The sequence below is a fragment of the Cytobacillus firmus genome, from assembly GCF_023715565.1.
GTDB lineage: Bacteria > Bacillota > Bacilli > Bacillales > Cytobacillaceae > Cytobacillus > Cytobacillus firmus_C.
The window spans coordinates 57,672-115,305 of sequence record NZ_JAMBOJ010000006.1 but is presented as its reverse complement, the minus strand read 5'-3'; the positions used below and the strand labels follow the sequence as shown (position 1 = coordinate 115,305).

The 57,634-nt window shown below is 39.7% G+C and carries 54 protein-coding genes and 1 other annotated feature (1 of these 55 running past the window's edge); of the genes, 32 read left to right on the top strand and 22 right to left on the bottom strand.

The features are described 5' to 3' along the window. Positions 1-146: 146 nt before the first annotated feature. Positions 147-1,262 carry an aminopeptidase gene (locus M3205_RS03875; RefSeq protein ID WP_251168724.1) on the bottom strand — a complete coding sequence of 372 codons (1,116 nt, stop codon included), beginning with the start codon at positions 1,260-1,262 and terminating at the stop codon, positions 147-149. A gap of 227 nt (positions 1,263-1,489) precedes the next feature. On the opposite strand from M3205_RS03875, the gene M3205_RS03870 reads away from it, so the two are divergent. The 3 genes from M3205_RS03870 to ytxJ all read left to right on the top strand — a co-directional run bounded on the left by M3205_RS03870 (position 1,490) and on the right by ytxJ (position 2,901). Then, positions 1,490-1,975, top strand: a complete 486-nt coding sequence (locus M3205_RS03870) for a DUF948 domain-containing protein (protein WP_251168723.1) — start codon at positions 1,490-1,492, stop codon at positions 1,973-1,975. A gap of 22 nt (positions 1,976-1,997) precedes the next feature. Then, positions 1,998-2,501 (top strand): YtxH domain-containing protein, encoded by a 504-nt coding sequence (locus M3205_RS03865; RefSeq protein WP_251168722.1) that lies wholly within the window; start codon positions 1,998-2,000, stop codon positions 2,499-2,501. Positions 2,502-2,571: 70 nt separating this feature from the next. After that, positions 2,572-2,901, top strand: coding sequence for a bacillithiol system redox-active protein YtxJ (gene ytxJ, locus M3205_RS03860; protein WP_251168721.1), 330 nt, complete (start codon positions 2,572-2,574; stop codon positions 2,899-2,901). Positions 2,902-2,931: 30 nt separating this feature from the next. Here the strand turns inward: ytxJ and pilM are convergent, their stop codons facing one another. Continuing rightward, positions 2,932-5,109: a pilus assembly protein PilM gene (gene pilM / locus M3205_RS03855; protein WP_251168720.1), complete on the bottom strand. Its 2,178-nt coding sequence runs from the start codon at positions 5,107-5,109 to the stop codon at positions 2,932-2,934. 274 nt (positions 5,110-5,383) lie between these two features. On the opposite strand from pilM, the gene M3205_RS03850 reads away from it, so the two are divergent. The 4 genes from M3205_RS03850 to motS all read left to right on the top strand — a co-directional run bounded on the left by M3205_RS03850 (position 5,384) and on the right by motS (position 9,532). Further along, entirely contained in the window at positions 5,384-6,460 is a 1,077-nt protein-coding gene (locus M3205_RS03850; RefSeq protein ID WP_251168719.1) for a bifunctional 3-deoxy-7-phosphoheptulonate synthase/chorismate mutase, read from the top strand. A gap of 301 nt (positions 6,461-6,761) precedes the next feature. Beyond that, entirely contained in the window at positions 6,762-7,760 is a 999-nt protein-coding gene (ccpA, locus tag M3205_RS03845; RefSeq protein ID WP_251168718.1) for a catabolite control protein A, read from the top strand. 232 nt (positions 7,761-7,992) lie between these two features. Beyond that, positions 7,993-8,811, top strand: a complete 819-nt coding sequence (gene motP / locus M3205_RS03840) for a flagellar motor protein MotP (protein WP_251168717.1) — start codon at positions 7,993-7,995, stop codon at positions 8,809-8,811. Further along, positions 8,801-9,532: a flagellar motor protein MotS gene (gene motS / locus M3205_RS03835; RefSeq protein WP_251168716.1), complete on the top strand. Its 732-nt coding sequence runs from the start codon at positions 8,801-8,803 to the stop codon at positions 9,530-9,532. The genes motP and motS overlap by 11 nt, the downstream gene beginning before the upstream one ends. A gap of 78 nt (positions 9,533-9,610) precedes the next feature. Here the strand turns inward: motS and M3205_RS03830 are convergent, their stop codons facing one another. The 3 genes from M3205_RS03830 to M3205_RS03820 all read right to left on the bottom strand — a co-directional run bounded on the left by M3205_RS03830 (position 9,611) and on the right by M3205_RS03820 (position 12,143). After that, a complete protein-coding gene (locus M3205_RS03830) occupies positions 9,611-10,783 on the bottom strand; it encodes an acetoin utilization protein AcuC (RefSeq protein WP_251168715.1) in 1,173 nt (390 codons plus the stop codon). Beyond that, the gene (locus M3205_RS03825) at positions 10,780-11,427 is read right to left on the bottom strand and encodes an acetoin utilization AcuB family protein (RefSeq protein WP_251168714.1); all 648 of its coding nucleotides are present in this window, start codon (positions 11,425-11,427) and stop codon (positions 10,780-10,782) included. Before M3205_RS03825 ends, M3205_RS03830 begins: the two co-directional genes overlap by 4 nt. Positions 11,428-11,510: 83 nt before the next feature. Beyond that, entirely contained in the window at positions 11,511-12,143 is a 633-nt protein-coding gene (locus M3205_RS03820; protein WP_095244852.1) for a GNAT family N-acetyltransferase, read from the bottom strand. Between the two features lie 223 nt (positions 12,144-12,366). Here M3205_RS03820 and acsA point away from each other — a divergent pair, with 223 nt between their 5' ends. After that, the gene (acsA, locus tag M3205_RS03815) at positions 12,367-14,085 is read left to right on the top strand and encodes an acetate--CoA ligase (RefSeq protein ID WP_251168713.1); all 1,719 of its coding nucleotides are present in this window, start codon (positions 12,367-12,369) and stop codon (positions 14,083-14,085) included. A 184-nt stretch (positions 14,086-14,269) separates the two neighbouring features. On the opposite strand, the gene M3205_RS03810 is transcribed toward acsA, so the two are convergent. Next, complete coding sequence (locus tag M3205_RS03810; RefSeq protein ID WP_251168712.1) at positions 14,270-17,176, bottom strand: transglycosylase domain-containing protein; 2,907 nt, start codon at positions 17,174-17,176, stop codon at positions 14,270-14,272. A 156-nt stretch (positions 17,177-17,332) separates the two neighbouring features. Continuing rightward, positions 17,333-17,558: a binding site (T-box leader), on the top strand. 75 nt (positions 17,559-17,633) lie between these two features. Between M3205_RS03810 and tyrS the strand changes: the two genes are divergently transcribed. Beyond that, positions 17,634-18,893, top strand: a complete 1,260-nt coding sequence (tyrS, locus tag M3205_RS03805) for a tyrosine--tRNA ligase (protein ID WP_251168711.1) — start codon at positions 17,634-17,636, stop codon at positions 18,891-18,893. Positions 18,894-19,145: 252 nt separating this feature from the next. Here tyrS and M3205_RS03800 read toward each other — a convergent pair whose 3' ends face one another. The 4 genes from M3205_RS03800 to rpsD form a co-directional block, all read right to left on the bottom strand. Beyond that, positions 19,146-20,249, bottom strand: a complete 1,104-nt coding sequence (locus tag M3205_RS03800) for a sensor histidine kinase (protein ID WP_251168710.1) — start codon at positions 20,247-20,249, stop codon at positions 19,146-19,148. Further along, positions 20,239-20,922 (bottom strand): response regulator transcription factor, encoded by a 684-nt coding sequence (locus M3205_RS03795; RefSeq protein WP_251168709.1) that lies wholly within the window; start codon positions 20,920-20,922, stop codon positions 20,239-20,241. The genes M3205_RS03800 and M3205_RS03795 overlap by 11 nt, the downstream gene beginning before the upstream one ends. A 3-nt stretch (positions 20,923-20,925) precedes the next feature. Beyond that, positions 20,926-21,501 (bottom strand): VanZ family protein, encoded by a 576-nt coding sequence (locus M3205_RS03790; RefSeq protein ID WP_251168708.1) that lies wholly within the window; start codon positions 21,499-21,501, stop codon positions 20,926-20,928. Between the two features lie 200 nt (positions 21,502-21,701). Continuing rightward, positions 21,702-22,304 (bottom strand): 30S ribosomal protein S4, encoded by a 603-nt coding sequence (gene rpsD / locus M3205_RS03785; RefSeq protein WP_035330337.1) that lies wholly within the window; start codon positions 22,302-22,304, stop codon positions 21,702-21,704. Positions 22,305-22,823: 519 nt separating this feature from the next. Between rpsD and M3205_RS03780 the strand changes: the two genes are divergently transcribed. Then, positions 22,824-24,686, top strand: a complete 1,863-nt coding sequence (locus M3205_RS03780) for a sensor domain-containing diguanylate cyclase (RefSeq protein WP_251168707.1) — start codon at positions 22,824-22,826, stop codon at positions 24,684-24,686. Positions 24,687-24,829: 143 nt separating this feature from the next. Further along, positions 24,830-26,017 (top strand): methionine gamma-lyase, encoded by a 1,188-nt coding sequence (gene megL, locus M3205_RS03775; protein ID WP_251168706.1) that lies wholly within the window; start codon positions 24,830-24,832, stop codon positions 26,015-26,017. A 49-nt stretch (positions 26,018-26,066) separates the two neighbouring features. Here megL and M3205_RS03770 read toward each other — a convergent pair whose 3' ends face one another. Continuing rightward, positions 26,067-26,546, bottom strand: a complete 480-nt coding sequence (locus M3205_RS03770; RefSeq protein WP_251168705.1) for a GAF domain-containing protein — start codon at positions 26,544-26,546, stop codon at positions 26,067-26,069. Positions 26,547-26,736: 190 nt separating this feature from the next. On the opposite strand from M3205_RS03770, the gene refZ reads away from it, so the two are divergent. Continuing rightward, positions 26,737-27,366, top strand: a complete 630-nt coding sequence (refZ, locus tag M3205_RS03765) for a forespore capture DNA-binding protein RefZ (RefSeq protein WP_251168704.1) — start codon at positions 26,737-26,739, stop codon at positions 27,364-27,366. 4 nt (positions 27,367-27,370) lie between these two features. On the opposite strand, the gene hisJ is transcribed toward refZ, so the two are convergent. Continuing rightward, positions 27,371-28,165 (bottom strand): histidinol-phosphatase HisJ, encoded by a 795-nt coding sequence (gene hisJ, locus M3205_RS03760; RefSeq protein ID WP_251168703.1) that lies wholly within the window; start codon positions 28,163-28,165, stop codon positions 27,371-27,373. A 493-nt stretch (positions 28,166-28,658) separates the two neighbouring features. Here hisJ and ezrA point away from each other — a divergent pair, with 493 nt between their 5' ends. Beyond that, entirely contained in the window at positions 28,659-30,347 is a 1,689-nt protein-coding gene (ezrA, locus tag M3205_RS03755) for a septation ring formation regulator EzrA (RefSeq protein ID WP_251168702.1), read from the top strand. 88 nt (positions 30,348-30,435) lie between these two features. Here ezrA and brnQ read toward each other — a convergent pair whose 3' ends face one another. Then, entirely contained in the window at positions 30,436-31,779 is a 1,344-nt protein-coding gene (gene brnQ, locus M3205_RS03750) for a branched-chain amino acid transport system II carrier protein (protein WP_251168701.1), read from the bottom strand. Between the two features lie 333 nt (positions 31,780-32,112). On the opposite strand from brnQ, the gene M3205_RS03745 reads away from it, so the two are divergent. From M3205_RS03745 to rarD, 6 genes are all read left to right on the top strand, one after another. Then, positions 32,113-33,258, top strand: coding sequence for a cysteine desulfurase family protein (locus M3205_RS03745; protein ID WP_251168700.1), 1,146 nt, complete (start codon positions 32,113-32,115; stop codon positions 33,256-33,258). Further along, positions 33,255-34,463 carry a tRNA uracil 4-sulfurtransferase ThiI gene (gene thiI / locus M3205_RS03740; RefSeq protein WP_285886068.1) on the top strand — a complete coding sequence of 403 codons (1,209 nt, stop codon included), beginning with the start codon at positions 33,255-33,257 and terminating at the stop codon, positions 34,461-34,463. Before M3205_RS03745 ends, thiI begins: the two co-directional genes overlap by 4 nt. A 203-nt stretch (positions 34,464-34,666) precedes the next feature. Beyond that, on the top strand, positions 34,667-34,870 hold the full coding sequence (locus M3205_RS03735) for an alpha/beta-type small acid-soluble spore protein (RefSeq protein WP_251168699.1): 204 nt from the start codon (positions 34,667-34,669) through the stop codon (positions 34,868-34,870). A gap of 249 nt (positions 34,871-35,119) precedes the next feature. After that, positions 35,120-36,709, top strand: a complete 1,590-nt coding sequence (gene mbcS / locus M3205_RS03730) for an acyl-CoA synthetase MbcS (RefSeq protein WP_251168698.1) — start codon at positions 35,120-35,122, stop codon at positions 36,707-36,709. 95 nt (positions 36,710-36,804) lie between these two features. Continuing rightward, entirely contained in the window at positions 36,805-38,400 is a 1,596-nt protein-coding gene (locus M3205_RS03725; RefSeq protein ID WP_251168697.1) for an amidohydrolase, read from the top strand. Positions 38,401-38,531: 131 nt separating this feature from the next. Beyond that, on the top strand, positions 38,532-39,464 hold the full coding sequence (gene rarD, locus M3205_RS03720) for an EamA family transporter RarD (RefSeq protein ID WP_251168696.1): 933 nt from the start codon (positions 38,532-38,534) through the stop codon (positions 39,462-39,464). Positions 39,465-39,729: 265 nt separating this feature from the next. Here rarD and M3205_RS03715 read toward each other — a convergent pair whose 3' ends face one another. After that, positions 39,730-40,530, bottom strand: coding sequence for an NAD kinase (locus M3205_RS03715; protein WP_251168695.1), 801 nt, complete (start codon positions 40,528-40,530; stop codon positions 39,730-39,732). 217 nt (positions 40,531-40,747) lie between these two features. Here M3205_RS03715 and sppA point away from each other — a divergent pair, with 217 nt between their 5' ends. The 8 genes from sppA to M3205_RS03675 all read left to right on the top strand — a co-directional run bounded on the left by sppA (position 40,748) and on the right by M3205_RS03675 (position 47,997). Next, positions 40,748-41,758: a signal peptide peptidase SppA gene (sppA, locus tag M3205_RS03710; RefSeq protein WP_251168694.1), complete on the top strand. Its 1,011-nt coding sequence runs from the start codon at positions 40,748-40,750 to the stop codon at positions 41,756-41,758. A 15-nt stretch (positions 41,759-41,773) separates the two neighbouring features. After that, positions 41,774-42,358 carry an RDD family protein gene (locus tag M3205_RS03705; RefSeq protein WP_251168693.1) on the top strand — a complete coding sequence of 195 codons (585 nt, stop codon included), beginning with the start codon at positions 41,774-41,776 and terminating at the stop codon, positions 42,356-42,358. A gap of 87 nt (positions 42,359-42,445) precedes the next feature. Next, on the top strand, positions 42,446-43,141 hold the full coding sequence (locus M3205_RS03700) for a DUF2953 domain-containing protein (protein WP_251168692.1): 696 nt from the start codon (positions 42,446-42,448) through the stop codon (positions 43,139-43,141). A gap of 17 nt (positions 43,142-43,158) precedes the next feature. Further along, positions 43,159-43,623 (top strand): GerW family sporulation protein, encoded by a 465-nt coding sequence (gene ytfJ, locus M3205_RS03695; protein ID WP_251168691.1) that lies wholly within the window; start codon positions 43,159-43,161, stop codon positions 43,621-43,623. Between the two features lie 130 nt (positions 43,624-43,753). Continuing rightward, positions 43,754-44,254 (top strand): thiol peroxidase, encoded by a 501-nt coding sequence (gene tpx / locus M3205_RS03690; protein WP_095244873.1) that lies wholly within the window; start codon positions 43,754-43,756, stop codon positions 44,252-44,254. 126 nt (positions 44,255-44,380) lie between these two features. Continuing rightward, the gene (locus M3205_RS03685) at positions 44,381-45,364 is read left to right on the top strand and encodes a class I SAM-dependent methyltransferase (RefSeq protein ID WP_251168690.1); all 984 of its coding nucleotides are present in this window, start codon (positions 44,381-44,383) and stop codon (positions 45,362-45,364) included. A gap of 287 nt (positions 45,365-45,651) precedes the next feature. Then, a complete protein-coding gene (locus M3205_RS03680; RefSeq protein WP_251168689.1) occupies positions 45,652-46,839 on the top strand; it encodes an acetate kinase in 1,188 nt (395 codons plus the stop codon). 126 nt (positions 46,840-46,965) lie between these two features. Continuing rightward, on the top strand, positions 46,966-47,997 hold the full coding sequence (locus tag M3205_RS03675; protein WP_251168688.1) for a tyrosine-type recombinase/integrase: 1,032 nt from the start codon (positions 46,966-46,968) through the stop codon (positions 47,995-47,997). A 799-nt stretch (positions 47,998-48,796) separates the two neighbouring features. Here M3205_RS03675 and M3205_RS03670 read toward each other — a convergent pair. From M3205_RS03670 to M3205_RS03635, 8 genes are all read right to left on the bottom strand, one after another. Beyond that, on the bottom strand, positions 48,797-49,300 hold the full coding sequence (locus M3205_RS03670; protein WP_251168687.1) for a hypothetical protein: 504 nt from the start codon (positions 49,298-49,300) through the stop codon (positions 48,797-48,799). Between the two features lies 1 nt (position 49,301). Further along, on the bottom strand, positions 49,302-49,613 hold the full coding sequence (locus tag M3205_RS03665) for a hypothetical protein (protein ID WP_251168686.1): 312 nt from the start codon (positions 49,611-49,613) through the stop codon (positions 49,302-49,304). An 18-nt stretch (positions 49,614-49,631) separates the two neighbouring features. Next, complete coding sequence (locus tag M3205_RS03660; protein ID WP_251168685.1) at positions 49,632-50,249, bottom strand: hypothetical protein; 618 nt, start codon at positions 50,247-50,249, stop codon at positions 49,632-49,634. 189 nt (positions 50,250-50,438) lie between these two features. After that, positions 50,439-50,858, bottom strand: a complete 420-nt coding sequence (locus M3205_RS03655) for a hypothetical protein (RefSeq protein ID WP_251168684.1) — start codon at positions 50,856-50,858, stop codon at positions 50,439-50,441. After that, on the bottom strand, positions 50,855-51,085 hold the full coding sequence (locus M3205_RS03650) for a hypothetical protein (RefSeq protein ID WP_251168683.1): 231 nt from the start codon (positions 51,083-51,085) through the stop codon (positions 50,855-50,857). The genes M3205_RS03655 and M3205_RS03650 overlap by 4 nt, the downstream gene beginning before the upstream one ends. A gap of 136 nt (positions 51,086-51,221) precedes the next feature. Next, a complete protein-coding gene (locus tag M3205_RS03645) occupies positions 51,222-51,503 on the bottom strand; it encodes a hypothetical protein (RefSeq protein ID WP_251168682.1) in 282 nt (93 codons plus the stop codon). A 366-nt stretch (positions 51,504-51,869) separates the two neighbouring features. Beyond that, the gene (locus M3205_RS03640; protein ID WP_251168681.1) at positions 51,870-52,736 is read right to left on the bottom strand and encodes a helix-turn-helix domain-containing protein; all 867 of its coding nucleotides are present in this window, start codon (positions 52,734-52,736) and stop codon (positions 51,870-51,872) included. A gap of 655 nt (positions 52,737-53,391) precedes the next feature. Then, positions 53,392-54,210, bottom strand: coding sequence for a tyrosine-type recombinase/integrase (locus M3205_RS03635; RefSeq protein ID WP_251168730.1), 819 nt, complete (start codon positions 54,208-54,210; stop codon positions 53,392-53,394). Positions 54,211-54,503: 293 nt separating this feature from the next. Between M3205_RS03635 and M3205_RS03630 the strand changes: the two genes are divergently transcribed. The 5 genes from M3205_RS03630 to M3205_RS03610 all read left to right on the top strand — a co-directional run. Further along, the gene (locus tag M3205_RS03630) at positions 54,504-55,865 is read left to right on the top strand and encodes a hypothetical protein (RefSeq protein ID WP_251168680.1); all 1,362 of its coding nucleotides are present in this window, start codon (positions 54,504-54,506) and stop codon (positions 55,863-55,865) included. Then, positions 55,834-56,154 carry a hypothetical protein gene (locus tag M3205_RS03625; protein ID WP_251168679.1) on the top strand — a complete coding sequence of 107 codons (321 nt, stop codon included), beginning with the start codon at positions 55,834-55,836 and terminating at the stop codon, positions 56,152-56,154. Before M3205_RS03630 ends, M3205_RS03625 begins: the two co-directional genes overlap by 32 nt. A gap of 3 nt (positions 56,155-56,157) precedes the next feature. Further along, the gene (locus M3205_RS03620; RefSeq protein WP_251168678.1) at positions 56,158-56,931 is read left to right on the top strand and encodes a restriction endonuclease; all 774 of its coding nucleotides are present in this window, start codon (positions 56,158-56,160) and stop codon (positions 56,929-56,931) included. Positions 56,932-57,025: 94 nt separating this feature from the next. Then, a complete protein-coding gene (locus tag M3205_RS03615) occupies positions 57,026-57,385 on the top strand; it encodes a DUF2513 domain-containing protein (protein WP_251168677.1) in 360 nt (119 codons plus the stop codon). A gap of 127 nt (positions 57,386-57,512) precedes the next feature. After that, positions 57,513-57,634 carry the beginning of an NUMOD4 domain-containing protein gene (locus tag M3205_RS03610; RefSeq protein WP_251168676.1) on the top strand. It continues 430 nt past the right edge of the window, so only the first 122 of its 552 coding nucleotides appear in the window; its start codon is at positions 57,513-57,515; its stop codon lies off the right edge, out of view.

The following is a 57,634-nucleotide window of genomic DNA, read 5'->3' as shown; positions in this document are numbered from 1 at the left end:
TAAGGAAATTCACTGCCAAAAAATAAGAATTTAAAGAATTAATACCCTGAAATAAGAGAAAGGTGAATTTGAGCGCACTCAAATTCACCTTTCTTACTATCTGAAGCTAGTTTTGTCCCAGCCCCTTTTTACATAGACTTTTGACCCTATTTTAAGTTCTCTGGATTTAAAGCTTCCAGTTCAGCAATGACGAATCTCCCGTCTTTTCGGATTAATGCTTCATCAAAGTAGATTTCACCGCCGCCATAGTCAGGGCGCTGGATGTTGACCATATCCCAGTGGATATTTGATTTATTTCCATTATATGCTTCGTCATAACACTGTCCGGGTGTAAAGTGGAAGCTTCCATCAATTTTTTCATCGAACAGGATATCCTGCATTGGATGGAGAATGTATGGATTTACTCCGATGGCGAATTCACCAATATAGCGTGCACCTTCATCCGTATCAAAGATTTTATTGATGCGATCACTGTCATTGGCTACCGCTTCAACAATTTTCCCGTCTTTAAATGTCAGCTTAACATTTTCGAATGTAAAACCATGGTATGGGGATGGTGTGTTATAAGTGATAACTCCATTCACCGACTCACGTACAGGAGCAGTGTATACCTCTCCATCAGGAATATTCATCTGTCCGGAGCATTTGATTGCAGGAATATCCTTAATCGAGAAGGACAGGTCTGTACCAGGACCAGTGATCCGGACTTTATCGGTCTTATTCATTAAATCGACAAGGCTGTCCATCGCTTTATCCATCTTACCGTAATCCAGATTGCAGACATCAAAGTAGAAATCTTCGAATGCCTCTGTGCTCATCTTAGCAAGCTGAGCCATGGAAGCATTTGGATAGCGCAGAACTACCCACTTCGTTTTTGGCACGCGAATTTCTCTATGTACTTTTTGTCCAATTGTTGAACCATGGATTCTCATTTTATCATCCGGCACATCAGCCTGCTCGTTGATGTTATCTCCAGAACGAAGTCCTATGTATGCATCCATTTTGCTCATAACATTTGCTTCAAATTCAGCCATCATATTGAATTGCTCCTCTTGCGCTCCTAAAAGAAGGGAACGATCCACCTGCTGATCTTTTAAGGAAACAAAAGGGTATCCTCCAGCAGCGTATGCCTCCTTTATCAGTGCTGTCACCAATTCTTTCTGCAATCCAAAATTTTCAATAAGGACTTTCTCTCCTTTTTGAAGACGGACTGAATAGTTAATTAAATTCTTGGCGAGTTTTTCAATACGGGGATCTTTCATGCATATATACCTCCATTAAATTTATTTTTCCGACAACTATTATTGTAACCGAAATAGATGGTTTTGTTTAACCTTTTCCAGTTATGCTAATATTTACTTTAACTGATGAAAATACCCGTAGGAGAAGGAATTTGGACGTTGCAAGTTGAATCTATTAATGTACTCCTGGTTTAGAGGCAGTGCATCTGGGTAAAAAGTTAGTATACAGACAACCGGAGGTGTAGGAATTGGAAATAATTTTATACTTAAGTGTAGCAGTCATTGCTATTGCATTCCTTGTTTTGGTCATCTATTTGGCAAAAACATTAAAATCCTTGCAAGGGACATTAGATAACGTTTCACACACATTAGCAGGCCTTGAAAGGCAATTAGATGGTGTTACGAAGGAAACTACTGTCCTTCTGCACAAAACAAATTCACTGGCAACAGATATTCAGCAGAAGTCTGAGAATTTGAACAGTGTCGTAACTGCGGTAAAAGAAGTTGGTGACTCTGTCCGCAAATTTAATGGGTCCATTCAGAAAATCACATCTTCTGTTAACACACAGCTTGAACAGAATAAAGATAAAATCTCACAGGTGGTTCAGTGGAGCAATGTACTCCTTGAAATCAAGGATAAGTGGAAAATGAGAAAAGAGGACCCTTATCAGTACAATGTGGGGGAGAAACAAATGCTTCCGCCCGAAAGCCAGAGAGAAAGAGCACGATACTAGAATTAGAGGAGGAAAAAGGAGAATGAATAGCCAAGAACGTACTCAATTAGATTCAAACCAGGTAAAAACAGAGGAAAATATCAATACGAAGGATTTTATGATTGGTGCTCTTATAGGAGGCATGGTTGGAGCTGCTACAGCTTTGTTCCTGGCTCCAAAATCAGGCAAAGAGCTCCAAAGTGATTTAAGCGAAAAAGCGGCCATCCTAAAAGAAAAATCAGGACAGTATCGTGAAACAGCTATGACAAAAGGTACTGAATTGGCTAATGCTGCAAAAGAGAAAACAAATGTGTTAACTCAAACAGTGACCAAGCAATCCAATGAGCTTGTAAATAAAGTGAAAAACTTAAAAGACTATCAAAATGGACCAGCTCCTGCAAACTGCACAGCTGAAGAAAAGGAAGCAGCTATCAATGACGAAACATTCCAGGCTGAGGGAAACGCGCCAGTAAATGATGCAGAAATCCAAATGAAACTGGAAGAAACAAAAAAAGCCTTTGACGAAACTGAGCAAAAGTATAACTAAATTATTTGTTTAAACAACGGTGAAGTGGTACGATAACTTCACCGTTGTTTAATTTTAGGAGGAAAGAAAAATGAAAAAATTTGATAGTCATGAAGCATTTGATCTAGCGGTAGAATCAGGAGAACAGCTGCTGCTTTTAAAACACAGTTCCACATGCCCTGTGAGCGGTGCAGCATATGAAGAATATGAAAGCTTTATAAAAGAGCAAACGGATGTAAATGCTTATTATCTGGTTGTTCAGGAGGATCGTCCTTTGTCTAATCACATTGCAGAAGCTTTTCATATCAAACATGAATCTCCTCAGGCAATTCTGTTTAAAAATGGAGATGTTGTGTGGCATGCATCACATTGGAAGATTACATATGACTCCCTTTTGAATGCAGTGAAGGAAAACAGCTAAAACCCATCCAATCGGATGGGTTTTTAATTTCTATCCATATTTAATAGTGGAATTCTTATTATTTATGGAAGGCCACACAATTTTAAGGTGATCACCAGGCTCTATCGATTCATGAAAAGATGTTTTTTCTCCATTTTTCAAAAGGATGAAGCCTCCGGAAGAGGAAGCAGGCATATCGACATTAACATGGCTGAATATGTCCTGAAAAATAAAGGGGGATCTTGGTTTTTTCAGGATTGTTATCGCATCTCCAGCAGAAATCACGTCATCTTCGGTCAGTATTGCTCCTTCTCTCTGAAATTCGAGTATTCCCCTGGACAGCTCTATTTTCTTGTTGTTAAAAATGACAGGGATGCTCTCCTGAAGTGCCAGCTGCTTAATATCTGCTAATTCCTTTACGGTCAGAGTTTTGCCTTTTTCAATGCGAAGATTGTCACCATCATTTACGATGCTGTGGTAATTAGCCTCAATGCCGTTTTTATAAAGCTTTCCGGAGTGGCGCGGCAGAAAAGTGTCTTTTTCGTTAATGCTGATTCGAAAAGTCTTAAGCTCGTTTAATAAGTTATTCAGATTTAAAATTGTTAAGATTTCTTCAGCAGTTTCCGGTATTCTGCACTCTACTTTATCCCGATCAGCAAGAGTCTGTTCGAGCGAGGCAACTTTGTCATTACAGGTAATGACAGGATGAATTGTAAACTGTTTTCCGTTAATAGTGATAGACTTTTCCGGGACTTCATCAATTAAATCCTTAATGCAAACATCAGCAGACAATCCGTCACGCCCTTTAGAAACGGTTATGATATCCCCTGATTTGATTTCCTCATCAAATGCACTTGGAAGGCTGTTTCGAGTGATTGCTGGAGCTTCTCCATGGCTTCCCGGGATCGTAATGTTTTGCCCGTTTAAATTGATAATCATGGCAAGGCCGGGCTTCCCGTAAAGCTTATTCATTTTTATTCCTGCTGCCAGCATACAATCCCCGACTGTCAGGTTTTTAACCTCAAATAGCCGGACAGGCTGATCGTTGACGTAAACAGTACAATATTGGACCGGCGCTTTTTTAGCGGCAATCGCAATTCCTATTGGGGTGACTAACTCAGGGCCCTTGTCAGTATTATCCGGTAAATGCAGTCCGCTGATAGCATCAATTCCTCTAATTGCAACTCTATTTGCCGGAAGGCCCAATCTGTTAGCAATCCTTTCAGGCAATCCGGGTGTTAAACTCCCGCCTCCTGCCAGCATGACTGCTTTGGGCTGCCTGTTATTCAGCCTCATTATTTCCTCACAAATGGAATTTGTCAAACGTTCCAGAGCTGGAGATATTTTTTCAATTGTCTCTTCTCTGCTGATTTCTGTTTGGAAGCCGAGAATATCGGTGACAGTAATCATATCGGATACGTGCAAGTCTCTTTTTGCCTTTTCTGCCAAAGGGAAGTCCAGCAGAAGCTGGTCACTAATGGCTTCGGTGATCTCATCGCCTGCTACAGGCACCATTCCAAATGCAGTAACTGTCCCCAAATCCGTTATGGCAATATCGGATGTTCCGGCACCGATATCAACAAGTGCCACATTGAGTCTTCTCATTGAAGGCGGGATCAGGACATTAATAGCTGCGATTGGCTCCAGTGTTAAGGCTTCCATTTCCAGGCCGGCCCTATGAAGAGCTGAAATAAGTGACTCCACTACAACCTTCGGCAGGAAGGTAGCAATGATTTCTACAGATGCTTCATCTCCCTGCTGATCAATCAGGCTGCCGATTTCCTCGCCATCTAGATGGTAGTATAAAACCGAGTATCCAACACAATAGTAATAATAGCTTTTTTCAGCTGCCTGCTTTTCTGCTGCAATTGCCTGTGCCTGCTGAACCGCACTTAATTCAAGGTGAACAATATCCTGTTTTTGCATCATCGGTTTGCCTTTAATGATGATCGATGTTTTAGATCTTTCTGTTTTTAAAGCCCTGCCAGCTGCTGCTACACAAACTTTATTTAATGGGCCATGTTTCACTTCAAGTTCATCTCTTATTTCTGCTATAATTTTTGAAACAGCCGGAACATCATGGATTTGGCCATCGAGCATGGCCCTTTCTGCATGCTCCCTAATCATGATGTCTTTCACATGGTATTGGCCGCAGTTTTCTTCCAGAATAATTCCGACCACCGTGCGAGTGCCTATATCCAGTGCAAACAGCTTTTTTTGTCCGCTCAAAGCAATACACCTTCTTTTTATTTTTCATAGAAATGCTTTATTTCCCCACAAATCACTTTATTACTTAAAAGCGTTTAATTAATAAAGAAGTTTTTCGTGACATGTCTGAATAATTCATATATAATAACCCTAATTATAAAAAATGTATCACATATCCAGAGGCCGTAAAAGAGAAAGATGGAAATGTTTAACGGTGTACGCATTATATGCGGCCTGAACACAGATCCTGAAATTATCACGGCTAAATCTCAGAATTGAAAGGAAGGGACAGGAAATGAGCAATAATGAGCTAGATCAACTTCGCAATCGAGTGGATGAGCTGAACCTTCAGCTTTTATCTTTAATCAATGAAAGAGCAGAACTTGTTCAAGAAATCGGCAGAGTAAAGGAAACACAAGGGGTTTATCGATATGATCCTGTCCGTGAACGCAAAATGCTGGATTTGATAAAAGAGCATAATGACGGTCCATTTGAAAATTCAACAATTGAGCATATGTTCAAGGAGATTTTTAAAGCAGGTCTTGAACTTCAGAAAGATGACCATAGAAAAGCACTTCTTGTTTCACGAAAAAAGAAGCCTGAAAACACAATTGTGGACTTAAAAGGTGCAAAAGTAGGAGATGGCAATCCTCATCTTGTTTTTGGCCCATGTGCAGTTGAATCTTATGAGCAGGTCGCAACTGTTGCCGAAGCTGTAAAAGCAAAAGGGCTTAAGCTTCTTCGCGGAGGAGCATTTAAACCTAGAACATCACCATATGATTTTCAGGGTCTTGGCCTTGAAGGACTGAAGATTTTAAAAAGAGTGGCAGATGAATATGATCTTGCCGTTATTTCTGAAATTGTAAGCCCTAATGATATTGAAACAGCTGTAAATTATATTGATGTTATTCAAATCGGTGCAAGAAACATGCAAAACTTCGAACTATTAAAAGCAGCGGGTGCTGTAAATAAGCCAGTTCTTTTAAAGCGTGGAATTGCAGCTACAATTGAAGAATTCATTAATGCCGCGGAATACATTATGTCCCAGGGGAACGGACAGATCATCCTTTGTGAGCGCGGTATCCGTACGTATGAGCGGGCAACACGCAATACACTTGATATTTCCGCTGTGCCAATCCTTAAGCAGGAAACACATTTGCCTGTACTTGTCGACGTTACACATTCAACAGGCCGCAGAGACTTGCTTCTTCCAGCAGCAAAAGCGGCTTTGGCAATCGGCGCAGATGGCGTAATGGCTGAAGTTCATCCTGACCCGGCTGTTGCCCTTTCAGATTCGGCACAGCAAATGGATTTAAATCAATTTGACCATTTCATGTCTGAACTTCAATCTTCTGCATTGCTGAAAGTGTGATTCATCGAATAAGAGCCGTTCGCGCATTCTGATTCGTCATCAAACGGAAATTTTTAAAATATGGAGAGCCTTTTGCTACTGGCAGATGGCTCTTTTTTTTCGCTTGTAAAGTGAATTTTTAAGTTTTTTTCAGAAATATAAGCCTTGACATTGCGGCAATTACTGGACTGTCGTATGATTAAATACATAATTGTTCATGTGTAACCACTCACAAATTAGGATAAAAGATGAGTAGGTTATGTCGTGTTGCTGTAAAATATAAAGTAATAGAAGTCCGCTAATTAAAGAAGGAGTGTCAGTAATGAATGTAACAATATATGATGTGGCTAGAGAAGCGAATGTATCAATGGCAACGGTTTCTCGTGTTGTAAATGGCAACCCGAATGTTAAACCGGCAACAAGAAAGAAAGTAATGGAAGTAATTGACCGGCTCGGATACCGTCCAAACGCGGTTGCAAGAGGATTGGCTAGCAAGAAAACTACTACAGTCGGTGTAATCATTCCCGACATTTCCAGCACTTTTTTTGCTGAACTGGCAAGGGGTATAGAAGATATCGCGACAATGTACAAATACAATATCATTTTAAGCAACTCCGACCAGAATATCGAAAAAGAGCTGCACCTGCTCAATACTATGCTAGGGAAACAGGTGGATGGTATAGTCTTCATGGGCGGCAACATTACGTCCGAGCTTGTTGAAGAGTTTGAAAAGTCACCGGTTCCAATCGTGCTGGCAGGCTCTATTGAAGAAACAGGCAAAATTCCATCAGTAAATATTAATTATGAACAGGCAGCATTTGATGTCACGAAGTCATTTATTGAAAAAGGCCATAAAAATGTTGCGCTTGTGGTAGGACCTCTCCGTGAGCCGATTAATCAGGAAAAGAAGCTTGCAGGTTATAAGCGTGCATTGGAAGAATCAGAAGTATCCTTCCGCGAGGATTTGGTGGTTGAAGGAGATTATACGTACGATTCAGGTATAGAAGCTTTTGAGAAACTTCTTGAGGCCGACCCTCGCCCAACTGCTATTTTTGCAGGATCTGATGAGATGGCTTTGGGAATCATTCACGGAGCCGAGGATAAGGGCTATGGTGTCCCTAAAGACTTTGAGGTCATCAGCTCAGATAATACCAGATTGACCTTAATGGTTCGTCCCCAGCTGACGTCAGTTGTGCAGCCATTGTATGATATCGGTGCAGTTGCCATGAGATTGCTTACGAAACTTATGAATAAAGAATCTGTCGATGAACAAATTGTTGTACTCCCACATCGAATTGAAGAACGAAGCTCAACAAAATAAGAAATATGCCGATATAAAAGAAAAGTGAGGCGCTTCAACCAGCCCAGACAAGTGCTGGAGAGAAGTTGAAGTCGATCTTTGACTTCAGCATCTGGACCGAATTGACTCGAGGGGCTAGGCGCTGCAGCTGGACAAGGGTAGAAAGAAAAACGCCTTAATATGAAAGGCGTTTCTTTCTGTCAATTTTTATACTAAAACTTTTAGATAATGCAGTGGATCAGGGAGAGAGAGTATGAAAAAGTTCGATATGTTAACACCTGCAGGATTAATGGTGGGCCTGGCTATGCTTGTTTTTGGGATTATGTGGAATGGTGGAGCAGATGGATTTTTATCATTTATCGATCCTTCATCACTCCTTATTGTTCTAGGCGGATTAATAGCCGGGCTGCTTGTTAGTTTTCCATTAAAAGATATCAGGCAGATGCCCACCGTTTTTAAGCAGGTTTTCTCCAATGAAGAACAAAGTGTTGGCGAGCTGATTGGCATTTTTGTCAAACTCTCTGAGCGTGCTCGGCGTGAAGGGCTGTTGTCGCTTGAGGCTGAAGTCGGGAAAGTCGATGATTCTTTTATTCGGAAAGGCATTTATCTGGCTGTGGATGGCATAGAGCCGGATGTCATTACTGACATTATGAATGCCGAAATAATGGCGATGGAAGAGAGGCACAGAAAAGGCAGAGGCATTCTTGAAAGAGCGGGTGAGTATGCACCGGCATGGGGAATGATAGGAACTCTGATCGGCCTGGTTCTGATGCTGAAAAATTTAAATGATCCTGCCACTCTTGGGCCAAATATGGCCATTGCCTTATTGACTACATTATATGGCTCACTTCTGGCAAATCTTATTTTTTTGCCAATGGCAGCGAAGCTGGCTTTAAAGACAGAGAAGGAAGTGTTTTTAAAGGAAATCATTATTGAAGGGGTTATTGGTGTTCAGTCCGGTCAAAATCCAAAAATTCTGGAGGAGAAGCTGAGCGCCTTTTTATCCTCAGAAGAACGAAGAGAGCTTGAGATGGCTGTAAAAGCGGGGGAGGCATTAGATCATGAGGCGTAGGCGAAGATCTCCTGAGCCTCCTAAGGGAGCCCCACGCTGGATGGTGACTTTCTCAGATCTCGTCACATTAATATTGGTTTTCTTTATTCTGCTTTTTTCAATGTCACAGATCGATTTAATGAAATTTCAGGCTATATCTGACTCCTTCCGGGACAGACAGGTGCTTGATTTCCAGCAGTCCATCATCCCCGCAGAGAATCAGGAAGAAATGGAAGAAAACAGGGGAGAAGATGGCGCCGATCGATCTGATTTGCTTGATGAGCTCCAGATGGAAATACAATCGTTTCTGGAAGAGAATGGATTAGAAGAGGTTATTGTGGCAAACAGGACGGAGCGTGGTGTTGTTCTCGTCCTGCAGGAACAGGCTTTATTCGAATCCGGGGAAGCCAGCCTTATAGACAGCTCATACTCTTTCTTGGATAAAGTAGGAACCCTGTTAGCAAATATGCCCAATCTGGTGAAAGTGGAAGGACATACTGATGACCGGCCTATAACCACATACAGATACCCGTCCAATTGGGAGTTATCTGCTGCCCGGGCCAGTACGGTAATCAGATATTTAACAGAAGGGCATAAACTTGACAGCCACAGGTTTATGGCTGTCGGCTATGGGGAAACCCGCCCAATCGTTCCCAATTCCGGACCGGAAAATTGGGAGAAGAACAGACGTGTTGAAATTATTATTTCTGATCCGAAATTTAATGAAGAGAAAAATCAATAAACAGGTCTGGCAAAAGCCAGACCTGTTTATTTGCGTGTTAAGAAATGGCAGCCGGAAGTTTCCGGTCAGTCACTTTCCTTATTTAGACTCTGTCAATGGTTTGTTCCGGATGGGATAAAGAACCTTGTCCAATGTCCGGGCATTTTTTTCAGTAATTTCACTTTTTCGGGGGATAGGATTATATAAATCGGCCGGATCTTCCCATTCAGATGGAAGAGGCATAGGTGCGTATTCTTTCCACTTATTTATCCATTCCTCCGGGATATTACCGTAACAATTTGAGTTTTCAGTCATCTCCAGCCAAACCATGGCCCATGCACGGGGAACAACCCTCCAAATATCATAGCCGCCGCCGCCGACTGCAATCCATTTCCCTCCGCAATATTCATGGGCAAGTTCATGAGCAAGCTTCGGAATTTCCCTATAGATTTTAATAGTCGATGATAAATGGGTAAGTGGGTCAAGATAATGGGCATCAGCACCATTTTGCGTCAGAATTACATCAGGTTTGAAAAATTCCGCAACCTCCCGAAAAGCTGTACGGTATGCATGCAGCCAGGAATCATCTTCAGTGAATGCATCCACAGGAATATTGAAAGAGAATCCATATCCCTTCCCTTGTCCCCGCTCATTGATATTTCCTGTACCGGGAAAGAGGTATCGTCCTGTTTCATGAATTGATAGTGTGCATACATCCGGGTCATCATAAAATGACCATTGGACACCGTCACCATGATGAGCATCAGTATCTACATACAGAACACGGGCTTTATACTTTTCCTGCATGTACTTTATGGCTACTGAGCTATCGTTGTAAATGCAAAATCCGGAGGCTTTTCCCCGAAAACCATGGTGAAGACCTCCTCCAAGGTGAAGTGCATGCTTAGCACGTCCGCTCATTACGGCATCAACGGCTGCCAGGGTGCCTCCAACTAAAAAGGAGCTCGCTTCATGCATATTGGGGAATATGGGTGTGTCCTCAGTTCCGAGACCATAGTTTTCACATGATTCCTCAGGAAGCTGTCCCCGGCCGGCAAGCTTGACAGCATTCACATAATTTGGATCATGAATCAGGTGAAGCTCTTCATCTGAAGCCTGGCGCGGCGGGATAATATGACAATCATCAATGGCATTTATATTTTTGAGCAAATCGAGTGTCAGCTTCAGCCTTATCTGATTAAAAGGATGATTTTTGCCGAATTTATAATTCAGCAGGTCTTCCGAATAAACAAATACTGAATCCTGTGTCATAGTGAAATCCCCGGCATATTTGGCCATAAAACGTGGTGGCCTGCTTTTTTCAAATCTTCCACTACAAGTGTAGGATTCATTGTCTGTACCCTTATCACCAATATTTTGAATTTATCATCCGTTTTGTCAGGATATACAAGGACACTCTGGATATTTGCTTTCCTTTTGCAAATGACTTCAGCGATTTCAAATAGCATGCCCGCCTTGTTTGGCACCTTAACTTCAATCTGGGAGCCTGGCTGATGAGCACCTGTCAATTGAACTAATGTATGAAGCAAATCGGTTTCAGTGACAATCCCAACGAGCTTATTATCGTTTAATATAGGCAGGCAGCCAATCCGCTGTTCATAAAAAATGGCGGCAATTTCTTCAGCAAAATCAAGCGGATGACCAGTGATGATATCTGTCTTCATAATAACTTTTAACGGTCTCTGCAGATCTTCCTTAAACAGTTCTGTATGAAAAATAGAAGGTGTGGCATCCCGAATATCCCTGTCTGTTACAAGTCCCTGGAGTCTGCCATCTTCATCTGTTATCGGCAAATGCCGGATTCTTTTTTCGCTCATAATTCTTATGGCGTCTGCAATCGTGTCTTCTTTTGACAGAGCCGTGACATCCGTTTTCATAATTTCTTCAACAATCACTTTAAATGCCTCCTTATAAAATATATGGAGAGATACACTCATGCAGGAAAAATCATAGCATGAACTATGTATTTACACTTCTATTAATACATAAAGCGATTCATAAAGCGCAGACGGTCGAATTGCTGCACAGAATCCTGGTCTACTCTTTTTCCGATTCGGGCCATCAGGCAATTTGCAGGGTGGGAACTGATTTCCGGGTCATCTGTGGCGTACCATTCAAGACCGCCAGCGTTCATCATCTTCTCCATGATTTTTCGATATTCCCATACATTCAGGCCAGTGCCTTTTAAATCCCAGTGCCAATAATACTCAGTCGTTATAACAATATAATCCTCCATAGCATCATCCATCATAGATACTTTCAGAAGGCTCTTGCCTGTTCCTGAACCCCGGAAAGCAGGAATCACTTCTATGGCACCCAATTCAATTAAATTATCCATCTTACCTTCAGACCAGCGTTCAAGAGGATCTGGATATAAGTAAGTGACATAGCCGACAATGGTATGTCTGTCACGGGCCACTATAATTCTGCCCTCAGGCAATCCTGCAATTTCAACCAGTGCCTTATGCTGCTGAGCCGGCGGCCTAAAAGCGACAAGATCTTTATGAAACTCATAATCTGCCAATTTTTCTTGTGTAATTGGACCCTCAATAATTAGTTTTCCATTGGCTGTTTTTAATTCTTTTGCATTATACGTTTTTTTATGTTCCATGTATTCACCACCCAGGTAGCATGATCAATGTATCTTCTATTATACATAAAAACGCGGATGATAAAGCGCTTTCACATAATTTTCTGATGAATTTAAAAAAGTTTATGACAATTTATGATCTGGTCATAATTACTTTTTTTCCTCTTTTAAAATTTTAAAAATTGAGAAAATATTATGTTTATACTATAATAATATCAAATATAAATAAGGGGGAGAACGATTTATGAAAGTGGAAGCGCTGCCAGTAACACAAGGGGACTTTAATTTGAAAAATTATAATGAACTTTATGCAAATTTCAACTGGGCTGATGCGGAAAAAGAATTTTCCTGGAAAGAAACTGGCCGCATGAATATGGCCTATGAGGCTATTGACCGTCATGCGGAATCTTTCAGAAAAAATAAGGTTGCCCTTTATTATCGCGATGGGGAGAGAAATGAGAAATATACTTTTAAAGAAATGAAGGAACTATCCAATCAAGCGGGTAATGCATTAAAGGCATATGGTGATGTTGAAAAAGGCGACCGGGTGTTCATTTTTATGCCGCGTTCTCCTGAGCTCTATTTTGCCGTATTGGGGGCTGTTAAGCTGGGGGCTATTGTAGGTCCTCTATTTGAAGCTTTCATGGAAGGTGCTGTTCGTGACAGGCTTGCTGACAGTGAAGCCAAAGTCCTGATTACAACACCTGAGCTTTTGGAACGCGTGCCAGTTGACCAGTTGCCTGCTTTAAAGCATGTTTTCCTTGTTGGGGAAAACATAGAGGAAACCGGGCCATATGTTAATTTTAATAAAAGAATGGCAGAATCCAGCAGGAAGCTTCCAATTGAATGGGTTGACGGAAACGACGGGCTTATTTTGCATTATACTTCGGGATCAACAGGCAAGCCAAAAGGGGTCCTGCATGTACATAATGCAATGATTCAGCATTACCAGACAGCTAAATGGGTGCTGGACTTAAAAGAAGAAGATGTATATTGGTGCACTGCTGATCCAGGGTGGGTAACCGGTACTTCATATGGTATTTTCGGCCCGTGGCTGACAGGGACTTCAAACCTTGTGGTCGGGGGCAGGTTCAATCCGGAAACTTGGTATAAAATGATAGAGGAGTATGGTGTGACAGTTTGGTATAGTGCTCCGACTGCATTCCGAATGCTGATGGGAGCAGGCGATGAAGTTGTAAAAAAATTTGATTTAAGCTCCCTTCGCCATGTTCTAAGTGTCGGTGAACCGTTAAATCCCGAAGTTGTCAGATGGGGTACAAAAGTCTTTAATATGCGCATCCATGATACATGGTGGATGACTGAAACAGGTGCACAGATTATCTGCAATTACCCTTGCATGGAAATAAAGCCGGGATCCATGGGCAAGCCGATTCCGGGAGTAAAAGCAGCCATTGTCGATGATCAGGGCAATGAACTGCCTCCTAACCGTATGGGCAACCTTGCGATTAAAAAAGGCTGGCCTTCCATGATGCATGCCATCTGGAATAACAAGCAGAAATATGAATCTTATTTTATGCCGGGTGATTGGTATGTTTCCGGAGATTCCGCTTATATGGATGAAGATGGATACTTCTGGTTCCAGGGCCGTGTAGATGATGTTATCATGACATCAGGCGAACGTGTAGGTCCGTTTGAAGTAGAGAGTAAATTGATCGAACATCCTGCGGTTGCAGAAGCAGGGGTTATCGGTAAGCCGGATCCTGTCCGCGGCGAAATTATTAAAGCGTTTGTTGCTTTACGGGATGGGCATGAACCTACTGAGGAATTAGTGGAAGAAATTCGTCAATTCGTTAAGAAAGGTCTTGCTGCCCACGCTGCTCCGCGTGAAATCGAATTCCGCGACAAGCTTCCAAAAACCCGCAGCGGCAAAATTATGCGTCGTGTGCTTAAGGCATGGGAACTGGATCTCCCAACCGGTGATTTGTCTACAATGGAAGATTAAGAAAGTTGAAGGCCGCTGTTTAAAAATAGCGGCCTTCATTTGTTTATGAAAGCATAAAGTGAACCTTCAATCAGTGGGGGATTCTCCTGATCCCCCACTGATTGATAGTTGAATCAAACTGCCCGTTAGACTGCGATAAAAAGGGAAAAGCAGAAATCCAATCAAGGGATTTCTGCTTCTCGTTTTAATCATTTTCAGCTGATGTCTCTCCATCTTCGCCGGATTCTGATGGTTTTTCTTCCTTGGGCTTTTCTGCGGATGGCGGATCTTTTGGTTTTTCTTCCTTAGGTTTTTCTTTCTTAGGTTTCTCTTCTTTTGGTTTGTCTTTTTTAGGTTTATCTTCTTGAGGTTTCTCTTCTTCCTGCTGTTTGCCGATTTCCACTGTATTGGATGGAGCAGACTCTCTGCCTGCAATGTCAACGGCTGTTACATGGATTGAGCCGTTTCCAGCTTTAAAGCTAAGGGAAGAGCCGGCTTTTATGGTACCGACTTTTTTGCCTCCGTTATAGACACGGTAACCTATCACATCATTTTCAGGATTGGCACCCCATGTAATGGTTTCCCCCGAAGCTTTTATGCCTGGAGCTGCCGGGGCTTTACCGTTGTCTTTAAGCTCGTCAGCACTAGTCAGGATGCTCTTCCAGCGTTCCTTATTCGGAATTAGCGTGCTTAAACTTGCTTTAATGCCGAACAACTTTTGAATATATTCCGGATTCACTACCATTCCAGGTTCAGTAAACTCTTCAGGTGTTGAATCAAGTGCAATATATTTTTTATCTCCAATTCGTACAAGTTTACCATTGCCGAGGCTATCATCCACTTTTGTTGGAACAAATTTAGCATTAAATAAGTCAGTCTCGACCAAACCGGCTTTTGAACATGCCTCTGAAGGGAGAAGGCCGGAAATGGCACAGAATGAACGTCTTACGATACCGCCCGGCATTTTAAAGCTTTCGCTTGGGTCTACTAGGTCTGGTGCAACGTCATATGCTGCATTCATCAGATCTGCCCAGAGATAGTTGGTACGCAAGCTATAGCTTAGCGGTCCTGGAGCTTTTAATGATTTAGGCGTATCATATCCAGACCAGATGCCAAACGTGACATTCGGGTTGGTAGCGACAAACCAGGAATCTATGAATTCAGTACCTGTACCTGTTTTCCCTGCCCAGTCAGAACCGAACTTCAATCTGCTCTTAATCGATGTGGCAGTTCCGCTGTTAATAACGTCTCTCATCATATCGATTGTAAGGTACGCTGTCTGCGGGCTAAATACATCAACAGGCTCGGACTTATGCTGGTATATGACGTTCCCGTTTTTATCTGTAATTTTTTCAATCATATAGGCGTCGATAAATTTCCCGCCATTAGCGAACGTAGTAAATGCGTTTGTATTTTCTTCGACTGTTACGCCGTATTCCAGTGATCCAATGGATGTAGCCAGGTTTGTATAGTCATGGCCAATAAGAGAAGTAAAGCCCATCTTTTCCAGGTAATTAGCAGGACGCTGCCCAACTATATCTTTATAGAGCTTTACAGCTGGGACATTGTAGGAATGCTTAAGTGCATGTCTGGCTGAAACGAGCCCGCTATAGGTATTTGTATAGTTCTTTGGCCAAGGTCTGTTTAGTCCCGGGGCAAGGTGCAGCGGCACATCAGGAAGTATCGTGCCCGGCGCTGCTTTTCCTAGTTCTATTGCCGGGGCATAGACTAAAAGCGGCTTCATGGTTGAACCATTTTGCCTCAGAGCGCTTGTAGCATGGTTAAGCTGCTCGCGTTTATGATCGCGTCCTCCGACAAAACTGATGATTTTCCCGGTTTTATTTTCAATTAAGATAGCACCAACTTCTACGGGCTCCATGATTTGCTTGTTTTCGCCAGTTTCCGGATCCTTCACTGTCTCAGGTTTGTCCGGTCCGTAATGAGGGTAGTTATCTTTGACCTGCTGCATTTTATCATAAATATCTTTATTAATTGTTGTATGGATCTGGAAGCCATTTTGGCGGATCGTCCGGTCTGCCAGAGTCTTGTATTCTTCCCGGACCTCGTCATCTTGCTTTAAGTCCTTCTCTTCGTATCCATCATTTTTTGCGAGAATTTTAGTCAAGATGTCTACTGCGCGTTCTTCTATTTCATACGTTAAATATGGATACTTTTCCAAAGGGCTCTCAGAAGCTGTAGTAAAATCCTTGGTCAAGTCATATGCCAAAGCTTCCTCATATTGCTTCTGGTCAATCTTTCCGTCATCATACATTCTTTTCAGAACGGTTTTCATCCTGGAGAAGCCCGGTTCCAGATTCTCTTTGAGCTTTCCCTCCCTTGTAAAGGGAGTGTAACCGAATGGACTTTGAGGGAGCCCTGCAATGAAAGCGGCCTGAGGCAATGTTAATTCCTTTGCACTCACCCCGAATATACCTTTGGCAGCTGCTTCAACTCCGGCAATATTACGTCCGGCTGCATTTCTTCCAAAGGTGGAAACATTTAAATACGCTTCCAATATTTCTTTTTTGTCAAAAAACTTCTCGAGACGCAAAGCAAGCAGAATCTCTTTTGCTTTCCGCTCAAAAGAAACTTCATTCGTTAAGATCTGGTTCTTTATCAGCTGCTGTGTCAGTGTACTTCCGCCGGATTGAACAGATGAATTTGTTACCTCCTGGAACAATGCACGCATGATCGCTTTTGGCACTACCCCGTCATGCTCGTAGAAATACTCATCTTCTGTAGCTACTACTGCGTTAATTAAGTGTTCCGAAACATCATCAAGCTTAACTTCCTCACGTTCAAGGTCTGTTCTGAGCTTTCCGAGATAGACATTGTTTGCAAAATATAGTTCTGATGTTTCTTCATAGTCATAAATATCTTTTTTCATGCTGGCATAGGATCGGATGGGCTCATCCTTCACAAGCGAAGCGAAATAACCGGCTCCGAGGCCCCCAGCAAATGAACCGCCAACGACAGCCAGGATGATAAAAAGCAAAGTAAGATTCCAGATGACCTGGTATGTAATACTTGCGCCTTTAGCGGCTTTCTTATTACCAAAAAGGCCCGGAGTCTGCCTCAATTTATCCATTAAAATTTGAAACTTTTCTTTCATCGTATCAATCCCCCTAAAATCACATATATTATAGCACAATGTGACAGCCCAATATGACATGGTTCGCCATTTATCTGAAATTTCCTTTTTTGTACAGGCATTTGACATTTGGCTCATTTTTATGATAAAAATATTCTATCTTAGACGTTAAATATTTTATAGGCATTGATGGGAATCCAGTAATGCTTCTATCCCTGTTTCAGAAAGCCGGCGTTTGCTGCGAGCCGGTACAAATAGAAGGATGAATTACCTCCCTGAGCTTTCACTGTCAACCTGCACAGCAGTTATAGCAGTGGACGGAAGTATCCGTTATTTCGAAAGAGTGGAGGACATTTGTCTTCAATCTGGGTGGTACCGCGCAAAATGATCATGCGTCCCTGCATAATTGCAGGGGCGCTTTTTGTATGGTTAAAACCGTTAATGCCTTGAAAATAACCGTTGATTAGGAGGATATAAGATGAGCTTACTTGAAGATCTGCAATGGAGAGGAATTGTTTATCAGCAGACAGATGAAGAGGGTATCCAAAATACTCTCGAGAAAGAGAAGATTTCTTTATACTGCGGTGTTGACCCTACTGCTGACAGCATGCATATCGGACACCTGCTTCCATTTTTAACATTAAGACGTTTTCAAAAAGAAGGGCACCGTCCAATTGTACTTGTTGGCGGAGCCACTGGACTTATTGGTGATCCAAGCGGTAAAAGCGAGGAAAGGAAGCTGCAGACTCTTGAAACAGTACAGCATAATGTAGACTGCATAAAGGGCCAGCTGAAAAGAATTTTTGATTTTGAAAGTGAAAATGGAGCAATTATGGTTAACAACTACGATTGGGCAGGCTCTATGGATATCGTTACGTTCCTGCGTGATTATGGGAAACATGTCGGAGTCAATTACATGCTGGCTAAAGACACCATTTCTTCGAGACTGGAATCAGGAATTTCCTTTACTGAATTTACTTACACTATTCTTCAGGCAATGGATTTCCTTCATTTATATGAGAACCATAACTGTAAAATGCAAATTGGCGGAAGCGACCAGTGGGGGAATATTACCACAGGACTTGAGCTTATTCGCAAAATGGCTCCTGAAGGTTCCAAGGCTTACGGTTTGACAATTCCTCTTGTAACAAAAGCGGATGGAACAAAGTTCGGCAAAACGGAAAGCGGTGCAATCTGGCTGGATCCTGAGAAAACATCTCCTTATGAGTTTTATCAATTCTGGATTAACACGGCAGATGCCGATGTAATTAAATATCTGAAATTCTTTACCTTCTTATCCCGTGAAGAAATTGAAAATCTTGAAAAAGCTGTTCAAAACGAACCGCATCTCCGCAAAGCCCAAAAAGCACTTGCTGAAGAAATGACACGTCTGATTCATGGGGATGCAGCATTAGAGCAGGCTATCAAAATTACAGCTGCCCTCTTTAGCGGAGATATAAAAAATCTTTCGGCCTCAGAGATTAAACAAGGCTTTAAGGATGTACCATCATATGAGCATTCGGGAGGAGAGGAATTGGGCATAGTTGAGCTGCTTGTTGCTGCTAAAATCTCTCCATCCAAACGCCAGGCTCGTGAAGATGTGACGAATGGCGCTGTTTCAGTAAACGGAGAACGCGTGACAGAGCTTGATTACACGCTTACTGATAAAGACAAGATTGAAGGTCAATTTACTGTCATTCGCCGCGGAAAGAAGAAATATTTCCTGATTAAATACTAAAAGCCTAATAGTGAGAAGCCCTCCTGTGACGGAGGGCTTTCTTTTGTAAGTAGCTGGATAAAAAAGGATACAGGTTCTGAATGGTTAGCGTATCTTGATGATTAATGACGGAAGTTGGGAAGAGAGAGAAAAATGGGGGTTAATCCGGACGATTAACGCCGAAAGTGGAGGCAGAGAAAGGGAAATGGGAGTTAATCCAAATAACCTAACAAAAAAACTGCTGAAATGCATCAGCAGTTTTAATATTAAATTTTATTTTAAAAGTGCCACAGTAAATGTAATTTTGCCTCCTGTACTGTTTACTTCAATGGTTCCTCCATGCAAGTCTACGATGTTTTTCGCAATGGCTAGTCCTAACCCTGATCCGCCAGTAAAGGTGGAACGGGATTTTTCGACTCGATAAAACCGTTCGAATATATAAGGGAGATCCGTTTGAGGAATTGCTGCACCATAATTTGTCATATTGATCATAACGTAATGATTCGATTCACTAAAAAAAATATCAATGTATTTCCCCTCATGTCCATAACGAATTGCATTTTGAAAGAGATTATCAAATACTCTTACCAGTTTGTCCCCATCTCCAGAAACAACAGGGCTTTTTGCTGTCGAGTGAAGACGCACTTCCATACCTGCATTTTCGAGCTGGAGCTTATATTGTACCAATAACTGATTCAGCATTTCTTCTAGATTAATTGGTTTTTGATCTAAAGGTATTGATTGATTTTGTGTATAGGTATAGTCAAAAATATCGTTAATTAAAGTGTGTAAGCTTACAGCTTTATCATATATAATCCGAGTGCGATATCTTAATTCCACTTCGTCACGATATCGGTCATTATTGATTAATTCAAGATTCCCTAAAATGGAGGTGAGAGGAGACCTCAGATCATGTGCTACATTTGTGATTAGCTCACTCTTGGCCTGCTCTGCTTTTTTTACGTTTTCCACTGCCTGTTTGTGAGTGGTCATAATATCACGAATACCTTTAGCTACAGGTTCGAACTCAGAAGGGACTGCTAAGGGATGTTCCTTGTTTTCTGATTGATTTAAGGTTTGCACTTCTTGGGCAATCTTCCTTAAATGAAAGGTTAGATATCGTATTCGTTCGATGTGATAAAAAATCGAAAGATAAAGTACCAGGGTTGGAATGAAAAAAATCAGAATCAGAAATTCTCGAAAATAGGATAAAAGAAAGAATAGGCTTTCGAAAAAACGTGAGTTGTCTTCTAAATACCAGATAGCAGGGAGTAATAAGAGATACGTGAAGACAGAGAAAACAATTGCTAGGACGACATATAGGGTAATTTTCCATTTTGGCAAGTAATGGATTAGACTGATCAGTTTATTTTTCAATTTTATAGCCTACTCCCCATACAGTTTGGATGATTTTCTCACCGGGCATGGCTGCTTCCAATTTTTCACGCAGATTACTAATATGTACCATAACTGTTTGATTCGACCCTCCGCTAGGTTCCTTCCATACCTTTTCAAATATTTCTTCTGAGGTGAAGACACGTCCGCGATGACTTGCCAGTAAAAATAATATATTAAATTCACGTACTGTAAGTTTAATGGGAATATCATCTACTGTGACAGTATGACTGTGCTTATCGATAATATAAGATCCTGCATGTATAATATCTTGTTCTTTAGTTGCAGGCTGGTACGATGCTCTTCGCAGAAGTGCTTTCACACGTGCGGTTAATTCCAGGGGATTAAATGGTTTTATCATGTAATCATCTGCACCTGTCATTAATCCCATAATCTTGTCTATATCGCCAGCCTTAGCACTCACCATCAGGATTGGAACATAACTATGTTGCCGAGCCTTTTTGCAGAATTCCAATCCATCCATTCTCGGCATCATAATATCTAAGATGATGAGATCGACGGGTTCGGCTTTAAGAGTTTCAAATCCTTCTATCCCATCTGTTGCTTTTATTATGTCATACCCTTCATTTTCTAAATAAATCTGCATTAATTCAGCAATTTCCCGGTCATCTTCTACGATTAGGATTCTCGTCATTTTTTAAACCTCCATAATTCGCAATTCCAAATGCTGAAATATTTTCTTAAAGAGAGGTACCTTATATAGTTTGTTGATAATCATAAATCCGATCACAGTTCCAGCAGTATTTGCAATTATATCATTGATGTCTGAACTGCGGCCACTGCCCAATGTAACACGTATGAGTAATTGGATGAGCTCAAACGAAAGACTAAACATCAATCCAAGCGTAGCCGCTTTTTTTATACTTGCCATGTTCTTTATTAATAATGGTATATACACTCCCAATGGAAGCATCATGAGTATATTTAGTAAGAATGTCTTGATATCAATCGTCAAGATGGGTATAGCATTAATAGATTTATACCATGGAGTTTGATTAGCATAACGTCCGATATTCACATCGATAGGGAAAAATACCAAATGCATGACACATAGCAGGTATATTACAAATGAGATTAAGGTGACATAATGCATAATGTTGACTGGTTTTTTTCTTTTATTTATCCAAAAAATGAATCCTATAAGCACACCAATAGATAGAGGTAATAAAACGTACCAAGATTTAATCGTAAACATAATTGAAATTTCATCCATAAAAAATCCTCCTAAATCTTAACTTTAAACACATGATAAGTTTAGATGGAAATTCTAAAGATTTATTAAAGAAGGATTAAAAGATATATAAATTTTTATGTTGTTAAATAGCTGTGAGAATACGTGTTCCTTTAGACGAAAACAAAAAAACCCTTAAACGTTGATTTAACAACATTTTAAGGGTTTTATTAGCATTAAAATTAACGAGAGTAGAATTCAACGATTAGAGATTCGTTGATTTCAGCTGGAAGTTCAGAACGCTCAGGCATACGAGTGAAAGTTCCTTCTAGCTTGTCTGCATCGAAAGATACGAAGTCAGGTACGAAGTTGTTAACTTCGATTGCTTCTTTAACGATGTCAAGGCTGCGAGATTTTTCGCGAAGTGTAATTGTTTGGCCAGGTGCTACGCGGTATGATGGGATATCAACACGAGATCCATCAACCATGATGTGACCGTGGTTAACAAGCTGACGAGCTTGACGGCGAGTGCGGGCAAGACCTAAACGGTAAACAACGTTATCAAGGCGTGATTCAAGAAGAATCATGAAGTTTTCACCGTGCTTACCAGGCATTTTACCGGCTTTATCGAATAAATTGCGGAATTGACGCTCATTTACTCCGTACATGTGACGAAGCTTTTGCTTTTCCTGCAATTGTAATCCGTATTCAGAGATTTTTTTACGCTGGTTTGGACCATGTTGTCCAGGAGCGTAAGGACGCTTTTCTAATTCTTTTCCAGTTCCGCTTAGAGAGATTCCAAGACGACGGGATAATTTCCAGCTTGGACCAGTATAACGAGCCATTTAAGACTCCTCCTTTTGTGTTTTTATTTGGGTAAAATAAAAACAGAAACAGATGCGCACAACAATCATGTTCATTTTGTTTTCATGTACCTTCGCCCTAGCAGCAGAGGGTTACACAGTACCCCATCCCCAGAAACATGTAAGTCGCCAAAGGCAACTGAAGCTGGTTGAGGAACAAAATGAGTACATCAAGGTGCTCACATAGGCTGCAATATTTTACACAAGGAGTATTATATAACTTTCAGAGGGTAAAAGTCAAGGTGATCTTTATTTTTTACATCTTTGGGATTAAAGCATGATTTATTGTAAGGTAAACCATTATCATATTTCACAGTAAATTAGAAAACTGACAGGAGTCTCTTTGAAACTGTGATATAATAAAGAAAAATTTTCCTGCTGAAAACCGGAATTGAAACGAAATAGCCACATCTTTACCGTGATTGTTAATTTTGGTCCGTTATAATATATCTAATTGGTTAATAGATTCATGATCTGAGACATTTGATGGGTGATAAAAAGATGGATACACTTGAACGCCAAATCATACTTAATTTAAAAAGCCGATTCTTTGATATTATCGATACAGAAAACGGTTTCTTTCATTATGAAAAATTACTGAATGAAATGCTTTCTGCCATTCAAGCCCTTTCCGAAGCGGATGAAGTAACCCTCTGCGTTTTTAATGAATGGAAGCAGGAGTTTTTTGCAGAAGCTTCCACAAATCCGGATGCTTTAGATTCGCGTGTTTTTTTAGGTGATTTAAAAAGGTGGGCTAAAACAAACAGAAAGTTCCAGAGTTTAGGCGCGGAGATTATGGAAGAACAAATCATGATTCCTCTTGTAAAAGGAAACCAGCTTCTGGGCTGCATGATTCTAATTGGGGCATCAGGCTCTTTTCACACTTATCCAAAAAAAGTCTTTCAGGAACTTAGCGAAGAATGCGGGCAATTTCTTGATAAGGCTCAGGGTATGGCCAAAATTGCTTCTGAAGAGAAACGCTACAAACAGCTGTACCGGGTTACTGAGAAGTTCCATTCTTCAATGGATATGGATATGGTGCTGGGGGAAATTATCTTTACTCTCCAGGAGATGTACCCCACTTTTACCTATTATCTTCTGCTGTCCCAGGATAATAATAATCATGGGGATTTGCCTATTAGAGATCTTGAATATGACAGCGAAAATATCGCGGCCATGCAGGCTTATGTCACGGGGGCTGTTCAATTTGAAGATTCACTGCAGGAAGTTCGCTCCATCCTGTATGCTCCCTTAAAAGGAAAACAGGGGGTTTATGGCGTACTCCAGGTTATAGCACCTAATAATATCATATTCCCTAAAACTGAAATTGAATTTATAACGCTTCTGGCCAATACTGCAGGCAGTGCCCTGGAGAATGCACAGCTTTACCAGCAATCCAAGCGGCTTATAGCGGATCTTCAATTAATTAATGAAACATCCCATCGCCTGAACTCGAATTTGCGCCTTACAGAAACGATGAGTTTTATGGCAGACCAGATTCTGCAGTCTTTTGATGCTGAAGAAGCCGGTTTCATCCTGGTATCTTCTGATGGTTCTGATGTGAATGTCATTCAGGGCAGCACTGCATTCTTTCAGACCAGAGAGTCAGAAAGCTATATTCAATATATGAAGAAAAAGATCTTTAGGGAGAAAGAGTCTCTTTTTATTGGAGATTTTTCTTTACAGTCTGAGGATGAGACAGGTTGCTTTAAATCCATTATGGCGGTTCCGATGACCCAGTCTGGAGTATTAAAGGGATTTGCGCTTGTCATGCACAGTTCTCCTTATCATTTTTCATTTGAAACATTCAAGCTGCTGCAATCACTGATTCATCATTCTACGCTTGCTTTTACCAATTCAATGTTGAGAGAAGAGCTTGAAAAGATGGTTGTAACGGATCACTTAACAAAGCTGTATTCCCGAAGCTATCTGGATGATCGCATTCATAAGTCAATGAATGAAGATCATGAAGGAACATTTATGCTGGTTGATATAGATGATTTTAAAATGGTAAATGATACTTACGGACATCAGGTAGGCGATGAAATCATTATTCAAGTCGCTGATTTAATAAACAGCAATATTCGCGGCACTGATATTGGAGCAAGATGGGGCGGTGAGGAGCTGGCTCTTTACCTGCCCGGTGTTTCATTGTCAGCTGGTGCTCTTATTGCTGAACGTCTTGTCAAAAAGGTATGCCAGATTACAGATCCCAAGGTAACCATTTCGTGTGGTGTGTCGCATTGGAACAGGGGGAAAAAGGATTCCTATGCTGCTCTTTTTAAGCGGGCTGACAGGGCTTTATATACTGCCAAGAATACAGGGAAAAATAAAATGATACTCGAGTCTGCAGCAGATATTTAGGGGACTGCCTTATGAAGAGGCAGTCTTTATTAACAATTTTTACAAAACAAAATACTTTCAAAAAATATGCTATTATCATATGCTGAAAGAGTACCTTATTATAGTTTAATATGTAAGCGTTTTCAGTGAAGGAGAGAGTTATAATGGATAGAAAACATCGGTTTAACTTCGAGACGCAGGTCATCCATGAAGGATACGATGCAGAAAGCTTTAAGGGAAGCCTGGCACCGCCTATTTTTCAGACGTCGACTTTTACTTTTGAGACAGCACAGCAGGGAGAAAAGCGTTTTGCCGGTGAAGAAGAAGGCTATATCTATTCACGACTGGGCAATCCAACGGTAAAGATGCTGGAAGAAAGAATGGCCGCTCTTGAAAAGGGAGGAGCTGCCCTTGCTTTTGGTTCGGGCATGGCCGCGGTATCAGCTGTTTTGTTTGCTTTAACCAAGACAGGTGATCATATCTTATGTTCCCAGGGAGTGTATGGTTGTACATTTGGACTCCTGGAGATGATGGAGAAAAAATATAAAATCAGCCATAATTATTCAGCTATGGAATCAAAGCAGCAGCTGCTTGATCAAATAAAGCCTGAGACTGTCTGTATATATGTTGAAACTCCGATAAATCCAACAATGAAATTGGTGGATTTGAAGATGGTTGCAGAAGTAGGGAAGGAGAAAGGAATTCCAGTTGTGGTTGATAATACTTTCTGTTCTCCGTATTTACAGAACCCGATTGAGCTGGGATGCGATATTGTCATTCATAGTGCGACAAAATACATCGGGGGCCATGGTGATGTAATTGCCGGTCTTGTAATAGGAAACAGAGAATTTATAGATGAAGTAAGAATGACTACACAAAAAGATATTGGGGGCATAATTTCACCTTTTGATGCCTGGCTGCTGCTCCGCGGATTGAAAACACTCGCAGTCAGACTTGACAGGCACTGTGACAATGCCGAAAAGCTGGCATCATACTTATTGGCGCATCCAAAAGTGGAAAAAGTTTATTTTCCTGGAGACAGCAGTAATGCCGATTTTAATATTGCACAAAAACAAATGAGGAAGCCTGGCGGGATGATTTCATTTACTCTTAAGGGTGATAGAGAGACTGCACAGGAATTTATGAACAGGCTGAATCTAATAAAAATTGCCGTGAGCCTTGGAGATGCAGAGACATTAATTCAGCACCCTGCAACTATGACGCATGCAGTAGTTCCAAAAGAGTTCCGTGAGAAAATGGGCATTGAAGATACATTGCTGAGGCTCTCGGTCGGCCTAGAATCATGGGAAGATATCAGGGATGATCTGTCCCGGGCACTTGAAGAAATCTGATTTAAAAGAGATGGCCGTTATTAAATGGCCATCTCTTTTTTGAAATCTTTTATAGGAAGGATACAAGTGTCTCTGAGAATTGTTCCAGGTATTTTTGGTCAAGTTCATCAAACCGGTTTTTTTCCGGGGAATCAATATCCAGCACACCGAGAAGCTTGCCATCTTTGATAAGCGGAATAACAATCTCTGATTGTGATGCAGCGTCACAGGCGATATGGCCAGGGAATTGATGGACATCTTCAACACGGACAGTTTCCATTTGCTTCGCGGCTGTTCCGCACACACCCTTGCCAAGGGGAATTCTTACACAAGCAGGCAGACCCTGAAATGGCCCGAGAACAAGCTCGCCTTCTTCCACCAGATAAAATCCTACCCAGTTTGTACGTTCCAGAAATTGATTAAGAAGTGATGATGCATTGCTTAAATTGGCAATGCTGTTCGTTTCTCCTTCAAGAAGAGCAGAGAGCTGTTTAATCAATAATTGATAATTTTCTTCACGGGTTCCCTTGTATGATTCGACACTAAACATCACAAATCACCTTGCTTTCTCAAAGATAAATGAATTTCCTGGCAGATGAACAGGAAATTAGAAGGACATTGTCGAGAACTTTATAAAGGATAAGACGATTTTAGCAAGAATGTATAATTATCACAACAAATCCGTTTAAGAATCCACGTGTTGGGACAGAAACTTTACAAAAGAAAGTGAGGCGGGAACTTTGAAGAAAAATTCAAAAGAGGCAATTGTGTCTGCCGCTATCTCCTTATTTAATACGAAGGGTTTTTCTGGGACTTCCATCCGTGATATTGCAGGCAAAGCTCAGACGAATCCAGCGAATATCGCATATTATTTCGATAACAAACACGGGCTGCTTGAATATTGCTTTACGGCTTTTTTCGAAGGATATATCCAGGAGATAGAGAAGGGGTTTTCATTTCTTGAACAGGGGGCGGCTCTGAGCCTGAAAAAAATGGCGCAAAACATCATGGTTTATCAATTTGAGCATAGCCATTTAACAAGATTGATACTCAGAGAAATATCAATAGATTCACAGGTGGTAAGGGAAATCATGTCCACTTATTTAGCAAAGGAAAAGTTTTATTTTGGCAAGGTGCTCGATAGAGGCATGAAAACAAAAGAGTTCCGTAACCATTCAGCCAATTATATGATTATCCAGCTAAAAGGACTCCTGTCCATGCCATTTCTGAACACACATTATATGTCTGAAGTTTTGCATGTATTTCCTCATGAAAAATATTTCGCGGACAAATATACGAAAGAGATCTTCAATTGGGTTGATGGAGTCCTGTGTAATCATGCCGGAAAACCTTATGCTGCCGTACTCTGAGAATTTATAGGTGTTTCATTCTATTGAGGCCAAGACCCATGTCCTTTGCCTGATGAGAATCGGAACCATATACCATTTTAATGCCTTTTTGGGCCGCTGCTTCTGCAGCCCAGTCCGGAGGATAGGATTCCTTGCATAAAGGCTTGGCGAAACCGGCTCCATTATAGTCGAGTTCATAGCCATGAGTATGAACCTCATCAAGTATTTGGTTTATTTCCTCTCTAAATTCCCGATTAGCGGGATATTTTTTTTGAAATTTTTTCACCAGGGTGATATGCCCAATCCTTTTAGGTTTAAACGATCCTAAATCTGCTTTTATAGATAGGAGCAGGGTGCGGAAATAATTCATATAAACTGCCTCAATAGAACCATATTCTTCAATCATCTTTAAAAAAACATCCGGGCTGTAGTCTACGCATTCGTAGCGGCTGCCGTGTTTTAGAAAATGTACAGATAAAATAGAATCATCCATGTATTTTCCATTTTTATTAAGGAATTCTTTGATCTCCCGTTCAAAACCTTCAATGTAATCCACTTCAAGCCCCGCATTAATCCTGATTTTCCCTTGATAATCTGCTTTTATTTTTGTAATATCAGTAAAATATTTTTCAAGATTCTCCTTGCGCATGGCACTGTCCCGGGCAGGTGCCGGGTCCTCAAAGCCATCTGGAAGCGGAGCATGTTCAGTAAAAGAAATCTCATTAAAACCAAGACTTATTGCTTTTTCAACATAATCTTCCAATGAATCCTTTGTACCGTGCGGGCAAAAGGGTGTGTGGATATGGCCGTCCTTTAGCATTTAAAGATCTTCCTTTCTGCAATGGTTTAATGGATGCAGTACTCAAGTCTCTTTTTAATATATCTCTTAAATAAAGAAGGAAATCACTTATAAAAAGCGAATTGTTTGTAATTGAACAGTTCATATAGTTCAATTGAAATGGCGGTTTTCGATTGCTTTTTGTATATTTTTTTCTGAGTTGATTGCAGCGAGCAGTCTCTCGCTTCAATAAACGGACAATATTAAAAGGCAAAAACAATAATTTGTACGAAAAGAGCTTCGAAAAAAGCCATTTGCAAACACAGATGTTATAGTTATTTTTCGAAAATAGCATTTTACATCAGATATAAATGAAGAAATTCATAAAAAAATGAAATAAATAGTCAAAAAATGTCGTTTACATGGTATCATAAAAGCATTGAAAATAACATGTGAAATAAAGAAACGCCTCACACTATTAAATAAAAACTTTACATATACATACTGGCTCGGCAACAGAACAGGGGGCTTTAAAATGGAATACATACTTGGAGCTATAGTCATTCTTCTAGGCCTATATCTCACCGGATATTTTTTTAAGAAAAAACATTACAAAGAAATTGACAGGCTGGAAACTTGGAAAATGGACATAACCGACCGCCCTGTTCTAGACGAAATGTCTAGAGTGAAAAAGCTGAATATGACGGGGCAGACAGAGGAATTATTTGAACGCTGGAGAAATGAATGGGATGAAATAGTTACATCGCAGCTTCCGGATGTGGAAGAATTGTTATTTGATGCTGAAGAGAGCATAGATAAATACCGCTTTAAAAATTCCCATGAAATTCAGCAGAGAATAGAAAAAAGATTAACCGAGATAGAAGAAAACATCCAAAACCTGCTTGCTGAATTGAATGAACTGGTAGGCAGTGAAGAGAAAAATAGAGCAGAAATTGAAGAATTGAAAGATATGTACCGCCAATGCAAAAAGTCTCTCCTTGCACACCGCCATACATTCGGCAAATCTGAAAAAATTCTTGAAGAACAGCTGGATGAAGCATTCTCCAAATTTGAAGAATTCGATGACAAAACTGAAAAGGGCAATTACCTTGAAGCTCGTGAAACCGTTCTTGTAATTAAAGCTCTGATTGAGGATTCTCAAGCGAAAATGGAGGCTATACCGAGTTTGATGGTTGACTGTCAATCCAAGATCCCTTCCGAACTGGAGGAGTTAAAAGACGGATACAAGGAAATGCTGGAGCAGGGATATCTGCTTGATCACCTGCAGATCGATAAAGAAATTGAGAGGCTTGAAGAACAAGTAAATGTATATGCAGGCTCCATCGATCAGGCACAAATCGAAGAAGTTCAAACTGGAGTCGAAGAGATCAAAGATAATATGGAACATCTGTACGATCTGCTCGAAAAGGAAGTACATGCCAGACATTACTTAAGCCAGCAGGATGAAGCAACAAGAACCATGCTTTATAATAACCGTGATATGAACAATAAGCTAAAGACAGAGATAGCGGCTGTCCGGAATAGCTATCATGTTCCCGAAAAGGATCTTGAAATTCAAATCCACCTGGAGAAAAAAATAAACCAGCTGTTCAAAAAATTCGAAGTGCTGGAGCATAAGATTAACAGCCAAAATACTCCCCATACCCTTCTGAGAGAAGAACTTGCGGAAGTCAAGGAACACATTGAGGAGATTTCAGATGAGCAGACAGCTTTTGCCGAAAAGCTTCAGGCCTTACGAAAAGATGAAATGTCTGCAAGGGAAAAGGTAAAAGAATTAAGCAAGAAAGTGGCAGAGACAGTAAGGCTTATATCCAAAAACAACGTGCCTGGAGTTTCCCAGGAATATAAATATTTGATACAGGATGCAAAAGAAAGCATAGATAATGTACTGGCTAAGCTCGATGAAAAACCATTGAACATTCCTTCGGTCCAGCAATATCTTGAAGTTGCGGTGCTGACTGTTGATAAGGCTGCTGATTCTGTGAGTGATATGATTGAGACGATTCTTCTAGCTGAGAAGGTCATCCAATATGGCAACCGATACAGAAGCAGTTATCCATCTATTGATAATGGATTAAGGGAAGCAGAGGCCTCATTCAGAAGCTATGAATATAAAAAAGCATTGGAGCAGGCTGCCTCTTCAATTGAAGAAGTCGAGCCGGGTGCGATCAAGAGAATTGAAGAATTAATAACAGAACAATAAAAAAACAGATCCGATTATGGATCTGTTTTTTTAAAAGGAATCTATCAGGCTCCATACATCGATAAGCGAGCACATGGGAGCTTATCGATTATTCGTTTCCAGCAATTGTTTTTTTCGACTCCCCAACAGCAATTGCGAGAAAGTAGCCTATAACAGCTCCGGCAATGGCAGGCACAATCCAGCCAATACCTTCAGCAAAGAATGGGAGGAATTGAAGTGAATCTGTAATAAAGGATACGTCCATTCCAGCTTTTTTCAAGCCATCCACAAAACTAATTAACCCTGTTGGAATTAATCCCCCGATATATACCAATGAGTAACCGTTAAAGGCATTGTGCATAAACGATAGAAGTATCAGCACGATGGCCAGAGGATAAATAATGATTAAAATTGGCAATGAAAGGTGAATCAACTGAGTTAAACCAATGTTTGCAACCACCATACTGAATAGTGAAAGAATGATTACAAAGGTTTTATATGATATTTTTGGAAGCAGTTTATGAAAGTACTGCGCACAAGCGGAAACGAGTCCGATTGAGGTTGTCAGACACGCTACCGTTATGGCCAGCCCAAGGATAACTGCTCCCGCAGCTCCAAATAGATAATGAGAAGCAGCAGATAGGATAGCCCCGCCATTATCGAATTCACCTATAGCATCTATACTTGTTGCACCGATGTATGCAAGAGATAAATATACTGCCCCAAGGCCGGCAGCTGCTATCAGTCCGGCAGTAACGCAAATTTTCATAAGGGAATGTTTATTTGTTACACCCATGCCTTGTATGGAGCTGATCACGATAATACCGAATACCAGTGCTGCAATTGTATCCATTGTCAGATAGCCTTCAATAAAGCCTTTAAAGAACGGCCCCTCTGCATATGCCCCCACTGGGGCCTGCAATTCGCCCATAGGAGTAATGATGCTTTTTATAACCAGAACAGCAAGGATAATGAGCAAGGCAGGCGTAAAAATATTGCCGATTCTATCCACTAATTTGGATGGATTTAGAGAAAGCCAGGCTGTGATGCCAAAAAAGGCAATGGTATAAACCAACAAAGAAAAAGGACCATTGGAAGCGGTTTCAGATAAGAACGGAGTAACCCCAATTTCATAAGCAACTGTCCCAGTACGGGGGATTCCAAAAAATGGTCCAATGGCTAAGTACATAATAGTAGTAAAAATCATTCCGTATAAAGGATGTACGCGGCTTGCAATTGTTTGCAGATCTCCATTTCTTGCAATGGCGATAATACCCAGTAGCGGCAATCCAACCCCTGTAATTAAAAATCCAATAATAGCAGCCCATACACTTGTGCCGGCAGTTTGTCCCAGGAAGGGAGGAAAAATCATGTTTCCTGCCCCAAAGAATAGAGCAAATAACATGAGTCCGACGGCGAGAATTTGTTTGGTTGACAGTGTTTTATTCTCCATATATATCCTCCTGAAAGAGTTCCATATCATAATGTTTAGAACATTTTCATATTAGCATATGAACTAAAAAAAATGTCGAAAAAATACGAAGTCTTAATATTTAGTATCTTATAATAGCAGATTCAAAATAGTATTGCTTAAATTACAATAATATCAGCCTTTTCACGTAAGAATTATTCCATCCATTTGGTTAAACTGACCAAACTTGATTAATTTATATAGTATAGATTTGAATATTTGAATCTAATGCCTCCATTCCATTTTCCATTCTTCACTGGTTATGATAAGATTTAAAGTTGGCTAAAGGGTTATCGGAACTGAAAGGAGAATACCGTGATTTATTTAGATAACAGTGCAACAACTAAACCATATAAAGAAGTGCTTGATTCTTTTATGAAGGTTTCTGCAGAATACTTTGGTAATCCCTCTTCCCTTCACGAATTTGGAGGTAAGGCAGAAAGGCTGCTCATGCAGGCGCGTGATCAAATTTCTCAATTGCTGAATGTTAAGAGCAATGAAGTGTTTTTCACATCCGGAGGGACAGAGAGCAATAATCTCGCTATAAAAGGAACTGCATTAATGCATAGAAAAAGAGGGACCCATATTATCATCACCGGGCTGGAGCATGCTTCTGTAAGGGAAACTGCTGATCAGCTGAAGGAATTGGGCTATCGCATAACCGTAATTGAACCGGATAGTATGGGTATTGTCCATGCTGAAGACATTGAAAAGGAAATTACACCTGAAACTGTTTTAATCTCTGTTATGCACGTAAATAATGAAATTGGTTCCATTCAGCCAATTAATGAAATAGGCGAGATGCTGAAGAAGCATGCGCGGGTAATATTTCATGTAGACAATGTTCAGGGAATCGGCAAGGTGCCCCTGGATCTTTATGAGGCCCAGGTAGATCTGTGTACGATTTCGGCTCATAAATTTCACGGTTTGAAGGGGAACGGGGTTTTGTTCATTCGTGATGGACTTCGTCTTTCGCCGTTGCTCTCCGGGGGCAATCAGGAATGGAAAATGAGAAGCGGCACGGAAAACGTAGCTGGCATTGTAGCAATGGCAAAGGCACTAAGGCTTACGATGAATAATAAGGATAAGCACTTAAGCCGGCTTAAATCCATCAAAACCTATCTTATGGAGGAGGCGGGAAGAATTGAGGGGGTTACAGTTCATACCCCTGAAAATAATTCTGCTCCCCACATCGTCAATTTCTCCATAAAAGGATTCAAAGCGGAGGTATTTGTCCACGCTTTAGAAGAGCGCGGAATATTTATTTCTACTACAAGTGCCTGCTCTTCGAAAAAATCTGCTGCGAGCAGTACCCTGATGGCTATGGGAATCCCTGAAAAGGATGCAAAAAGTGCAGTCCGGGTCAGTTTGTCTTATGATAATACGAAGGAAGAGGCAGAAGTTTTTATACAGGCGGTAAAAGAGACCGTTATTAGGCTAAGAGAGGTTATGAAATCATGATAAATTATGACCGTATACTTATACGATATGGAGAAATTTCCACAAAAGGCAGAAACCGCAATATGTTTGTCGATAAACTAAGAAGAAGCATTTACAATGTACTGAATGAATTTTCCGGCATCAAGATAGAATCAACAAGAGACCGAATGTACGTTGTCTTGAATGGTGCAGATGGCAGAGAGGTTACTGATCGCCTTAGAGGGATTTTTGGCATTCAGTCTTTTAGTCCTGCTGTGAAAGTCAATAAAGATATCGAAGAAATGAAAGCTGCAGCATTGGCGTTATTTTTAAAACATTTTGAAGAAGGAAAGACTTTCAAGATTACGGCTAAGAGAGCCGATAAAAGCTTCCCTTTAAATACAGATGATCTTAATCATGAATTTGGCGGACACCTCTTGAAAAATGTGCCGAATCTACAAGTGAATGTAAAAAAGCCGGATATCAATCTGCAGATTGAAGTTCGCGAAGAAGCGGCTTACTTATCATGCGAAACCATTGAGGGAGCCGGTGGACTTCCTGCAGGCTCGAGCGGTAAAGCCATGCTCATGCTTTCCGGAGGAATTGACAGCCCGGTAGCAGGTTACTTGTCCATGAAGAGAGGATTGGAAATTGAAGCTGTCCATTTTCACAGCCCGCCTTTCACGAGTGAGCGTGCAAAGCAAAAAGTAATAGATTTGACAGAAAAACTTGCGAATATTGCTGGATCCGTCGTTCTCCATATTGTCCCATTTACAGAAATCCAGCAACTGATCCATCAGCAGGTTCCGGCTAATTATACGATGACAACAACAAGACGATTAATGCTCCGGATCACTGATGAAATCCGTGATAAAAACGATGGCTTGGCCATTATCACCGGGGAAAGCCTTGGACAGGTAGCAAGCCAGACGCTTGAGAGCATGTTTGCCATTAACGATGTTACGACAACACCTATCCTGCGCCCGCTGATCACAATGGATAAATCGGATATCATCGATATTTCTCAAACCATCGATACGCACGATATATCGATCAGGCCTTTTGAAGATTGCTGTACCGTTTTCGTTCCATCATCACCTAAAACAAAACCAAAACGGGACAAAGTCCGCCGCTTTGAAAGCTTTGTTGATTTTGAACCTCTAATTGCAAAATCAGTCGAAGGCACCGAAAGGCTGGTTATCAAACCCCAATCGCGAAATGAAAACTCTTTTGGGGAATTATTTTAATTACACTCTGGATAATGTTAAAAGTGCTATATGCAACAGGTTTTATTTTGCTGAGTTGATTGTAGCGTAGGTCACTTGACTTATCAAAATGCTAAAACAACAAATGCTAATTTAACTTTAAAAAAATACAACAATTACCAATTAATTAGTGTATATGGCCATGTGATTCTACACATTCTATACTCACAAGGAGGTGAAATCACATGGCAAACAACAACAGCTCAAACCAACTTCTAGTTCCTGGAGTACAACAAGCTCTTGACCAAATGAAGTACGAAATCGCTACTGAATTCGGTGTAAACCTTGGTGCTGAAACTACTTCTCGCGCTAACGGTTCTGTAGGTGGAGAAATCACTAAGCGTTTAGTTCAAATGGCTGAACAGCAATTAGGCGGTTCTCAAAGATAATTAAATAATATGGCTACAAGGAGCAGGAATCATTCCTGCTCCTTATTTTTGTGTAAATAACTTTTTAAATGGCTCTTTTCGTATATATTGTTGTTTTCCGCTTATCTAATATAAATAGCAACAAACTTTGCGAAAATAGCCTTTTAAATAATAAATAATTTTAAATTTTATAATAATTTAGTATAATATTCTATAGAACAAGTATCCAAGTTCTTGCAGCAGCAAATGAAATGGTCAGGGGGAGATTTGATGAAACGCGAAGACTTAATCGCACCGGAAAAGTACAACCTCGTATCGGAAATGGAGCGGTTTGCCGGGGATAAGGACAAACTTGCAATAAAGTGGGAAAACGAGCATGGGGAAAAAAAAGAGATTACATACAGTGACTTGATTCACAATGCGAACAGAATTGGAAACGTTTTCTTAGAAAATGGTTTGAATAAAGGGGATGTTATTCTTATCATTGTTCCAAGACTGATTGAAGCGTATCAGGTTTACATTGCATCACTAAAAACGGGAATTGTTGTTATACCAAGTTCTGAAATGCTTCGTTCGAAAGATCTGCAATACCGCATTAATCATGGCGATGTTAAAGCGATCGTAAGTTATTATCCATATGTTGACCAATTTAAAGATATTAAGGAAGCAGAAGTCCTGCCGAAATTTGTGATAGGCGGGAAAGCAGAGGGATGGATTGGTCTGGACGAGGAAATGAAAAAGGCTTCGCCGGAACTATCATTGGCTGATACCTCCAGGAATGACATGGCTTTCCTTTCCTATACATCAGGAACAACAGGAAATCCTAAAGGCGTCGTACATACACACGGCTGGGCATTTGCTCACCTAAAAACAGCAGCACCTAACTGGCTATGCATTAACGAAGGAGATACGGTATGGGCAACGGCAGGTCCTGGCTGGCAAAAGTGGATTTGGAGCCCGTTCCTTTCCGTTCTGGGTTCTGGTGCCACGGGAGTTGTCTACAATGGAAAATTTGAACCGAAAAAATATTTGCAGCTATTAGAAGATAATCAGGTTAATGTTCTTTGCTGCACGCCGACTGAATACAGGCTGATGGCAAAGGCTGACAATATTCATGAGTACAAGCTTCCGGCCCTTCATAGTGCTGTTTCGGCGGGTGAACCGCTAAACCGGGAAGTGATTGATACATTTAAAAAGCATTTTAACGTAAATGTCCGTGATGGGTATGGACAGACTGAAAATACCCTGCTTGTGGGCATTACAAAGGATATGGAGCTAAAAGCAGGCTCAATGGGCAAACCGACTCCAGGCAACAGAGTCGAAATAGTAAATGAACACGGTGAAGTATGTGCTGTAGGTGAGACAGGAGATATTGCTGTCCATGTAGAAACTCCTGCACTCTTTAAAAATTATTATAAAGACCCGGAAAGAACTGCTATGCAATTCCGGGGGGATTACTATATTACCGGAGATAAGGCAAAGAAGGATGAAGATGGCTATTTCTGGTTTGAAGGCCGCGGTGATGATATTATTATCAGCTCTGGCTATACGATTGGACCATTCGAGGTGGAGGACGCACTCGTAAAGCACCCATATGTAGCCGAATGTGCAGTTGTAGGAAGCCCTGATGAAGTTCGAGGATCGATTGTTAAAGCATTTGTTGTTTTAAGGGAGGGTGTCGATCAGAATAATCCTAACCTTGTTTCAGAGCTCCAGGAGCATGTAAAAGAGCTGACAGCTCCTTATAAATATCCTCGAAAAATTGAATTTTTATCTGAGCTGCCAAAAACGACGTCAGGAAAAATAATGCGTGTGGAATTGCGGAAAATAGAAGCGGAAACTGCTTCAGCTCAAAACTGAATGCTTTGAAAAGTACAGACGGAATTCATTCCGCCTGTATTTTTGTTATACTATGGTAAATGTGAACTTTTACTTATTAAAGGAGAAAAGATTATATGGGAACGCTATGGCACGGAGGGCCGATATATACCCTTCAGCAGGAAGGCCATCAGATAGAGGCCGTTTTTACAGTAGGCAGCCAAATTATTGAAATTGGTGTCTTGGAAGATTTAAGGGATAAGTATAAAGAAGAGATTCAAAAGGAGATTGATCTTGAGGGGAGCACCATGCTTCCAGGATTTGTGGATAGCCATATGCACCTTATCGGACATGGCGAAAGACTGATAAGACTCGATTTGTCTGAGTACACGTCAAAGCAGGAAGTTCTTCAGGCTGTTAAGCAATTTTCAGAGACAATAGATGAGGGAGAATGGGTCATTGGGGAAGGTTGGAATGAGAATTTATGGGACCAGCCGGAGCCGATATATGCTTCTGAGCTTGACCAATATGTCCCCAATCACCCTGTCATGCTGAAACGTGTGTGCAGACATGCACTTGCAGTCAATTCTCTTGGATTATCTAAAGCAAATATTACTGAAGATACTGAATGTCCTCCAGGAGGAGTAATTGAGAAAGATGAACTTGGAAAACTAAATGGACTATTGAAGGATCAGGCCCAAGAGCTATTATACAATGTGATGCCTGCTGTCTCAGAAGGGTATTTAAGGAAGGCGCTTCACGCTGCCATCAATGACGCCTATAAGCTTGGATTAACAGGAGGGCATACGGAGGATCTTAATTATTATGGAGGGTTCACCCAGACCTATCAGGCCTTCAGGCAGGTAATTGAGGAGGAGGGTCTTCTTTTCCGGGCACATCTGCTGGTTCATCATGAAGTTGCTGATGAAATGAAGGAATCAGGAGGAGGATTTTTAGCGGGAAGTAAACATATAGAGTTTGGTGCTATGAAGATATTTGCCGATGGAGCTTTGGGGGGGAGGACGGCTTTGTTAAGTCATCCTTATGCAGATGATCCATCCACTTCAGGAGTTGCTATTTTCTCACAGGAACAGCTTGATGCCTTAGTGGAGAAAGCCCGCAATCTTGAAATGCCGGTTGCCATCCATACGATTGGAGATTTGGCATTTGAGATGGCATTAAATGCGATTGAAAAACATCCCTTAGAAGGTCTGGGGCGAGACAGACTGATTCATGCTCAAATATTGCGCAAGGAACTTATTGAAAGGGCTAAAAAGTTGCCTTTAATCCTTGATATCCAGCCGAGATTTACTGCCTCCGACTTTCCATGGGTGATCGAGCGTATTGGTGAAGAAAATATGGAGTTTTGCTACGCATGGAAAACACTGCTGAAAGAAGGGGTACATTGTGCAGGAGGATCTGATGCACCGATTGAGCCTGTCAATCCATTCCTTGGTATTCATGCAGCTGTTACAAGAACAAACATAGATGACCCGCATAACACTGTCTATTATCCAAGTGAAGCATTATCTGTGTATGAAGCAGTATGCTTATTCACTAAAGGCAGTGCATATGCTGCTTCCCATGAAAATGACAGAGGTGTCATAAAAGAAGGGCATCTAGCAGATTTCACCATTTTAAATGAAGATATTTTTAAAATGCCAATAGGGCAAATTGCGTCAGTTACCGTAAACAAAACCGTTATTGATGGAAAAATAGTATACGAAAAATAAACGAAAATGTCAGGTGCCTATCGCATGGGTGCCTGGCATTCGCTTTTTGGCAGGAAAAAATGATTGCAAACATTTTTCTGGCAGACTTATAATATAAATATTTCGATACTAGAAAGAATTGAGGAAATGAAATGAAAAATAATGAAGTGCAAATGGGGGCTTTATACGCAGGGTTTGCTTACTTTTTATGGGGCATTTTGCCTGTATATTGGAAGTTAGTGGACCACGTGCAGGCAGATGAAATTTTGGCTAACAGGATTTTTTGGTCATTCTTCTTTATGCTGATTATTTTGCTGGTCTCAAAAAAGTGGAATGCCTTTGCTGCAACACTTAAAGGGTTTAAAACTAATAAAAAGCAGCTTTTCGCCCTTGTGATTGCCTCCATTCTGATCAGCACAAACTGGTTTTTATATATTTGGGCGGTCAATACCGATCAGATGATTGAGGCCAGTCTCGGCTATTATATTAATCCGCTCGTAAGTGTAATTCTGGGCATGCTGGTTTTTAAAGAGAAGCTGTCACCAGCGCAATATGTATCTTTTGGGATTGCGTTTGCGGGAGTGATGATTTTGACTTTCAGCTATGGGCGGTTCCCCTGGATAGCCATTGTTCTCGCTTTATCCTTTGGGCTTTACGGGCTGGCCAAAAAGCTTATTAAAGTAGATTCAGCTGTTGGCTTAACGCTCGAAACATTAGTAGTGACTCCGATTGCATTTATTTATATGGTTATGCTTTTTATGAATGATAAGCAGGCTTTTTTGCATGTTTCGCTAAGCACCGATTTGCTTCTTATCGGGGCAGGTGCAGCCACAGCGGTGCCGCTATTGTACTTTGCCAAAGGAGCTCAAAAGATACCGATGTCTATGCTTGGCTTTCTTCAGTATATTGCACCGACAATTACCCTGATTTTGGGGGTTTTCGTTTATCATGAGCAGTTTACAAAACTTCACATGCTTGCCTTTATGTTTATCTGGCTGGCTTTAACCATTTACTCAGTTTCGAAGACAAAGCTTTTTGCTCATCGGGAAACAAAATTAAAGCGCAGAAAAGGTGTTGGCATATAGAAAAAAGAGTTTCGCACGGACATGCGAAACTCTTTTTTTATAAGGCTCTTTTCGTATAAATTGTTGTTTTTCGCTTATCAATGTTGTCCGTTGATTTCCGTTCCAGGATGCTCGCTTTCCACGGGGCGGGCGGTGAGCCTCCTCGACGCTACGCGTCTGTGGGGTCTCACCTGTCCCGCTACTCCCGTAGGAGTCTCGCACCCTCCACTACAATCAACTCAGTAAATATAATATAAATAGCAACAAACTTTGCGAAAACAGCCTTTTATAAAAATGTCCTCTTCACTTTTTCCCAGAAGGAATTGTCCTTCAGTTTTACGGTTTTGATAATTTTGCTGCTCAGTTTAATATCAATTTTTTCGACATGCTGAATGCTTAGGGCTTCATTGTCCATTCCCATCGTGGGATGGTCATTGCCATCTTGAACTACTTTGAGGGTCAGCTGCCGGTCTCCGCTTAGAATAAAGGAGGATCCAAGTGTACGATAGCGGTTGTTATTCAGTGAAGCTAGTTCGCTCACCTGCAAGCATGGCAGCAGCGGGTCAACAACTGCTCCGTTTACTGATTTATTATAAGCTGTGCTTCCTGTTGGAGTGGCAACAATCATTCCGTCCCCTCGGAACGTTTCAAAATGTAAATCATCGATAAAGACATCGATTACAAATGTTTTAATTATGGCAGAGCGGATGCTGAATTCATTTAAGCACTGAAAGGATGTCTGTTCATCAACTGTAATATCAATAGTTGGATAGCGCCTTACCTCTACTTTTTCATTTGTCATTGCCTCCACCATCTTGTCTGTATCATCAAGATGGAAATCACAATACAGGCTAAGGCTTCCGGTCGTAGAAATTCCGGCATACAGACAGTCATCTCTATAGCCGGTTTTCCGGACAGCCTGTAAAAACGTACCGTCTCCCCCTATGCTTACAATGATATTGGCTTTTTTGAAATCACTCACAACCGTAAAGGCATGCTCCTCAGCCAGGCTGTAAAGAGGAGCTACTTTTCCCATCGTTTCTTCATCTTTTTTGTGATAGAAGTATATATTGCGTCTTTCAGGCATATTCATTCCTCCAAGCAGTAAGAAAATCTTTCCTAAATAATTCAAATTTTGCTATGATTATGGATGTTGAATTCAGTTTACCTTTTTTTGAAACATTTTTAAAGTTTTATACGTATGTAGAATATGTGACAACAACCAGGTTTTCTGGGAATCATAATCAGTCTAACAAAGCGGCTGATTATGGTAGAAGAGGGCATTTTAAAAGGAGGATTTCTTAATGAATGGAAAACGTTGGGCTGCACTGGGAATAGCAGCAGGATTGTTTGTATTTTCCGTTGTGCTGAATTTTGTGACTGCATTTGCATTTACAGATATTGAAAGCTCGGTAAATGAACTATTTGCAGGAGGCAATGAAGCATTTTCGGAAGAAATCATTGAAGAGGGCAATGCACAGAAAAAGATTGCTGTACTGGACGTGAATGGAGTGATCCAGGATACGGGTGATGCATCTTCTTTATTTGCAAGTCCGGGTTATAATCACAAAGCATTCATGGATAATCTTGACTATGTAAAAGAAGACAGTACGGTAAAGGCGATTGTCATAAAGGTTAATTCCCCAGGTGGAGGGGTAGTGGAAAGCGCCGAAATACATGATAAGATTACTGAAATCCAAAAAGAAACAAAGAAGCCGGTATACATATCGATGGGATCCATGGCTGCCTCAGGGGGCTATTATATATCCGCTCCTGCTGACAAGATTTTTGCCAGTCCTGAGACATTGACCGGTTCGCTGGGTGTTATTATGCAGGGCTATAATTATGCGGGGCTTGCTGAGAAATATGGTGTGGAGTTTGTTACGATTAAGAGCGGTCCATATAAAGATATCATGAGCCCGACCAGGGAGATGACGGATGAGGAAAGAAAGATCCTTCAATCCATGATTAATAATTCCTATCAGGGATTTGTTAAAGTTATTTCGGAAGGCCGTGGATTAACCGAGGAACAAGTAAAGGAAATTGCGGACGGCCGCATTTATGACGGGCGTCAGGCGAAGGAACTGAATCTGATTGACGGTTTTGGCTATAGCGATGATGTCATTGAAGTGTTGAAGAAAGACCATAAATTAAATGGTGCCCAGGTTGTAAAATATACTGAGAATTTCGGGTTCGGCTCCATGTTCAGTATGGGAGCGCGAAAAATCATGGGTGATGACCTGGAAATGGCAGGCGTGATGAAGTTGTTATCACAGCCAAACTCACCACGTTTAATGTATCTTTATGCTGAATAGGGAGGGGAAGAAAAGATGACTTCAAATGATCCTAATGAAAGAGAGCTTCCTCATCCTGATTTTAGTAAGGATGAAGGCGAGATTCAGTCATCCATTGATGAAGCAGCTCCGACTGGTAAGGAAACGGTCACACAAGCAGAAACTCCCCCCATTCAAAAAGCTTTATCACCACTCAGATTTGCTGGTTTTTGGATGAGATTTTGGGCTTATCTTTTAGATTTGGTTGTGGTTGGCAGTGTAGACCGGATATTGATCAATCCAGTATTTAGAGCATTGGATATTCCTTTGCATGAAAGCAGTTTGTTTGCTCCGATTTCCATAGCAACTGCCATTACGTTTTACGCCTATTTTGTGCTGATGACAAAGTTTTTTGGTCAGACGCTCGGGAAAATGGTATTTGGTTTAAAAGTAGTAGATCTTAAAGGGGAAAAGCTGACATGGGGCACAATTTTGTTCCGTGAATGGATCGGCCGTTTTATATCAGTGAGCATATTTATCGGCTATGTCATTGTAGCCTTCCTGCCTAAGAAACAAGGGCTGCATGATCTTTTTGCAGATACCTCTGTTGTCCACGAAGGGCAAAATGAACAAGCCATTTAATGGAGAAATAGAAGCCTGTCACCGCCTGGTGGCAGGTTTATTTTTGTTGAGTTGGGCATAATACAAAGCTGAAAGGGTGTGAAAAAAGTGAAGTGGCTCCTGATTGCCGTAATTGCCTTCATACTTCTTTTAATTCTAATTATGATAACAAAACTAAAGATATATTTTCATTTTTACCATGGAAACGATAATGATCATTTGAAAATCCAATTGAAAGCCTGGTTCGGGCTGATCAGGTACAAAATAGAAGTCCCTCTAATAAAAGTGGACGATAATTCGCCAACTTTAGTTGTTAAGGAAAAGACGGCGGCAGGACCACAGGAAAATCCATCCGGCAAAGATACAAAGCAATTCTCTGCGGTAGATCTTGTTAATGGTTACCATGATATAAAAGCTATGCTTTATCATGTCGTGAACCTCCACAAAATAATACAGAAATTTCTAAAGCGTGTAACCATCAGGAATCTTGAATGGCATACTTTTGCTGGCCTTGGGGATGCGGCCCATACGGGGATGATCACCGGGGCTCTCTGGGCGATAAAAGGGAGCATTATTGGACTAATAAGTCATTATATGAAACTGAAAACGCATCCCAGCATCAGCGTCACTCCTCATTTCCAATTTTCCGTCTCGCAAACAGCCATTTCATGTATGATTCATTTTCGTCTCGGGCATGCTATGTTAGCAGGAATTAAACTGATCAAATATTGGAAGGGCGGACGGCCGGATTTCAGGACAAAGCCGCTTTCTGCCTTATCTGATGATGGTACTAAAACTGTCTAATAGAGGAGGAGCAATGAATGTCTGACCATCCTATTCAAGGGCTTATGACAACTGCCATGGAAAACCTGAAAGAAATGATTGATGTTAACACAATAATAGGGGATCCAGTAGAAACCCCTGATGGCAGTGTGATTTTAACTGTTTCAAAGGTTGGCTTTGGCTTTGCGGCAGGAGGAAGCGAATTTATGCTTGATGGACAATCAGGCGAGGAAAAGGGCCATCCGTTTGGCGGAGGGAGCGGAGGCGGTGTCTCCATCACACCAATCGCCTTTTTGATTGTCAATTCTCACGGGGTAAAAATGGTCCATCTTGATGAAAGCACTCATTTGTATGAGAAAATTCTTGACCTTGCCCCCCAGGCAGTCGATAAAATTCAGCAGATGTTTAATAAGAAAGACGGCGGCTCAGGCAGCCAGCATAGCCAAAACCATCAGGAAAACAGTGATGAGTACAACGGACATAAGCAGGATCTGGATATCTAAGAATAGAAGGAAGTTAACTTTCCTAAGGAGAGTTAACTTTTTTCTTGGAATGCATCCTTAATAATTGCAAAAAAGATTCTGAAAAGATATGATTTACACTGTACATAAGTGATTAAGGAGGACGATTTAAATGGCATCTATTACGTTCAAAGGAAATCCTGTAACATTACTGGGAAATGAAGTTAAAGCGGGGGATAAAGCTCCGGAATTCAAGGTGCTGGCAAATGACCTTTCTGAAGTTACACTTGCTGATTCAAAAGGGCAAGTACGTCTTATAAGTGTAGTGCCTTCTATCGACACGGGCGTTTGTGATGCACAGACACGCCGTTTTAACGAAGAAGCTTCCAAGCTTGATAATGTAAAAATTCTTACAGTAAGCGTAGATCTTCCGTTTGCTCAAAAGCGCTGGTGTGCAGCAGCGGGCATTGAAAATGTTCAAACTGTTTCCGATCACCGCGACTTGTCTTTCGGTGAAGCTTATGGGGTAGGCATCCAGGAACTTCGTTTATTGGCCCGTGCCGTTTTTGTTGTCGATTCGAATGATACCGTAACATATGCGGAATATGTCAGTGAAGCAACAGATCATCCAAACTATGAAGCAGCAGTCGAAGCAGCTAAACAAGCGAAATAATATAGAAAATTGGAAGCTCCGGATTCGTTCCGGAGCTTTAATTTTTTTATTCCTCAGCACGAAACTTGTGAATGAACCAAAAGCCCGTTAAAATAGGAAAAAGAATAAGGACGGGAGGAATATGCTGTGAAAATAACTCCGGTTGAGGAATTATTTACGATTTTAAACGAAACGGCTGTAATTATGCAGGAAGAACTGCATTGTACATACTTAGAAGCTCTTGCTGAAACAGGAGAGAATTTATTTCATGAAAGTATTCTTCAGGATGAGCTCAGCGAATTAACAGTTAAAAGGCTCAGGAAGAGTTATGAATCCATTGACTTAAGCAGCTGCACAAAAGAAGAAATCAGAAAATCCTTTCAGCTTGCAATATTAAAAGGAATGAAAGAAAATGTGCAGCCGAATCATCAGATGACTCCTGATGCAGTAGGAATGCTGATGGGTTACCTTGTGGAAAAGTTCATCCAGGATAAAAGCTGCCGCCTGCTTGACCCTGCGGTAGGAACAGGAAATTTATTGACCACTGTTATGAATCATCAAAGTGGTAAAGTGATTGAGGCAACAGGGATTGAGATTGATGACTTATTGATTAAACTAGCTTATATCAATGCCAATTTACAGGAGCACCCTATTCAATTCTTCAACCAGGATAGTCTCGAACCTCTGTTTATCGAATCTGCGGATGCCGTAGTAAGTGATCTGCCTGTCGGGTATTATCCGAATGATATCCGTTCGGCCGAGTATAAGCTAAAAGCGGATGAGGGGCATTCCTATTCTCATCACTTATTTATTGAGCAGAGCATGAACCATGTGAGATCAGGAGGCTATTTATTTTTTATCATTCCAAATGGAATGTTCGAAAGTGATCAGGCTCCAAAGCTTCACGAGTTCATCAAGGAAAATGCCTACATTCAAGGATTGATACAGCTGCCGCTCACTATGTTCAAAAATGAAAAAGCGGCAAAAAGCATATTCATCCTTCAGAAGAAAGGGGAAGGAGTCACTCCCCCTAAGCAGGCGCTCCTGGTCAACTTGCCAAGCTTGTCCAAAACAGTAGAAGCAGAAAAAATCCTCAAAAAAATTGATGTCTGGTTTAAAGAAAGTAAATAAGGATAAACGGAGAAGAAGCTGTGTATTTGCGGCTTCTTTTTAAATGAATAAATATAAGGAAGTATCAGAAAATATTTAATTTAGCATGTAAACGATATCATTGCAAGGTGATTCTTGAAATGTTTTGCATACAGTGTTTAAATGGGAAATTGAGAGATATTAATTGTGGCCGATGCACAAAATAAAGTTGTATGACTTTATATCGCCGTATCACACATTTTTATATAAAGTATTGGTTTAAAGTGACAGATCAGTCCCTTTGAACATTCTAAAGGAGCGGTAGCTTTATGGCAAAAATCATTGCAATTAACGCCGGCAGTTCATCATTAAAGTTTCAATTATTTGATATGCCGAGTGAAGATGTTATTACAAAAGGCTTAATTGAGCGTATTGGGCTGGATAATGCAGTCTTCAATATTTCAGTAGATGGAGAAAAAATCAAGGAAGTAACAGATATCCCGGATCATGCAGTAGCAGTTAAAATCCTTCTGGACAAATTAACAAATCTTGGGATCATTAAATCACTTGATGAAATTGAAGGAATTGGCCATCGTGTGGTTCACGGCGGTGAAGCTTTCAATGATTCTGTTGTTATTACGGATGAAGTGCTTGCAAAAATAGATGAACTATCTGAGCTTGCACCTCTACACAACCCGGCTAATATTACTGGAATCAAGGCGTTCCAGCAGGTCCTGCCAAATGTGCCTGCGGTGGCAGTATTCGATACTGCGTTCCATCAGACAATGCCTGAAAGCTCTTTCCTATATAGTTTGCCATATGAGTATTATGAGAAATATGGCATTCGCAAGTATGGCTTCCATGGAACTTCCCATAAGTATGTTTCTGAGCGTGCAGCAGAAATGCTTGGACGTCCGCTTGATCAGCTTCGTCTTATCTCCTGTCACTTAGGAAATGGAGCAAGCATTACAGCGATTGAAGGCGGAAAGTCAATCGATACTTCAATGGGATTCACTCCATTAGCGGGTGTTACAATGGGTACGCGATCAGGAAATCTGGACCCTGCTCTTATTCCATTCATTATGGAAAAGACAGGCTTGAACGCAATTGAAGTTCTTGATGTTCTTAATAAAAAGAGCGGTATGCTTGGTGTTTCCGGCTTCTCAAGCGATCTTCGCGACATTGAAATTCAAGCTGTTGAAGGAAATGAAAGAGCAGAACTGGCTCTTGAAGTATTCGCAAATAGAATCCATAAATATATTGGATCCTATGCTTCCCGTATGTATGGCGTAGATGCAATCATTTTCACAGCCGGAATCGGTGAAAACAGTGATGTCATCCGTGAACGCGTTCTTCAGGGACTGGAATTCATGGGTGTATACTGGGATCCTGCATTAAACAAAGTGCGCGGTGAAGAAGCATTCATCAACTACCCTCATTCACCAGTTAAAGTCATGATTATCCCGACAAATGAGGAAGTTATGATTGCACGTGATGTTGTGAGAATGAGCCGTTAACACAGTCATATCAACGACTTCATGGTTTGAAAATGACTGGATATTAACGACTTACAAACCATGACCTAAATTTTAAGCAATCTTTTTCATGTTATTAATTTAACTTGAAGGAGGTTGCTTTTTTCTTTGTCTAAAAATCCTAAATATCGAAAAACGAAAAGATACACGAATCGGTTAGCAACAAAAATTTTCACCATTGATGACGCTCGAAATATTGTACTGAAAATCAAACAATTAGAAGGCGTTTCCCAAAACACAATTTACAACTATGAGAAACTTTTTAATGACTTTGACCGTTTCTATGGTGATAAAACTGACATTGCTTCACTAACAAAGGATGATGCTAGAGAGTTTATTTATTGGCAGCTGAATGAGAAGGTTCAATTTCTGAATCACAAGTACAGAAAAGTTAAACCGAAAGGTGTTTCTGTAAGTAGTGCCAATACTTATGTGAGTTTTGCAAAAGCATCATTCACAGTCTTAGTTAATGAGGAAATTGTAGAAGAAAATATTTTTGAAAATGCAAACCATATCAAGGAAAAAGATAAGAAGATTGACACTCTTACAGTAAAAGAAATAAGCCAGTTTTTACGCTCGCTCAATAAAGGTTGGTATTCAGAATTTAGAATGTTTGTGTTAGTTCATACCCTCCTAGACAGTTTTGGAAGGATTAATGAGGTCTTATCTGTTCGTAAAGGAGATATTGACTTTGTGAAACATGCTATTACCTTTCAGAATACTAAAAATGGGAAATTACGCATTGTTCCAATCTCAAAGAAAACAGTAAAATTGCTTGAAGAATTGATTGAGGAAACAGATGACTTTAATAGTGAATATTTGTTTCTGACACACCATGGAAACCCTTTGTCACCTGATACGGCAAGAAAGCACCTTAGAGATTTATCTAAACGTGCAGGGCTAGAACATATCACAGGATTTCATATTTTCAGGCATACAGCCAGTGAAATGTTCCTTAGGCAAAATGGGTCAATGAGGGTTTTGCAAAAAATTCTCGGACATTCTGAAATTTCCACAACGTCTATTTACGCTCATGTTTTAGATCAGACAATTAAACAACAGCATGAACAGTTCTCACCTTTGAATTTAATTGATGATAAAGAAAAAAGAAAAACGAGAACTGGGAGGAAAAATAAATGAAATCTGAATCAGATCAAACAAGGCAACAATTATGCCCAAGTCGTTTTCCATAGAATCAACCAAAAGTTAAAATCCAAAAAGCATAAAGTCAAGTATGACATTCTAAAATAGATATGAACTTTTTTACTTTAGGGTTGTAAGAGGGCATGGTCTCGCAGCAAGTAGCGGCTATTCTGTAACTTGGTATTCCAAAAAAGGTCGGTAATTGATAACCAGATAATAATTAGTTGTTAAGTAGTTATCAATCAACTCAATTTTCCCACTTCTTTCGGGTAGAGGCGTACATAAAACTGGATAAAGGTCAATTTTGCTCTGTACCGGCTAATCTAAAAAACTCTTGCGGGATGTCTTATTAACGTGACTGTATAAGTAAAGTTGTATTTTGTTTACTGTACGCCTTCGCCAAGGAATAAGGCTGAAGAATGTTTCCGTTGTCAAGTTATTAACTAGCTCCTGATTTGAATATTTAGCTCTGTGCATATCTGTAATAGTATCAGCATAAACTTTAGCAGGAGCGATGCTTCGCAAGTGGAAAGCTAAAGTTAAGGTAAGCTAATCCAATCCTAATATTTAACTCTTCAAAGGGCATAATTGAAGTATCTTATCAGTGGAGGGATATAATATGCCAAGGTGGGAACGGAGAAAATTTACTCACGAGTTTGTAGGTAAAGGCGAAGAAGATTTAAAGGACATATTTCTAAGACAATTTGTTAGGTGGGTAAATACAAAAAAAGGGTATTCGTATATAAGGTTGAAAACAAAATAAAAAGATGCCCTTATAAAAGGACACCTTCAGCACTTATAATGTAGAAAATCTTCGAATGTTATCACGTTCGATAACTAATAGATTTTTTCGGATCAAGTCGTTATATTCGTTAAGCATATAACCAAAGTCGATGTCAGATAAGTTGTTTTCCTGCATCAGATTAGCGACTTTAGGGGATGAACTAGGATGCGAAGGGTTTAGAGTAATTTTCTTACTCTTCTGCACTAATTTGATAAATTGCTTAATGATATTTTCTTCCGTTTGTTTCTTGCCAGAGACATAAGAGAAAATTATATAGCCGCCGTTTCTTTTGATACATATGTTTTCTTTTGTAAGGTACGATTCAGTTTCATAGCGGTCTAATATCTTATATAAGTGACTACCGCTTACTCTTTGATATGTGAATTCTTTAATGCAGTAATCAGAAAGACGAACCGGATCATTAATATTGAATTTAACTTCACCATTTTCTTTAACAAGTTCGAGGAATTCTTTTATAATTTGATTGTCAGTTAAGGGTTTGTCGTTAATTAACATATTATTTACCTTCCTTTTCTAATTCATCAATGGTCGTATCAGGAAAAATTTGTCGAAACTCATTTAAAATGTTCATTTCTGGCTGGTTCAAAGGTTTATTTGCTGCTTTCTTCTTAAGAATTTCTAATATGCCTTTTTCAATAAAATGCTTTAATAATCGTGAATTTGCGGTTTCAAGTAGCTCAATGCCTTCAAGGAAACTAGGTGTTTCTTTTTCGGCAGCTAACCAACTTAGATCATTTTCATTAGATGCATATTCCTTTTCATTGTCTAGCTGCTCAATACCTTCTAACCAATTTTTATTATTTTGCATGTTCCGTTTCCTCCTTAATTAGTCGAGATTCTCAATTCCTTCAAGCCAGTTATTGGTGTTTTCAACCGATGCAATTTGTAGCCAATCTAATTTCTCAGCTTCCTTCTTTGCGGCTTCCCAAGTTAACGATTTAGAATATTGGCCGGCCGGATCAGTGACTAGAGCGTTACCGATGAATTTTATTCCTTTAAGAATTCGGCCATTAGTCGTTTGTTCTTCAGATCCATATGAACATTCCATGCTGCAAAAAAGTTGGCCGGTTAAATGAAGTTGTTGCAGAGAAGCTACTAATTCCGGATAGCGTGACTTATAGAGTTTCGCGGTTACTTCCAGATGCTCAAGGCCATCTTTTTGGATGATTCTTGAAGCTATATGATGTCCTACTATTACCGCCTTCTTATCGAGCTTAGGGAAGCTGTTAGAATGGTTTGTTGGCGTGTCTAAAATATCTGGTATGATAATCAAAGGAGTATCAATAATTGTATCCTTTGCCTTTAAAATCTCTTCCTTTGTGAAAATAGCTCCGTTGCCATTGGGGTAATCGAGAGTTATTAATATCAATGTAAGAAGCACATAATCATCCTTCGAACTTGTTTCGTAATTATCAAGCTTCTCGATTCCGTCTAAATAGCTCATATTCCTTTTCCTCCGTTCTATTTAGCTTTCTATTACCATAAATACGAAAATGTAAGAATTATTTCTCGTTAATCTACAAATAAAACGAAAAATTTAAAAACAGTAGAAGGAATAACAAAGCCGGCCGCGTTTTTATGACCGGCAATTTATATGAACATTGTTAAACGCCTTTTATAGCGCCACAATGAATTAATCTAGGGCTTTGATGCCTTTAATATACTTTGCATATATCTCGTCATTGTGATAGCTTGCAGCGTTAAGTGGGCTGTCTATTTGCCATTTGCGGCCAAGGAAGTAAAAACGTAAATTAGTCTTACCTTCGAATTGAGAAAGATCAGCATCGAAAGGGAATCTGATTAAAACCTGCCCTTGCTCAACCTTTCCCCATTCATATTCCACAATTTCGTCATTTGTTTTAATTACCTTGCCAATTCCTCGAATGCCTACCTTTACTGTTGTATCTTCATATTCCTCACAGACTTCATATATCTCGTTATATACTTTACAAACCCTATCAACGTATTCGAACTGAATGGTTGAACCGTCATATTCGACTATTTTCTTTAGATCATCTCTGAATGTCTGCAATGTGCTTTTTCGCCTTCTCATGTACCCAGGACTCCAAAGTAAGTTATTATATAGTCGTGTTTCTTTGTTACTTTATCGAGATGGTTTTTTGCTTTGATCCGTGAATACGATTTATATGTGAATACTCGTTCTGATTTGCCTCGTTTAACAATGGCATAGAACGTTTTAACTGGCTGTTTAGATTTATTAATCCAATCCATCTGTCTTTTTGGTTTGTTTCGATTAACGTTGCCTTTGTTTTGTTTCATTGTGGTAACCTCCATTCATTTATAGTAAGACGTGTTTGCCCTAGCCAAAGAAAAAGGTAGGGAAGGGGTGAGGAAATGAACATATCCATTCCTTAACTTTTTTCTAACCCTTATTCTCTGGAAAGGCATCCGTTACTTAAATTACTAAAGTCTTATCTTCTTCTTCAGTCGCTAAAGAAAAATGGTTAATACCTTTTATCTTCTTAACTCGAATGCCGGCTGTTTCTAACATGGACATTGTTTTAGAATCCTTTTTCCTCATTCGGAGAGAATCAGGACTTACGCCAAGATAAGCAGCAACTTCAAGAAAGGAAACTGCTGTGGATCCGTTAAAGGCGAATCTTCCCAATACAATAGTGCTTACGTGCTTTAAAAAGTCGTTACGATTGTAATAAATGTTCTTTTTTAATTGCGTCATTTCAATTCCTCCTATTAATTTTAATTTGAAGTTGCAGCGCTTTTATTGAGCTGCTGGCCGGCTGCCGAAGCCGTCTATATGTCAACTTGTACTTATTCAATTTTCCGTTACTCTACAGAGGGTAGGTCAACTTTGAAAAACGCAAAGTTTCCCATAAAAATCATTCTTCATATTAAATACATTAATTACCTTCGGTACTATTCAACTTGTGTTAATAAAACTTTCCGGTACTTAATAATGAATAGAATAAATCTACACTCAAAAAGTGACTCAATCCCTTGTTGCTCTAAGTTTAACCCCTATTTTAGAATGGACATATGAGTGTAGCTATGAGCAACAAAAGGACATATGAGTGTAGTTTTTTAATCAAGCATTAAAGAAAACTCCATTAGGATGAGCAATTTTTTCTTGAACTTTTGCAAAATCACCTCGAAAGAATGCATTAGGGTTTAACATATAACTTTTCTTTCTTCCTGCTTTAACTTGAGCAATTAAGGCCTGACCATTGTATGTTAATTTAGGTAAACGACTATAGATATAGTTTTGTGATACTCCCAAAATTTCCACTAAATCAATTGCTTTTAAAGTTTCAATCTTATCTATATTTGTTTCATCAGGATTCCTTACCAGAGCCATAGAATTTATGTGTACATACTTTTGGAGCTTGAATAATATCGCTAAATCAGTAGGCTTTAATACTTTGCTTATTTCTTTAATTTCCTTTGTTACCATTGAAACCACTTCCATCCCTTTAAACGCTCCTTTGAAAACGTATTTTTGATTAATGGAGTACGTTTTTTCCTCGCCCTTATAAATCAAAATCCCTTTTTCCAAACAATCTTTCCTGAATTTTTTAAAAGTTGATTCCTTTCCAACCAATCCTAATATCTTTAAAAAGTCGCTAGTCTTTAATGGTGTTTTATCTTTCTGACTATGAACCAGCTTTCCGTCATAGTCGATATAACATTGTAGGATCATAAGTAATCCTATTTGAGTATTCGTTAAGCTCTGGCAAATGTAATCAATCTCGTCCATGTTCGTATTTGTGAATTTGTTTTGCTTGCGGTTACTGCCTATTCTTGCGAATTTCTTTTTTCGTTCAATATCAATTTCACTTACATATTTGTATGTGTAGCCAGTATCCGGATCAACAGCTACACCTTTTGTTCCTTGAAGTGGTACAAGACTTTCTGGCCTATCTCTTTCTTTAAGAACCTTTCTTTTGTCATTCAATGAATTCAAACTCCTTTCTAAGGCTGTTAACGTTTTGATTGACTTTTAATTATGTAAGAATTGATGTTTATTGCTGCTCGTTTACTCGAAGGCAGCTTTCGAGGCTCTTTCGATGCTCCAATTTCGATGGTTTCGAGTGTTTCGGAAGGTGTTCGGAGAATCATTTTTGTTTAGGGACAGAATTGATAAAACAGTGTTGAAAATGAATTATCCGGTTCTGGATGATTCGGAAGGTGGATTTCTATTTGTAAAAAAAGAGGCTAAATCTGAAGTGTAGGAAGCCGGTTAATTTTTTGGCCTTCAGAAATAGCCTATCTAAGAAGGAAACTTGACTTTGAACAAGTCTAATGAAAGGACTGATAACCTTTCATCTAAGTACATTAATACCGATTGATCGTACTTTTTTCGCGCTAATTTTTACGATTAGATAAATAAAATTCAATAGAGAGAATGGGAGGAAGGGTTCCGAGAGGAGCAGAGACAGGGGACACCACCGCGCGCGTTCTGTTAAAAGGTAAGAAACGACATGGGAAATATACCGGAAATAAATAAGTAGAAACCGAATAATTGACAGTCCAATTTTGGACTCTCCTCATACACATTGAAATTTCAGCACAAAAAAGAACCGGCCAGCTCGATCGATTCCCGTTTACTGCTATTTATATAAATCTTCAACTGCTGCTTGCTTATCATCTTCAGAAGGCGCTGAATACCTTAATATCATATCTGCGGAGCTATGTCCTGTAAGAGATTGTATAAGAGCTATATCCTTACCAGAGCGTACCAGATCAGTTATGAATGTATGCCTTAATTGATGAACATTAAAGCCAAACTTATTAACAAGATGCTGAACACTTCTAACGCTAATCCTTTCGCCTCGATTGCTTAAGAACAATGCCTTATCATCGTTGCTTGATCGCTCATTTAAATAGTTGTTAATCGCTCTTCTCGTCTCATTGTTCAACGGAATGGTTCTTTGCTTGTTTCCTTTCCCAACAACTCTTAGCGATCCTTTACGCTCGGAAAGCTCAATGTCCGATTTATCTAAGCTAGTCAATTCTGATACCCTAAGGCCGGTATTAAGAAGGGTAGTAATAATAGCTATATCACGCTTATTACCTAGCCGGTCAACCTCCCTTATTAGCCTCATGCGTTCTCTCTGGCTAAGGCTACTTGGTGCTTCATGCTTTATATCTTGCTGCTTAATAACGTTAATTTCCTCAATTGTATCTGCTTTCTTATTCCACTTGCTGAACTTTTTGATAGCGTTCCAGACTTTATTAACTGTAGCTGCTGACTGCTTCCTTTTCTTTAAATAATCAATGTATTGCTGCACATCTGATCTAGAATACTCATTGAGGTTAGTTCCTACTTCGCCTAGCCATTGTTCAAACTGCTTTAATGCATGAGTATAAGTTCTAACTGTAGCTGCTGACTTTCCCTTCAGACCTTCAGAAACAAATTTATCAATCACCATAATCCCTCCTTAAATAATTCTACGCAAAAAAATAAGGCTGATAATAAAGTAAATAAGTACCGTTTCCTTAAGTTTGTAATTGAAATATAACACAGAATTATAATTCTACGCAATAATTCTACGTAAATATTCTTGGAATAGTTAATCTTTTATCAGAAAAAAGAAGAATGAGGAAGTTGAATTAAAGATTATCGTTCCTGATAGGTAGGAGGGTACTTTACATTCTGAAAAGGTAAAATGAAAATATTAACTGGTAACACCGAACTAGAGACTTCGGGACTTTAAGCACAATGAAATCTAAGGGGATTTATATTTTTATAAGTAATCCTTATAGGAAAAAGGTGGAGTTTAATGTAAAATGTTGTAAAGGGAAGTACGCTTATGGGGGAGAAAATATGCTAAAAAGTTATAATGAATTAACCGATATACAACAAGAAAACGTAAATTATTATCTTGATCAGGCTGATGGACACAGGTTAAATTACTTGCATAAAGACTTTGGCGTAATTAGAGGGAGATCTAATGCTGTTTTTAGAGAGAATATAATACATGGGTTAATGATGGAAACTATACCTTTTCCAGATTTTTTACAGTGGTTATCCCATGTCCACCTAGAGGGTAATAATACTTTTTTTGTATATGAACCTATAGAAGAGAAGTGCTTAAACAAAATAGAAGATCTGGATAAAATGTATACAAAAACAAAGGAGAAAATAACACCCTTATATGATATAAATAAGGATCATCTAAACGAAATAAAATTAGTTGATGTAAAAAAGGATGGGCAGAAAAATCAGTTGATTTTTACCATAGCAGCTCCTGCTCAAGTCCAGGTTAAGCGAGTGGAAAGTGGGCAGTACGAATTAAGGAAACATGTTTATCTAGCTTACTTTATTGTTGATTTTGATTTAAGATCCATAATATTATTAATGCATCCAACTCAAGGGCTTGCGTCTATTTATGGAGAAATTAGAAAAAGAGAAATTGATGAAGTTACTTGGATTATTTTACATTATTTTACTGAAAACATTCTCAAATTCACACTAAAAGAACCTGAATGGATTGTAAGTGCGTTGGCTAAAATATCCGAGGAATATTTTTATCATAATAATCCTATAATAGAAGATAAAAAGGAAAATTTTAGTGAATCGTTAATTTCAGAATTACTATTGACTCTGCAAGAATTTGATCCAACACTAAAACGTGAAGATACTCTTCTTAGATTAGAAAGAGGATTAGAAAGTTTATATGAGAGTGAATTAATTGTTATTCATAAACGAATAGAAAAAGATCTATCCTTTAATATTTTTCTACAGCAAGCGGACAGAGGTGCAACTCAATTTAAAGCAAACACCAGAGGAAAAGCACTAGGTCATGCTGAAGCTGGAGAATTTATTAGGTTAATGTGGGAGAACGGAGACATTTTTAATGTTGGATTAATTCACATTGAAAGTGGGAAGGAATATCCATATATAGTAAAGAAAACTGACAAATATTATTCATTTAAAAAATATAACACTTCAGTAACTGAAAAGGAGGTTGTTGACAATGTTTTACGAAAGCTTAATGAATATAAACAAAATGTTGAAACACCAACTGACTTTTCAGGAGTTGAAGAAATTGGATACAGAACTAACGATTCTCAGGCCTGATGAATCAATTTCTCCCCAATCCTTATCCAGAAAAACCCGAATACCTTATCCGATAATAGAAGATATACTCTCGTCATTGGTTTTTGAATCATCACTTGGAGTAAGTTTTATTATCTTTTGCACAAATGACGACCCTGACCTTGTTCACGCTTTCGAGTTTCCAGATAAAAAACTGTTAAGGGATTTTATTGTAAACAATAAATTTACTTGTCCTGATTGTGATTCTCAACTTAATACTAAAAATATTAGAGTAGCTTTTATTAAAAAAGATATTCCTGTGAGTGTATAATTTATGAAAAATACTGTTGGGTTTAACAAATTTATTAATTTAGCTCCTGACCATGAGATATGGACACCTATTCCTCTAGAAGAAAAAGAACATTTTTTATCACTTGTTGAACAAGTAAGGGTTACGTTAGAAAATGGCACCAAAAAGGAAAAAGGGGATGCATTAGAGGAACTAATGACTTATGTATATAGTAGGTTTGAGATCGCCTATGTACATCCGGATGTTCATCATGGTGACAATCAGATTGATCATATTGTAGAATTTATTGATGGAATGTCTACTCCTTTTCTCATTGAACATGTTGGAATGAGATTTGTAGGGGAATCTAAAAATCATAAAGAATCTATTGGTGTTCGTGAAGTGACAGATTTAGTAGAATTAGTAAGGTCAAAAAGAGCAAAATTAGGTGTTTTTAGCTCCTCAAAAACTTTTAGTCGTGGTCTAAATAAAAGTCCTTGGATAAACGCAGAAGGTAAAAGAAGAAAGTTAGCTTTAGCGTATAATAATGAAAAAATTATCCTTGGCTTCACAATCAATGAAATAGAAACTCTTGTAGAAAATAATTTCTATACATTATTAAAGCAAAAATATTTCTCTTTAATTGACGAAATTGAAGACGATACCACTGATTATCAAACTAGTGATTTAACAAGGCCTTACCATCTTCGACTATACGATTCATTGGTTCAGTTAAAAGAAAATGAAATTATAAATGAAGAAAGTTTTGATTTAGGGGCTAAGAAAATAACAGATCGTTATGGTCCAATTGATATTTAGCTGGAATAAGCATCCTCTAGGGTGCTTTTTTTGTCGGCAACAGAAGGAAAATATCTCCTTTTGTCGAAAGAATATTTTAAGGAGAGTGTTTTTAGTGAAAAGAGATATGGAAATAGTAAGAGATTTATTATTGTTGATTGAAAAAAACGACGATAGTAAAGAACTAATCATCCCGGAAGATTGGAATAGGGAAATAGTTGCATACCATTTAAAGATTTTAGATCAGGCAGGGTATGTAAATAACAACACCAAGTGGGCTGACAATAAGCCGATGTGGTTAATAGCCTCATTGACATGGGATGGACATGAATTCTTAGATTCGATTAAAAATGACAATGTCTGGGTGAAAACAAAAGATGGAGTGAAGAAGAAAGGTCTTGAACTTGGCTCTATTCCGTTTGATGTATTAAAAGAATTTGCGAGTATACAATTAAAGAGCATACTTGGACTTTAAGCATCCTTCGGGGGTGCTTTTTCTTGTAGGAAAATAACATGCTTTCAATATATAGCGAAAGGTTTCCTTTAAGTCTTCTCCGATAATTCATAACATTTGGTTATACAATTATTGGAGGCTGATCGTAATGGAGATTTGGAAGGACGTTGCCGGTTATGAAGGATTGTATCAGGTAAGCAACAATGGAAGGGTTAAAAGCTTATTGAGGACGAATACTGGATCAGACGGCCTTAATCGAACCTTTAAAGA

What these genes read in the sequence shown, in the direction of transcription:
- M3205_RS03780 (WP_251168707.1), top strand. Translation starts at nt 22,824, where the DNA reads ATGGATACACTTGAACGCCAAATCATACTTAATTTAAAAAGCCGATTC.
- megL (WP_251168706.1), top strand. Translation starts at nt 24,830, where the DNA reads ATGGATAGAAAACATCGGTTTAACTTCGAGACGCAGGTCATCCATGAA.
- M3205_RS03670 (WP_251168687.1), bottom strand. Translation starts at nt 49,300, where the DNA reads ATGTTAATTAACGACAAACCCTTAACTGACAATCAAATTATAAAAGAA.
- M3205_RS03865 (WP_251168722.1), top strand. Translation starts at nt 1,998, where the DNA reads ATGAATAGCCAAGAACGTACTCAATTAGATTCAAACCAGGTAAAAACA.
- M3205_RS03770 (WP_251168705.1), bottom strand. Translation starts at nt 26,546, where the DNA reads ATGTTTAGTGTCGAATCATACAAGGGAACCCGTGAAGAAAATTATCAA.
- rpsD (WP_035330337.1), bottom strand. Translation starts at nt 22,304, where the DNA reads ATGGCTCGTTATACTGGTCCAAGCTGGAAATTATCCCGTCGTCTTGGA.
- hisJ (WP_251168703.1), bottom strand. Translation starts at nt 28,165, where the DNA reads ATGCTAAAGGACGGCCATATCCACACACCCTTTTGCCCGCACGGTACA.
- brnQ (WP_251168701.1), bottom strand. Translation starts at nt 31,779, where the DNA reads ATGGAGAATAAAACACTGTCAACCAAACAAATTCTCGCCGTCGGACTC.
- ezrA (WP_251168702.1), top strand. Translation starts at nt 28,659, where the DNA reads ATGGAATACATACTTGGAGCTATAGTCATTCTTCTAGGCCTATATCTC.
- tpx (WP_095244873.1), top strand. Translation starts at nt 43,754, where the DNA reads ATGGCATCTATTACGTTCAAAGGAAATCCTGTAACATTACTGGGAAAT.
- M3205_RS03680 (WP_251168689.1), top strand. Translation starts at nt 45,652, where the DNA reads ATGGCAAAAATCATTGCAATTAACGCCGGCAGTTCATCATTAAAGTTT.
- M3205_RS03830 (WP_251168715.1), bottom strand. Translation starts at nt 10,783, where the DNA reads ATGACACAGGATTCAGTATTTGTTTATTCGGAAGACCTGCTGAATTAT.
- M3205_RS03620 (WP_251168678.1), top strand. Translation starts at nt 56,158, where the DNA reads ATGAAAAATACTGTTGGGTTTAACAAATTTATTAATTTAGCTCCTGAC.
- M3205_RS03850 (WP_251168719.1), top strand. Translation starts at nt 5,384, where the DNA reads ATGAGCAATAATGAGCTAGATCAACTTCGCAATCGAGTGGATGAGCTG.
- ytfJ (WP_251168691.1), top strand. Translation starts at nt 43,159, where the DNA reads ATGTCTGACCATCCTATTCAAGGGCTTATGACAACTGCCATGGAAAAC.
- M3205_RS03875 (WP_251168724.1), bottom strand. Translation starts at nt 1,262, where the DNA reads ATGAAAGATCCCCGTATTGAAAAACTCGCCAAGAATTTAATTAACTAT.
- ccpA (WP_251168718.1), top strand. Translation starts at nt 6,762, where the DNA reads ATGAATGTAACAATATATGATGTGGCTAGAGAAGCGAATGTATCAATG.
- M3205_RS03705 (WP_251168693.1), top strand. Translation starts at nt 41,774, where the DNA reads ATGACTTCAAATGATCCTAATGAAAGAGAGCTTCCTCATCCTGATTTT.
- motP (WP_251168717.1), top strand. Translation starts at nt 7,993, where the DNA reads ATGAAAAAGTTCGATATGTTAACACCTGCAGGATTAATGGTGGGCCTG.
- sppA (WP_251168694.1), top strand. Translation starts at nt 40,748, where the DNA reads ATGAATGGAAAACGTTGGGCTGCACTGGGAATAGCAGCAGGATTGTTT.
- rarD (WP_251168696.1), top strand. Translation starts at nt 38,532, where the DNA reads ATGAAAAATAATGAAGTGCAAATGGGGGCTTTATACGCAGGGTTTGCT.
- M3205_RS03735 (WP_251168699.1), top strand. Translation starts at nt 34,667, where the DNA reads ATGGCAAACAACAACAGCTCAAACCAACTTCTAGTTCCTGGAGTACAA.
- acsA (WP_251168713.1), top strand. Translation starts at nt 12,367, where the DNA reads ATGAAAGTGGAAGCGCTGCCAGTAACACAAGGGGACTTTAATTTGAAA.
- M3205_RS03810 (WP_251168712.1), bottom strand. Translation starts at nt 17,176, where the DNA reads ATGAAAGAAAAGTTTCAAATTTTAATGGATAAATTGAGGCAGACTCCG.
- M3205_RS03820 (WP_095244852.1), bottom strand. Translation starts at nt 12,143, where the DNA reads ATGGAACATAAAAAAACGTATAATGCAAAAGAATTAAAAACAGCCAAT.
- M3205_RS03665 (WP_251168686.1), bottom strand. Translation starts at nt 49,613, where the DNA reads ATGCAAAATAATAAAAATTGGTTAGAAGGTATTGAGCAGCTAGACAAT.
- M3205_RS03655 (WP_251168684.1), bottom strand. Translation starts at nt 50,858, where the DNA reads ATGAGAAGGCGAAAAAGCACATTGCAGACATTCAGAGATGATCTAAAG.
- M3205_RS03715 (WP_251168695.1), bottom strand. Translation starts at nt 40,530, where the DNA reads ATGCCTGAAAGACGCAATATATACTTCTATCACAAAAAAGATGAAGAA.
- M3205_RS03650 (WP_251168683.1), bottom strand. Translation starts at nt 51,085, where the DNA reads ATGAAACAAAACAAAGGCAACGTTAATCGAAACAAACCAAAAAGACAG.
- M3205_RS03725 (WP_251168697.1), top strand. Translation starts at nt 36,805, where the DNA reads ATGGGAACGCTATGGCACGGAGGGCCGATATATACCCTTCAGCAGGAA.
- M3205_RS03660 (WP_251168685.1), bottom strand. Translation starts at nt 50,249, where the DNA reads ATGAGCTATTTAGACGGAATCGAGAAGCTTGATAATTACGAAACAAGT.
- M3205_RS03645 (WP_251168682.1), bottom strand. Translation starts at nt 51,503, where the DNA reads ATGACGCAATTAAAAAAGAACATTTATTACAATCGTAACGACTTTTTA.
- thiI (WP_285886068.1), top strand. Translation starts at nt 33,255, where the DNA reads ATGATAAATTATGACCGTATACTTATACGATATGGAGAAATTTCCACA.
- mbcS (WP_251168698.1), top strand. Translation starts at nt 35,120, where the DNA reads ATGAAACGCGAAGACTTAATCGCACCGGAAAAGTACAACCTCGTATCG.
- motS (WP_251168716.1), top strand. Translation starts at nt 8,801, where the DNA reads ATGAGGCGTAGGCGAAGATCTCCTGAGCCTCCTAAGGGAGCCCCACGC.
- M3205_RS03790 (WP_251168708.1), bottom strand. Translation starts at nt 21,501, where the DNA reads ATGGATGAAATTTCAATTATGTTTACGATTAAATCTTGGTACGTTTTA.
- M3205_RS03795 (WP_251168709.1), bottom strand. Translation starts at nt 20,922, where the DNA reads ATGACGAGAATCCTAATCGTAGAAGATGACCGGGAAATTGCTGAATTA.
- tyrS (WP_251168711.1), top strand. Translation starts at nt 17,634, where the DNA reads ATGAGCTTACTTGAAGATCTGCAATGGAGAGGAATTGTTTATCAGCAG.
- ytxJ (WP_251168721.1), top strand. Translation starts at nt 2,572, where the DNA reads ATGAAAAAATTTGATAGTCATGAAGCATTTGATCTAGCGGTAGAATCA.
- M3205_RS03630 (WP_251168680.1), top strand. Translation starts at nt 54,504, where the DNA reads ATGAAATCTAAGGGGATTTATATTTTTATAAGTAATCCTTATAGGAAA.